Raw genomic sequence first — 57,671 nt, 5'->3', positions numbered from 1 at the left:
TGGCTTGGCTCGCCGCAATGGTCGGCCTGGGCGCGGCAGTCGCCGCAGTTGCCCTGCAGGCAGAAGCTGCCGGTGATGCCGTCGGTGGTCAGCGAGGAATAGGCGCGCTCGACGCCGTCCTTGTTCAGGCAGAGGGTCACCTTGCCGGCCTGCAGCACGCGCTCCAGCTGGTTCAGCAGCGGTTGCAGGGAGCGCTCGTCATACGGGTCCTGGCCCAGGCGGCGGGCGCTGTCGTAGAGCAGCTCCAGGCGCTGGTGGCTGTTGGAGAGGGCGCGGGTCTTCTCTTCCACCCGTGCTTCGAGCTCGCGGTAGCTGGCCTGGAGTTCCTCGGCCATCTGGTTGAAGCGCTCGCCCAGCTGGCTCAACTCGTCCTCGCCGCTGCTGCTGACCCGTGCATCGAGGTCGCCTTCGCCCAGGCGGCGCGCGGTCGTGGTGAGTTCGCGCAGTGGGCCGACCACGTGGTAGCTCAGGTCATAGAGGCTGATGAACACCACCAGCAGGCTGAGGAACAGGCACAGCCCCTGCACCGTGCTGAGCATCTGCGAGCGGTATTCGGCATTGCTCTGCAGGGTGCCGACGAAGCCGTCGATGTGGCTGACGAAGGTGTCGAGGGTCGCCAGCGCCGGTGCTTCGGAAAGGTCGAGGTTCTGCAGCTCCTTGCGCAATTGCGCGTGCTGCTGGCGGATCGGCGCGTCGGCATCCGAGCGGCGCAGCAAGCGGGTGATCTCGTCGTTGTCCAGGCGTGCGGCGAGGGTTGCCTGCAGAGCCTGGCGGTTGATCGGCGAGGGGTCCAGCGCCAGGCGGTAGGTGAGCATGCGCAGCGAACCGGCCTGGTTGATCACCGCCGCATCCTGGTGCGAATAGTCGGCGAACAGCAGTGCGCTGAACATGCCGGCCAGGGCCAGGGATACCAGCAGGGTGAGGTAGCAGCCGAAGCGCACGACGATGGATTTGCGCAGGGAAGGGCGTCCGGCGGGGGGACTACCCACAAAGAATCGGTCGCTGGCGGAGGGCTCGGGTCGGGACGCCGTATTCATATTAAATGCCTTTAAAAACAACGACTTATATGTTCGTTTCAGAGATACCCACTAAGGAGTAGCGGCGCGCATCTGCTCACGAATCGCCCTTTCGCTCATTGATGACGATCAAGAGAAGGGCGCGAGTCCTTACCTAACGTGCGGGCAAAGGCTGTCAGGAAGTGAGCTTAGCCATGTTGTCCCACCGTCAGAAACAGTACTCCGTGCTCGGCATGAGCACACTGGCGTTCGCCGTGAACTTCGCGGTCTGGACGATGTTTTCGATCATCGGTATTCGCATCAAGGAAGAGCTGGGGCTGTCCGAAGCCCAGTTCGGCCTGATGGTCGCGTTGCCGATCCTTACCGGTTCGCTGGTGCGTCTGCCGCTGGGGTTGATCACCGACCGCTTCGGCGGTCGCCGGGTGTTCTTCATCCACATGCTGCTGGTGGCCATCCCGATCTACGGCCTGGCCTTCGCCACCCTCTACTGGCACTACCTGGTGCTGGGCCTGTTCGTCGGCCTGGCTGGCGGCTCCTTCGCCGTGGGCATCGCCTACACCTCGTCGTGGTTCGAGAAGGAACGCCAGGGCACCGCCATGGGCATCTTCGGTGCCGGCAATGCGGGCGCGGCGATCACCAACCTGGTGGCGCCGATGATCGTCTTCGCCTTCGGTTGGCGCATGGTTCCGCAGATCTACTCGGTGGCCATGCTGGTCACCGCGCTGCTGTTCTGGTTCTGCACCTGGACCGACCCGGCCCACACCAAGGGCGGCGACGCCGACCCGAGCCGCCCGCGGCCGACCCTGGCCAAGCAGCTGGCGCCGCTGGGTGAACTGCGCGTCTGGCGCTTCGGCCTGTACTACTTCTTCGTCTTCGGCGGCTTCGTAGCCCTGGCCCTGTGGCTGCCCAAGTACTACATCGCCGAGTACGGCCTGGACCTGCGCACCGCCTCCTTCATCACCATGCTGTTCACCCTGCCGTCGGGTCTGATCCGCGCCCTGGGCGGCTGGTTCAGCGACCACTACGGCGCCCGTGCGGTGAACTGGGGAGTGTTCTGGATCTGCCTGGTCTGCCTGTTCTTCCTCTCCTACCCGCCGACCACCATGACCATTCACGGCATCAAGGGTGACGTCAGCCTCGGCATCGGCCTGAACGTCTGGCTGTTCACCTTCCTGGTGTTCGTCGTCGGCATCGCCCAGGGCTTCGGCAAAGCCAGCGTGTACCGGATCATCCACGACTACTACCCGCAGAACATGGGCACCGTCGGCGGCATGGTCGGGGTTATCGGCGGCCTCGGCGGCTTCTGCCTGCCGATCCTGTTCGGCTTCGCCGCCGACCGCATCGGCGTGCGCTCCTCCTGCTTCATGTTGCTGTTCGGCCTGACCGTGGTGTGCATGGTCTGGATGCACTACGCGATCAAGCAGCAACAGCGCCTCGACGGCCAGCCCAGCGCGGCCGATGTCGACGCCTCTCCCATTCCTTCCAGCCACTCCTGAGGTAATGCCGTCATGGGCATGATCGCCAACCCCCAACTCAAAGCCGCCAGAGGCCCGCTGCTGGTCGACTGGCGCCCAGAGGACCCCGAGTTCTGGGCGCATAGCGGCAAGCGCATCGCCGCGCGCAACCTGTGGATCTCGATTCCCGCACTGTTGCTCGCCTTCGCCGTGTGGATGATCTGGAGCACCGTCACCGTGCGCCTGAACGCCGCCGGCTTCAGCTTCAGCAACGACCAGCTGTTCCTGCTCGCCGCGCTGCCGTCGATCTCCGGCGCCACGCTGCGCATCTTCTACTCCTTCATGGTGCCGATCTTCGGCGGCCGTCGCTGGACCGCGCTGTCCACCGCCTCGCTGCTGATCCCCTGCCTGTGGCTGGGCTTCGCCGTGCAAGACCCGACCACGCCGTACTGGGTGTTCGCGACCATCGCGCTGCTGTGCGGCTTCGGCGGCGGCAACTTCGCCTCCAGCATGTCCAACATCAGCTTCTTCTATCCGAAGAACCAGCAGGGCACCGCCCTGGGCCTGAACGCCGGCCTGGGCAATCTCGGTGTGTCGGTGATGCAGTTCGCCGTGCCGCTGGCCGTGGCCGGCGGGCTGTTCGGTGCCTTCGGTGGCGAACCGGAAACCCTCTCCGATGGCAGCCGCCTGTGGCTGCAGAACGCCGGCTGGATCTGGGTGCCCTTCATCGCCGTGGTGTCCGTCGCCGCGTGGTTCGGCATGAACGACATCGCCGATGCCAAGGCCTCGTTCCGCGACCAGTCGGTGATCTTCAAGCGCAAGCACAACTGGCTGATGTGCTGGCTGTACGTGGCCACCTTCGGCTCGTTCATCGGTTTCTCCGCCGGCTTCGCCATGCTCAGCAAGACCCAGTTCCCGGATATCAACCCGCTGCAGTACGCCTTCCTCGGCCCGCTGGTAGGCGCCCTGAGCCGGCCGCTGGGCGGCTGGCTGGCAGACAAGTTCGGCGGCGCACGGATCACCCTGTGGAACTACGCGGCAATGATCGCCGGCGTATTCGCGGTGATCAGCTTCCTGCCCGGCGCCAACGGTGCCGGCAGCTTCTTCGGCTTCCTCGGCTCCTTCATCGCGCTGTTCTTCTTCGCCGGCATCGGCAACGGCAGCACCTTCCGCATGATCCCGGTGATCTTCCGCAACGAGTGGGCCGCGCGCCTGAAAAAAGGCGGCTTCACCGAGGCCCAGGCCGCCAAGGGCGCGAGCATGGAATCGGCCGCGGTGATCGGCTTCTCCGCCGCCATCGGCGCCTTCGGCGGCTTCTTCATTCCCAAGGCGTTCGGCACTTCGCTGGCCATGACCGGCAGCGCCGAGGGCGCCCTCTACGTCTTCGTCGCCTACTACCTGACCTGCATCGTCGCCACCTGGTGGTGGTACGCGCGCAAGGGTGCCGAGAGCCCCTGCTGAGTTTCGCGGCGGACAGCGCTGTGCGTTGCCCTCCCCATGTGATTCGCAAGTCCTGATTTGAGATTGAACGCCCGGCGCAGACCGGGTGAGGAGATACAGATGAGTTACCTGCTCGACCGCCTGCAGTTCTTCAAGAAGAAGCAGGGTGAATTTGCCGATGGTCACGGCGAAGTCTCCAACGAAAGCCGTGCCTGGGAAAACAGCTACCGGCAGCGCTGGCAGCACGACAAGATCGTTCGCTCTACCCACGGGGTGAACTGCACTGGCTCGTGCTCCTGGAAGATCTACGTGAAGAACGGCCTGATCACCTGGGAAACCCAGCAGACCGATTACCCGCGTACCCGCCCGGACCTGCCCAACCACGAGCCGCGTGGCTGCCCCCGTGGCGCCAGCTACTCCTGGTACATGTACAGCGCCAACCGCCTGAAATACCCCAAGGTGCGCAAGCCGCTGCTCAAGCTCTGGCGTGAAGCCCGCGCCGCCCACAACGACCCGGTGGACGCCTGGGCCAGCATCGTCGAGGACTCCGCCAAGGCCAAGAGCTACAAGAGCGAGCGCGGCCTGGGCGGTTTCATCCGTTCGAGCTGGAGCGAAGTCACCGAGATCATCGCCGCCGCCAACGTCTACACCGCCAAGACCTACGGCCCGGATCGCGTCATCGGCTTCTCGCCGATCCCGGCCATGTCGATGGTCAGCTACGCCGCCGGCGCTCGTTACCTGTCGCTGATCGGCGGCGTGTGCCTGAGCTTCTACGACTGGTATTGCGACCTTCCTCCCGCTTCGCCGCAGATCTGGGGCGAGCAGACCGACGTGCCGGAATCGGCCGACTGGTACAACTCCAGCTACATCATCGCCTGGGGCTCCAACGTCCCGCAGACCCGTACCCCTGACGCGCACTTCTTCACCGAAGTCCGCTACAAGGGCACCAAGACCGTGGCCGTCACCCCGGACTACTCCGAAGTGGCCAAGCTCACCGACCTCTGGCTCAACCCCAAGCAGGGCACCGACGCCGCACTGGGCATGGCTTTTGGTCACGTCATCCTCAAGGAATTCCACCTCGAGAAGCCCAGCGCCTACTTCGTCGACTACTGCCGCCAGTACACCGACATGCCGATGCTGGTGCTGCTCGAACCGCACACCGAAGGCGTGCTCAAGCCGACCCGCTACCTGCGCGCGGCGGACCTCGCCGGCAACCTCGGCCAGCAAAACAACCCCGAGTGGAAGACCATCGGCCTCGACGAAATCAGCGGCGAACTGGTCTCGCCCACCGGCGCCATCGGCTACCGCTGGGGCGAGTCGGGCAAGTGGAACATCGAGGAGAAAGAGGGCGGCGCGCAACGTGAAACACGCCTGGCGCTGAGCCTGATCGATGGCCCGGAAAACGCCTGCGACGTCGGCTTCCCGTACTTCGCCGGGCAGGAACACCCGCACTTCAAGGGCGTGGACAACGACGAGGTGCTGGTGCGCCGCGTACCGTTCCGCGAGTTCACTGGCGCCGATGGCCAGACCCTGCGCGTCGCCACCGTGTATGACCTGCAGATGGCCAACTACAGCGTCGACCGTGGCCTGGGTGGCCGCAACGTCGCCGCCTCCTACACCGACGCTGACGTGCCCTACACCCCGGCCTGGCAGGCGCGCATCACCGGCGTCCCGGCCGCCCGTGCCATCCAGGTGGCCCGCGAGTTCGCCGACAGCGCCGACAAGACCCACGGCAAGGCCATGGTCATCATCGGCGCCGCGATGAACCACTGGTACCACATGGACATGAACTACCGCGCGGTCATCAACATGCTGATGATGTGCGGCTGCATCGGCCAGAGTGGTGGCGGCTGGGCGCACTACGTGGGCCAGGAAAAACTCCGCCCGCAGACCGGCTGGGTCCCGCTGGCGTTCGGCACCGACTGGAGCCGCCCGCCGCGGCAGATGAACGGCACCAGCTTCTTCTACCTGCACAGCTCGCAGTGGCGCCACGAGAAGATCTCGATGCACGAGGTGCTCTCGCCGCTGGCCGACACCAAGCAGTTCCCCGAGCACGCGCTGGACTACAACATCCGCGCCGAGCGCATGGGCTGGCTGCCGTCCGCCCCGCAGCTCAACCGCAACCCGCTGCACATCGCCGCCGACGCCGAGCGCGCTGGCATCCCGGTGCAGGACTATGTGGTGCGTGAACTCAAGGCCGGCAACCTGCGCGTGGCCAGCGAGCAGCCGGACGACCCGCAGAACTTCCCGCGCAACATGTTCATCTGGCGCTCCAACCTGCTCGGCTCCTCGGGCAAGGGCCACGAGTACATGCTCAAGTACCTGCTGGGCGCGAAGAACGGCGTGATGAACGACGACCTCGGCAAGGCCGGCGGCCCCTGCCCGGGCGAAGTCGACTGGGTCGATGAAGGCGCCGAAGGCAAGCTGGACCTGGTCACCACCCTGGACTTCCGCATGTCCTCCACCTGCATGTACTCGGACATCGTCCTGCCGACCGCGACCTGGTACGAAAAGGACGACCTCAACACCTCCGACATGCACCCCTTCATCCACCCGCTGTCGGCCGCCACCGACCCGGCCTGGGAAGCCAAGAGCGACTGGGAAATCTACAAGGCCATCGCCAAGAAGTTCTCCGAAGTTTCCGTTGGCCACCTGGGCGTGGAGAAGGACCTGGTCACCGTGCCGCTGCTGCACGACACCGCCAACGAACTCGCGCAGCCCTTCGGCGGCACCGACTGGAAGACGGGCGAGTGCGAACCTGTCCCTGGCCGCACCATGCCGACCCTGCATGTGGTCGAGCGTGATTACCCGAACACCTACAAGAAGTTCACCTCCCTCGGCCCGCTGCTGGACAAGCTGGGCAACGGCGGCAAGGGCATCGGCTGGAACACCGAGAAGGAAATCAAACTGCTCGGCGAGCTGAACCACAAGGTCACCGAAACCGGCATCAGCGAAGGCCGCCCGCGCATCGAAAGCGCCATCGACGCCGCCGAGGTGATCCTCGCCCTGGCGCCGGAAACCAACGGCCAGGTGGCCGTGAAGGCCTGGGAAGCGCTGTCGAAGTTCACCGGCCGCGACCACACCCACCTGGCGCTGCCCAAGGAAGAAGAGAAGATCCGCTTCCGCGACGTCCAGGCGCAGCCGCGCAAGATCATCTCCAGCCCCACCTGGTCGGGCCTGGAAGATGAACACGTGAGCTACAACGCCTGCTACACCAACGTCCACGAGATGATCCCGTGGCGCACCATCACCGGTCGCCAGCAGTTCTACCAGGATCACCCCTGGATGCAGGCCTTCGGCGAGGGTTTCGTCAGCTACCGGCCGCCGGTCAACACCCGCAGCACCGACAAGCTGTTCAACAAGAAGCCCAACGGCAATACCGAGATCACCCTGAACTGGATCACCCCGCACCAGAAGTGGGGCATCCACTCCACCTACAGCGACAACCTGCTGATGCTCACCCTGTCGCGCGGTGGCCCGATCATCTGGATGAGCGAGAACGACGCGAAACGCGCCGGCATCGAGGACAACGACTGGGTCGAAGTCTTCAACGCCAACGGCGCCGCGACCTGCCGCGCGGTGGTCAGCCAGCGCGTGAAGGACGGCATGGTGATGATGTACCACGCCCAGGAACGCATCGTGAACCTGCCGGGCAGCGAGACCACCAAGACCCGCGGCGGCCACCACAACTCGGTGACCCGCGTGGTCCTCAAGCCTACCCATATGATCGGCGGCTACGCCCAGCAGGCGTGGGGCTTCAACTACTACGGCACGGTCGGCTGCAACCGCGATGAGTTCGTCGTGGTGCGCAAGATGAACAAGGTCGACTGGCTCGACGAGCCAGAGCAGGGCGGGCTGGGCGGTGACGCTCTGCCGCAACCGCTGCCCCAGGACATTTGAGGATTACTGCCATGAAAATTCGTTCGCAAGTCGGCATGGTGCTGAACCTCGACAAATGCATCGGTTGCCACACCTGCTCCATCACCTGCAAGAACGTCTGGACCAGCCGCGAAGGCGTCGAGTACGCCTGGTTCAACAACGTCGAAACCAAGCCCGGCATCGGTTACCCGAAAGAGTGGGAGAACCAGGAGAAGTGGAAGGGCGGCTGGAAGCGTAACGCCGACGGCTCCATCGTCCCGCGCATCGGCGGCAAGTTCCGCGTGCTGGCGAACATCTTCGCCAACCCGGACCTGCCGGAAATCGATGATTACTACGAGCCCTTCGACTTCGACTACCAGCACCTGCACACCGCGCCCAAGGCCCAGCACCAGCCGGTGGCCCGCCCGCGCTCGCTGGTCTCCGGCAAGCGTATGGAGAAGATCGAGTGGGGCCCGAACTGGGAAGAAATCCTCGGTACCGAATTCGCCAAGCGCCGCAAGGACAAGAACTTCGACCAGATCCAGGCAGACATCTACGGCGAGTACGAAAACACCTTCATGATGTACCTGCCGCGCCTGTGCGAGCACTGCCTGAACCCGGCGTGCGTGGCATCGTGCCCGAGCGGTGCGATCTACAAGCGCGAGGAGGACGGCATCGTCCTGATCGACCAGGACAAGTGCCGCGGCTGGCGCATGTGCATCAGCGGCTGCCCGTACAAGAAGATCTACTTCAACTGGAAGAGCGGCAAATCCGAGAAGTGCATCTTCTGCTACCCGCGCATCGAGGCCGGCCAGCCGACTGTCTGCTCGGAAACCTGCGTGGGCCGCATCCGCTACCTCGGCGTGCTGCTGTATGACGCCGACCGCATCCACGAAGTGGCCACCTGCGAGAACGAGCGCGAGCTGTACCAGAAGCAGCTGGAAATCTTCCTCGATCCGTTCGACCCGAAAGTGATCGAGCAGGCCCGCAAGGACGGTGTGCCGGACAGCGTCATCGAGTCCGCGCAGAAGTCGCCGGTGTACAAGCTGGCGATGGACTGGAAGCTGGCCCTGCCGCTGCACCCGGAATACCGCACGCTGCCGATGGTGTGGTACGTGCCGCCGCTGTCGCCGATCCAGAACGCCGCTTCCGAAGGCCACATCGGCAGCGACGGGGTGATCCCGGACGTCGAGTCCCTGCGTATCCCCGTGCAGTACCTGGCCAACCTGCTGACCGCCGGCGATACCGCGCCGGTGCTGCTGGCCCTCAAGCGCCTGCTGGCCATGCGCGCCTACAAGCGTGCCGAGCACGTCGAAGGCAAGCAGGACCTGGCGGTACTGGAGAAGGTCGGCCTGTCGGTCAACCAGGTGGAAGAGATGTACCGCTACCTGGCGATCGCCAACTACGAAGACCGTTTCGTCATCCCGACTGCCCACCGTGAGGAAGCGCTGTCGGATGCCTTCGCCGAGCGTTCGGGTTGCGGCTTCAGCTTCGGCAACGGTTGCTCCAGCAGCTCTGGCAGCAATTCTGGCGTGAACCTGTTCGGCGGCAAGGCCGTGGACAAGCGCAACGTCATCCAGACCGTGCAGATACAGGAGTGACGACCATGGCCATCTCAATGGAAAGTCACAGCCAACTGCTCAAGCTCAGCGCCCTGATGCTGGACTACCCGCGCGTTGAACTGCGTGAGGAAAGCCTGGCCCTGCATGCCCTGATCCGCACCTGCAACCTGCCCGAACAGCAGCGCGACGGCCTCGCTGCGCTGCTCAACGAGCTCTGCAAGGGCGACATCCTCGATGTGCAGGCGAGCTACGACGGCCTGTTCGAGCGCGGTCGCTCGGTCTCGCTGCTGCTCTTTGAACACGTGCATGGCGAAAGCCGTGACCGCGGCCAGGCGATGGTCGACCTGATGGACCGCTACACCCAGGCGGGCCTGGCCATCGACGTCAACGAGCTGCCGGATTACCTGCCGCTGTACCTGGAGTTTCTCGCCCTGCAGGACGCCGAGTCGGCCCGTGCCGGCCTGGCCGAGGTCGCGCACATCCTCGCGCTGATCGCCCTGCGCCTGGAAGAGCGCGGCAGCAGCTATGCGGCGGTCTTCCGCAGCCTGCTGGAACTGTCCGGCGAGCAGCCCGACCTCGGTGCGCTCAAGCGCGACCGCGAGCAGGAAGTGCGCGACGACAGCCTGGAGGCCATCGACAAGGCCTGGGAGGAAACCCCGGTGAGCTTCACCGAGCCCGCCGTTGGTTGCCCGTCCACCAGCGCTCGCCGCGTCTCCACGTCCGCCGAACAACCCATGCAGTGGGTCGCCCAGCCGGTGCCGCAGATGCAGTACCGGGCGGCCAGAGAAGGAGTCTGAACATGTCCCTCGATCTTCTAGCGTTCGGGATCTACCCCTACGTCGCGCTCGCCATCTGCCTGATCGGCAGCTGGGCGCGCTTCGACCTCTCGCAATACACCTGGAAAGCCGGCTCCAGCCAGATGCTGAGCAAGAAGGGCATGCGGGTCTACAGCAACCTGTTCCACGTCGGTGTGCTGTTCATCCTCGCCGGCCATTTCGTCGGCCTGCTGACCCCGCACTCGGTCTACGAGCACCTGATCAGCACCGAGCAGAAGCAACTGCTGGCGATGGTCTCCGGCGGCTTCTTCGGCATCCTCTGCTTCATCGGCCTGACCGGCCTCATCCTGCGCCGCCTGACCAACGAGCGCGTGCGCGCCACGGGTAATGCGTCGGACCTGATGATCCTGCTGGTGCTCTATGTCCAGCTGATCCTCGGCCTGTCGACCATCGTCGCCTCCACCCATCACCTGGATGGTTCGGTGATGGTCATGCTCGCCAACTGGGCGCAGTCCATCGTCACCTTCCAGCCGCTGGCCGCGGCCGAAGCCATCGCTCCGGTCTCGCTGGTCTACAAGCTGCACGTGACCCTCGGCCTGACCCTGTTCGTACTGTTCCCCTTCACCCGCCTGGTGCACATCGTCAGCGCCCCGGTGTGGTACTTCGGCCGCCGCTACCAGGTGGTCCGTACCAAGCGTCGCGCCGTGTGATGAAGCGGCGGATAACGCTGGCGCGTTATTCGCCCTACCCGAACCTCGAACCGTAGGGCGGATAACGCCACCAGCGTTATCCGCCATCCGGAGGTAATCGAAATGAGTTGCTCCCACTACGAAGCCAAGGTCGAACACGTCGACCTGCCTGCCATCTCCGTCAACGGCGTCACCATCGCCGAGGACGAACTGGCCCGCGAGCTGCAATACCATCCTGCCGCCAGCCACGCCGAGGCGCTGTACTCCGCCTGCCGTGCCCTGGTGGTGCGCCAACTGCTGGTGCAACGCGCCGCAGAGCTTGGTGTGACGGGGCAGGTCGAGGAGGGCGAGGCCGCCGAAGAGGCGAACATCCGCGCCCTGATCGATCGTGAAGTCGGCGTACCCGAGGCCGACGAAGCCAGCTGCCGGCAATGGTACGAAGCCAACCCGACTCGCCTGACCTCGCCCTGGCGCATGCGTCTGCGCCATGTGTTGCTCGGTTGCGCGCCGGATGACCTGGAAGGCCGCGCCAAGGCCCGCGAACAGGCCGAGGAACTGCTCGCCGAACTGCGCGAGCATCCCGAACGCTTCGCCGAAAAAGCCATGCGCTTCTCCGACTGCCCGTCGAAAGACGAGGGCGGTGAACTGGGCTGGATCGAACCGGGACAGACCGTTCCCGAGTTCGAGAAACGCCTGCTGCAACAGCAACCCGGCCTGCTCGGCCATCCGCTGGAAAGCCGCTATGGCCTGCACGTGGTCGAGTTGATCGAGCGTGAAGGCGGCGAGCCGCTGGACTTCGCCGAGGCCCGCCCGCGCATCGCTGGCTACCTGCGTGCCCAGGTGCTGCAGCGCGCCGTCAGCCAGTACATCAGCGTGCTGGCCGGCGAGGCGCGGATCGATGGTTTCGTCTTCGACGGTGCCGAGAGTCCGCTGGTGCAGTGAACCGGTTCCGGACCCCTCTCCCCCAATTCCTCCCCCGGAGGGGAGGGGGGCTTCGGAAACGGCCATGAATATCGGCTTCCCCGCGAACGCGGACGAGGCTGGCCGGAGTGAAACACGATGTCCGAATGGATCGACGGCCAGGGCCGCAAGATCGACTACCTGCGCCTGTCCGTAACCGACCGCTGCGACTTCCGCTGCGTCTACTGCATGTCGGAAAACATGCGCTTCCTGCCGCGCCAGCAAGTACTGACCCTGGAAGAGATCGAACGGGTAGCTCGGCTCTTCGTCGAGCGCGGCGTGAAGAAGCTGCGCCTTACCGGCGGCGAACCGCTGGTGCGCCCCGGCATCGTCCACCTCTGCGAACGTCTTGCTGTGCTGCCCGGCCTGCGCGAACTGTGCTTGACCAGCAACGGCTCGCAGCTCACCCGCTTGGCCGGCGATCTGAAGGCGGCCGGTCTTTCCCGCCTCAACATCAGCCTCGACACCCTCGATCCGCAGCGCTTCGCCGCCATCACCCGCACCGGGCGGCTGGAGCAGGTACTGCGCGGTATCGACGCCGCCCAACAGGTCGGCTTCGAGCGCATCAAGCTCAACTGCGTGGTGATGAAAGGCCGCAACGCCGACGAGGTACCGGCGCTGGTGGACTACGCCATCGCCCATGGGCTGGACATCAGCTTCATCGAGGAAATGCCGCTGGGACAGGTGGGCCGCGAGCGTGAGGAAAGCTTCTGCTCCAGCGATGAAGTCCGCGCGCTGATCGCCGAACACCACGAGCTGCTGGACAGCGCCGAACACAGCGGTGGCCCCGCGCGCTATGTGCGCCTGGCCCAGCATCCGGGCACGCGTATCGGCTTCATCTCGCCGCATTCGCATAACTTCTGCTCGACCTGCAATCGCCTGCGACTGACCGCCGAAGGTCGCCTGCTCCTGTGCCTGGGTCATGAAAACTCCCTGGACCTGCGCGGCCTGCTGCGCCGCCATCCACTGCACGACGAGCCCATCCTCGAAGCCTTGCGCGGTGCCCTGCAGCGCAAGCCGGCACGCCACGAGTTCAGCGTTGGCGACGTGCAGGTACTGCGCTTCATGAACCTCAGCGGCGGCTGAACCTTCCTCCCTTGGCGGGCAGGATGTCCGCCGCGTGCCTTGCGTTCCTGTATGCACCCGTAGGGCGAATAACGCGCAGCGTTATCCGCCGTTTCGGTGCGCGCTTACCGAATCCCTGCGCTTCATTAAACGCGCGGACGCCCGCTTTTCGTAGGAGCGAGCTTGCTCGCGAACAACCCCCGACTTCGGAGTCAGGCGGTTCGCGAGCAAGCTCGCTCCTACAAGCCCCTGCGTTCTTCCCTGGAAACGAGCACAAAAAAGCCCCGGCGACATGAGCGTATCGCGGGGGCTTCGGGCATCTGCCAAAGGTATAACCGTGGAAGCTACGGTAAATCATGCGAAAGAATCGTTTCGAATCCTCCTCGGATCGCCTTGGAACGCTTCCCAGACTAAGGCTGTAGCCCAGCGCGTGACATTCCTCCGAAGGAGTAGGGCTGCGGTCGCAAAAGGGAGTGTGCCGTGCGGTCGCAGGGCGATTGACGTTGTGTACTTTTTAGTCCAGATTGGATTTTAAGTTTACGCGCCAGCGCGCGTGGACGAACGATAACAAGCTGGTCGCCTGGGTCAGGGCAAGGCAATGCCGCTGCGACGTGCCACGTCGCGCCCCTGGACGAATCACAAGATGCCGATACTTCTCTGCCAAGACGCAGCGGCCGGCCGCCCGGCCCTGTCACCGAACATGCCACGGAGTTCATCGATGAATCGCAAAGCCCTGCTGGGCGGCCTGATGCTGGCCGCTTTCGCCTCCTTCTCCCACGCCGACGACAAGCCGCTGCGCATCGGCATCGAGGCGGCGTACCCGCCCTTCGCCTACAAGACCCCGGAAGGCGGCATCGCCGGCTTCGACTACGACATCGGCAACGCGCTGTGCGCAGAGATGAAGCGCAAGTGCCAATGGGTCGAGCAGGAATATGACGGCCTGATCCCCTCGCTGAAGGTGCGCAAGATCGACGCCGCGCTGTCGTCCATCACCATCACCGAAGAGCGCAAGCACTCGGTGGACTTCACCCACAAGTACTACTTCACTCCGGGCCGCCTGGTGATGAAGGAAGGCTCGCAGCTGGACGAGCAGTTCAGCCAGCTCAAGGGCAAGAACATCGGCGTGCAGCGCGGCTCCACCGCCGACCGCTTCGCCACCGAAGTGCTGGGCAAGGCCGGCGCCAACGTGGTGCGCTACACCAGCCAGGACGAGATTTACCTGGACCTGCTGGCGGGTCGCCTGGACGGCACCTTCGCGGACTCCATCCCGCTGGAAATCGGCTTCCTGGAAACCCCGCGCGGCAAGGGCTTCGCCTTCATCGGTCCGGAGTTCAAGGACCCGAAATACTTCGGCGAAGGCGCCGGCATCGCGGTGCGCAAGGGCAATACCGAACTGGTCGGCCAACTGAACGCCGCCATCGACGCACTGCGCGCCAACGGCAAGTACAAGGAAATCGAAGGCAAGTACTTCAAGAGCGATATCTACGGGGATTGATCTTCCCGCCGCGTTGCAGCAAAGGCCGCCTTCGGGCGGCCTTTTTGCTTTTCGTAGGAGCGAGCTTGCTCGCGAACTGCACTCTGCCGTCCCTACCGATGAATGCTTGCGCAGGATGGGGCGGGCGGCGTTCTGCGAGCTTGCGATACCCATGCTGGCTATGCGCTGGTTGGCTTGGGCATTTTTGCGCCGCTTTGGCGTGTTCGGTTACTTCTTGTTTCGCCCCCTCGGGCGAGTCACTTTCTCAAACGCCAGAAAGTAACCAAAGGGCTTGCCCCGGACATCCGGTTTTTCGCTTGGGGCGAAAAATACCCTCGTTGAATCGAAGTTTCACGGGCACGCCACGACGGGCCATCCCTGGCCCATCGTGGCTCTCGCGACATCCATGTCGCTCACCCCTGAAACTCCGCTTCAACGAGGCCTCCTGAACGGGGCATTCGGCGTGTGCGGACGTTTCTCTGGAAGATTTTTAAAAGCCAAAGCCAAAGCCAAAGTTGGATTGGAAGCAGGCTCTCGTGGGGGCGGACTCCGACCGCGATTGGTGTCGCGCTATGCCGTGAGGTTCGCGAGCAAGCTCGCTCCTACGAAAAGTGCACGGCGCGTTCCGGCAACCTGTAGGAGCGAGCTTGCTCGCGAACCGGAGCGAAAAACGCGGGAAGGAGTCGGCTCACACCTCCTCCTTCAACTCCTTCAGGTGCTTGTACACCGTCGCCCGGCCCATGTTCAGTACGTTGGCCACATAGTTCGCCGCGCTTTTGCCCTTGAATGCGCCTTCGGCGTGCAGGGCCAGGACCAGCTCGCGCTTGTGGTCGCGGCTGAGGGTGGAGAGGCTCAGCTGACGCTGCTGCAGCCAGCCATGCAGGAAGGTGTTGATGCGCTCCTGCCAGTCGTCGCGGAACAGGGCGTCCGGCTGCGGGATGACCTTGCTGGAGGAGAGGAACAGGTCCAGCGCCGCCTTGGCGGTCTCGAACAGCGTGATGTTGAGGTTGATGCACAGCACCGCCAGCGGCTCGCCCTTGGCGTCGCGCAGCACGGTGCTGATGGAGCGGATCTTCTGGCCGTCCCAGTTGAGCTTCTCGTAGGGGCCGATGTTGCGTTCGTCGTGGCCGCCTTCGAGCATGTCTTCCAGGGCCGAGTCGTCGCCGATCTCGCGCTTAGAGATGTTGTTCGCCAGGTACGCCACGCGCTGGTTGCGCAGGTCGTGGAGGACCACCTCGGCGTGGGGGAAGAACAGCGCAGCGATGGCGTCGGCGATGGCCTTGTAGTTGTCCAGCGGATCAGCGGCGGTCATGGGCAAGGCTCTCGAAGGCGATGAAGCGGGCGCTGGCGAGTGTGCCGCAAGCGCCCGCGGGCTGTCACGACTGGTGGCTCACTTGGCCAGCAGGCGCGCCGGGGAGAGCATCTCGGCGCTCAGGCCGTGACGGGTCAGGTGCTCGGGCAGGGCTTCATGGCGGATCAGCGCGGCGCTGGCTTCGCCCATCGCGGCCGAAGTCTGGATGCCATAGCCGCCCTGGCCGGCGACCCAGTACAAGCCGGGCGTGGCCGGGTCGTAGCCGGAAACCAGGTCGCCGTCGGCGAAGAACGAACGCAGCCCCGCCCAGGTGTGACTCGGGCGGCGGATGCTGAGGGTGGTGTGTTCTTCGATCTGGTAGATGCCCAGGGCGATGTCCAGTTCTTCGGGCTGCACGTCGTGGGGCTCCACCGGGTCGGCGTTGGCCGGCGAGCCGAGCAGCATGCCGGCGTCGGGCTTGAAGTAGAAGGACTCGTCCAGGCTGACCAATACCGGCCAGGCATGGCTGTCCACGCCTTCCGGTGGGCTGAACAGGAAGGCGGCGCGGCGCTTGGGTGTCAGGCCCAGCGGCGCGGCACCGGCCAGTTCGGCGATCTTGTCCGACCAACTGCCAGCGGCGTTGACCAGCACCGGCGCACGGTAGGTTTGCTGCGCGCAGCGTACTTCCCAGGCGCTGTCGATGCGCTTGATTTCCAGGGCTTCGCTGTCCAGTTGCACGCTGCCGCCGTTGCGACGGATGCCGCGCAGATAGCCCTGCAGCAGGCCATCGGTGTCGATGTCGGCGGCGCTGGGGTCGAGCATCGCGCCGTGGACTTTCTCGCGGCGCAGCACCGGGACGACGGCGCAGGCTTCGTCGGCATCCAGCAGGCGCATTTCCGGCACGCTGGCGAGGGCACTCTGGTACTGACGCTGGAGCTCTTCCGGGTTGCCTTCGAAGTCCACGGTCATCTCGCCGCGCGGGGTGAGGATCGGGTGTTCGACGAAGCCTTCCGGCGGATTGTCGAAGAAGGCACGGCTGGCGGCGGTCAGCGCACGTACCTGCGGCGTGCCGTAGGCGACGGTATAGAGCGCTGCCGAGCGGCCGGTGGAGTGGTAGCCGGCGTGGGATTCGCGCTCCAGCACGGCGACTTTGCCGTGGCGGGAGAGGAAGTAGCCGGTAGAGGCGCCGGCGATGCCGCCGCCGATGATGAGGAAGTCGACTTCGATCATGTTCGTCTCCGGCTCAGGCGTTCTTCAGTTGCAGATGGTAGAGCACATTGGCCAGGGCGACGTCTTCCAGGCCCAGGCCGATGGAGCGGAAGAAGGCGTGGCGCTGGTAGTCCGGCTTGGCCGCGCGAGCGCTGACCAGCTCCGGCAGGTCGCCGCGGATGTTGCCATCCCAGCCGTGCTCGTCGCGGGCCAGGCGCATTTCGCCGGCGGAGGCCGGCGTGGTGGCGCGGTAGTCGCAGTACACGTCCATCTGCGACAGCGACTGCGGCGGGACTTCGTGGGCGCGGGCGACGTTGGTGCTGATGGAGGTGATCAGCGCGGGTTTGCTGAGGATCGCCGGATCGAGCACCGGGGTGCCGGAAGAGGTGCACAGCAGCACCACATCGGCGTCGGCAACGGCGGCTTCGACACTGGTGGCGGGTTCCGCGCGGGAATCGATGGCGCCGAACTGGGCCAGCACGCCGGCGTTCAGGTTCGGCGAGTAGACGCGGATGCTCTGCCAGTCGCGCAGGCCGGCGACGTAGCGCAGGTGCGCACGAGCGACCGGGCCGCTGCCGATGATGGCCAGGCGCTTGGCGTCCGCGCGAGCCAGTTCCAGCACCGCCAGGGCGGTGGTGGCGGCGGTGCGCGCGGTGGTCAGGCTGCCGGCGTCGCACAGCAGCAGCGGCTGGCCGCTCTCCATGGACATCAGCAGGCTCCACGCGGTCACCAGCGACTTGGGCTGGCGCACGATGTATGGCGAGGTCTTCACGCCGTAGACCTTCTGCGAGGCCAGCACGCCGAGGTAGTTGATGAAGTCGCCGCCGCCGTTGGGGAATTCCACCAGTTGCTGCGCGGGTTGCACGGCGCTGCCAGCGGCCAGTTCGACGAACATGTCGCGCATTGCCTGGAGCACGTCGACCTGTTCCAGCAGGCGTTCGGCGTCAGCCTGGTTGAGGGTGAAAGGCGTGGCGGCGGACATGGCGAGGCTCCAGATATGGATTTATTTTTCCATTCTGGACTCTATTGTCTTCATCGACAAGCGCGGGTGGTCGGGTTGGGTTTACTGTAGGAGCGAGGGGGACGCCCAGTCCTTGCTCGCGAACGCATTTCGCCGGAGGTTCCGGTGCCGCGCGGTTCGCGAGCGAGCTCGCTCCTACAAGGGAAGACGCTCTGGTTTACAGCTTGAACTGCGCCACCAGCTCTTCCTGGCTACCCGCCACACGGCGCAGGTGCTCGCCGCAGTCGCGGGTGTGCGCGGCAGTCTTGCGGTTCTCCACGGTCATGTCGCTCAGGCGGTGCATGTGCTGGTTCACTTCCTGGGTCGTGGCGGCCTGCTGTTCGGCGGCGGCGGCGATCTGGAAGGCCATGGCGTGCACGCCCTGCAGGGACTCGTCCAGCGCGCCGAGGGCTTCGATCACCGCCTGGGTGTCGTGCTCCAGGGTGTGGGCCTGTTCGCTGGCGCCGCTCATGCTCGACTGCGCCTGGACGGAAGAATCGCCCAGGCTGCCGACGATGGCGACGATCTCGTCGGTGGCGCTGCGGGTGCGCTGGGCGAGGCTGCGCACTTCGTCGGCGACCACGGCGAAACCACGACCCGCCTCGCCGGCACGGGCGGCTTCGATGGCGGCGTTGAGGGCGAGCAGGTTGGTCTGTTCGGCGATGGAGCGGATCACATCGAGCACCGAGCCGATCTGCTGGCTCTCGCCGGCCAGGGTCTGCACCACGCCGTCGGCCTGGCGCAGGCCGACGAGCAACTGGTCCTGGCGGCCGATCATGTGCTGCAGGGTGCCCTGCATGGCGACGAAGGCCTGGCGCGCGGCGGCGCTGCCGTCGGCACTGCGGCTGGCGCTGCCGGCGATTTCCTGCACGGTGGCGGCCATCTGGTCGACGGCACTGACCACCATTTCCAGCGCTTCCTGCTGCTGGTCGAGGTGGTTGCTGGTGCGCCCGGCGGCGTCGAGGATGTCGCCGCTGGCATCGCCCACGGCTTCGCTGGCCTGGCGCAGGCGCTCGACCACCTGGCGCCAGGCCGTGGTCATTTCACGCAGTGCCTGCATCAGGCCACTGCTGGCGCTGGCATCGTCGCTCAGGCGCAACTCGCCGTTGGCCAGTCGCTGGGCCAGCGCGGCCATGTTGGCCGGCTCGCCGCCTAGCGGGCGCATCACGCTGCGGCTGACCAGCCAGGTGCCGGCGGCGACGCCGAGCAGGGTCAGGACGCCGAGCACGAGGATCTGCCACATCAGCTTGCGCACCGGGGCGAAGGCCTGGGCCTGATCCATCTCCGCCACCAGTGCCCAGTGCACACCGTCGAGGTTCAGCGGGACGAAGGACTTCAGTGCCGGTTCGTTGCTCAGGCCAACCTCGGCGAGCCGACCCTGTTCGCCGGCCAGGGCTTTGGCGATAGCCTCGCCGGGCAGGCTGGTGGGTGTCTCCTGGTCGCGGCGCACGTGGTGATCGGCGAAGCGCGCGGAGTCCGAGCGCAGGCTGCCGTCGCCGCCCACCAGATAGGTTTCCCCGGCTTCGCCCAGGCCCTGGCGGTTCTGCATCACCTCGTTGATCGCCGCCAGCGGCAGCTCCAGCACCAGCAGCAGTTGCAGCTTGCCGTTGTCCTTGATCGGCGCGGCCAGCCATTGCACCGGCTGCTGGTCGTTGGGCGCCTGCTCCAGGTCACTGATGCTGGCCTTGCCGCTGTCCAGCGCGGTGCGGATGAACTTGCCGAACGGGGTGTCGCGCCATTGCGGATCACCGATGTTCTGCTGGTAGTCGACGCCACGACCGAGGCTGAACACCACCTTGCCGTCGCCGGCCACCAGGCGCAGTTCACGGTAGCCGAAGGTCTTGATGAAGTTCTCGAACACCGGGCGGTCGTAGTTGGCGGTGGTGACCAGGGATTCGCTGTCCAGCCCCGCGTAGTTGCTGCCCAGGTTGGTGGCGAGGCTGCTGAGCTGGTCGTTGCGGGCCTTCCAGGCGTCCATCAGCTGCCGCTGCTTGATACTGGCGACCGCCTCCAGGGCGTTGAGGCTTTGTTCTTCGAGGGCTCGGCTGGCCTGGAGATAGACCACGATGGCCATCACCAGTACGGGGATCAGGCCGACCGAGAGGAAACTCAGAGCAAGTTTGGCGCGCAAGGGCATGGGAGGATTCCGACGAGTTCTTGGAATTGTTCTCGCGTGCTTTGCAAGAAGCGTGCGAATTTTTTTACGTCTGTAAATAAAACTGAGCAGAAATGGCCGGGGCGGGGCTGATTTCGTGACAGGGATGGCGCGGTGCCATTGTTTGCGGGGAATCCCGTACGGTCGTCCCAGCGGGTCCGGCGGGAAAAACGCGAGGCTCTGGCGCGGGGACCGGCGCTTATTTCAGCGGAGGAGAGGGGCAGGCGTCACCGGACGTAACGCCGGTGGAAACAAAAAAGGCGAAGCCGGGTGGCTTCGCCTTGTTTTGGAGCAGAAAGCGGGTGCAGCGGCGGATCAGTGCTTGCGCGGAACCGGCTTGAGCAGCTCGGTGGGCGGCATCTCGCAGTTGATCTTGCGGCCCAGCAGTTCCTCGATCGGCGGCAGGGCGAAGGCATCGTCCTCGCCGGCGAAGCTGATCGAGGTACCGGTGCTGCCGGCGCGGCCGGTACGGCCGATGCGGTGCACGTAGTCGTCCGGATCTTCGGGCAGGGTGAAGTTGATCACGTGGCTGATGCCGTCGACGTGGATGCCGCGGCCGGCGACGTCGGTGGCGACCAGGACGCGGATCTTGCCCTCGCGGAAGCCTTCCAGGACCTTGATGCGCTTGTGCTGCGGCACGTCGCCGGACATCTGGGCGGCGCTGATGCCGTCCTTGGTCAGGCGCTCCTCGATGCGGCGCACCTCATCCTTGCGGTTGGCGAAGACCATCACGCGGGTCCAGTCGTTCTGCGCGATGAGGTTGTACAGCAGCTTGTACTTGTCGCTGCCGGCAACGGCATAGACGTGCTGCTCGACGGTATCGCTGGCGACGTTCTCCGGCTCGATCTCGACGATGGCCGGGTCGACGGTCCACTGCTTGGCCAGGTTCATCACGTCGTCGGTGAAGGTGGCGGAGAACAGCAGGGTCTGGCGCTCGCCCTTGTACGGGGTCTGGCGGATGATCTGGCGGACCTGCGGGATGAAGCCCATGTCGAGCATGCGGTCGGCTTCGTCCAGCACCATCACCTCGACCATGTCCAGGTGCACCTCGCCGCGCTGGTTGAAGTCCAGCAGACGGCCCGGAGTGGCGACCAGGATGTCGCAGAAGCGCGATTCCAGGGTCTTGAGTTGCTTGTCGAAGTCCATGCCGCCAACGAAGCTCATCACGTTCAGGCCGGTGTACTTGGCCAGGCCGATGGCATCGTTGGCGATCTGCACCACCAGCTCGCGGGTCGGCGCGATGATCAGCGCACGCGGCTCGCCCATGTAGCGCTCTTTCGGCGGCGGGGTCTGCAGCAACTGGGTGATGATCGAGATGAGGAACGCGGCGGTCTTGCCGGTGCCGGTCTGGGCGCGGCCGATGGCGTCCTGGCCGCGCAGGGTGAAGCCCAGTACCTGCGCCTGGATCGGTGTGCAGTAGGGGAAGCCCAGGTCATGGATGGCGTGCATCAGACGCGGGTCGAGGTTGAAGTCGTGGAAACGGGTCTTGCCTTCGGCCGGCTCGACGACGAAGTCTTCCAGCTTCCAGTTGTCGACTACCGGCGGGCGCGGCTTGCGTTCGCGGCGCGGCTTGTCGGCCCTGGGCTCGCGGGGCTTGTCGGCGCCTTCGGTCTTTGCGGGCTCGGCCTTGGCTGCCTGGTCGCGTTTTTCGCCACGTTCACCTTTGTCGGAACGCTCGGCGCGGGGTTTGTCGCTCTTCGGGCCGCGGGCCGGTTTCTCGGCGGATTCGCCTTCCGGGCGCGGGTTGCGCGGTTTGCGCGGACGTCTTTCACCGCTCTGGGCGGGCTTTTCTGCGGCGGGAGCGGGGGCCGCTGGCGTGGCCACGGGTTGCTCGCCGTCGCCCTTGCTGAAGATTTTCTTGAGTGCTTTAAGCACGGCTGTCTCGTGTTGGTTAAGGAATGAACGGCCGCCAGTGTAATGCAAGATGCCCGCAGGGCGAAGTGCCACGGGCATCCAAGGGCTTGACTTGGCCTACGGAAGGTTCTCCAGCAGCAGCCGGCGCACGTTGCCGCCCATGATCGCGGCAATGTCCTGGTTGCTGAAACCGGCCTTCGCCAGGCCCTGGGTCAGCTGTGCCAGGCCGGTGGTGTCGAAGGGCGCGTTCACCGCACCGTCAAAATCAGAGCCCAGCGCGATGTGCTCGACGCCGACTTTATCGGCCGCGTAGCGCATCGCCTTGACGATGGCGTCCACGGATGTCTCGCAGACCGCGCCGTCCCAGTAGCCGATGCCGATCACTCCGCCGGTGTTGGCGATGCCGCGCAGGTGCGCGTCGGTCAGGTTGCGCGGGCCGGGACAGGTGCCTGCGACACCGGTGTGGGAGACGATCACCGGGCGCTTGGCGATAGCCAGCACGTCGTCGATCAGCGGACGCGAGGCGTGGGCCAGGTCGATCAGCATTTTCTTTTCTTCCAGGCGCGGGACGACCTGGCGGCCGAACTCGGTCAGCCCGCCTTTCTTCAGGCCATGGGCGGAGCCGCCGACCTCGTTATCGAAGAAGTGGGTCAGGCCCATGATGCGGAAGCCCGCGTCGTACATGCGGTCGATGTTCTCCAGCTTGCCTTCCAGCGGGTGCAGGCCTTCGGTGGCGAGTACGCCGGCGAGGCGTTTCGGGTCCTTCTGCCAGGCGGCGAGGTAGCGGGTCAGGTCGTCGCGGCTGCGGATCAGGGTGAGCTTGCCCTGGCTGTCGGCGGCGGCCTTGTCGAGGAGTTCGCCCTGATACAGGGCGCGTTCGAGCAGGCTGTTCCAGGTGCGCGCCGGCCAGCGCTGGGCGATGACCAGCGGGGTGATGTTGTCGCTGTCGGCGCTGTTGCTCTCGTAGTTCAGGCCGCGCGGGGTCTTGGTGACGGTGGAGAACACCTGCAGGCCGACATGGCCTTCGAGCAGGCGCGGCACGTCGGTGTGGCCGTGGTCGTGGCGGTCGAGCAGGTTGCGGTCCCAGAGCAGGGCGTCGTCGTGCAGGTCGGCGACGAACAGCGTCTGGTGCAGCGCCTGGGCCTCAGGCGAGGCGGGGTAGGGCGGCGGGCTGGCCACGGTGTTCATCTTCCGGTCCATATAGCCCGGCAGGTTGAAGAAGATCCCCAGGCCAACGGCCAGCAGGATGAGCAGGACGATCAGCAGTTTGCGCATGTCAGCTTCCCAGCTTTGTTGTTATTGGTGTTTTCGCTGGGGGAATCTAACAGACGGGCCAGTGCGGTGGGAGGTTAGCCGCAGAGGCAGTTGCGGCCCTTCTGCTTGGCCTGGTAGAGGGCACCATCGGCGCGCAGGATCAGGCTCGGCAGGTTTTCCTGGATGTCCATCTCGGCCAGGCCCAGGGACACGGTGACGCCGGGCAGTACGCCCACCGGCGAATAGAAGGAGGCAACCTGTTCCAGGCTCTGGCGCAGGCGGTTGCCGATACGCCGGGCTTCGTCGATGGCGATTTCCGGCAGCAGGATGACGAACTCCTCGCCGCCATAGCGGGCCATGCTGTCCTTGGGGCGTAGCTGGCTGCGCAGGGTGTGGGCGACCAGGCAGAGGGCATAGTCGCCGGCCAGGTGGCCGTGTTCGTCGTTGTAGTTCTTGAAGTGGTCGACATCGAGCATGAGCATGCACATGGGCTGTTCGTTGAACGCGCAGCGCGTACTCTCGCGGTCGTAGATGTGCTCCAGCCAGCGGCGATTGAACAGCCCGGTGAGGGTATCGATGTTGGCGTTCTGCTCGGTGTCGAGAATGATCCGGTTGCCCTCGCGGACCCGTTCGCAAAGTACCGAGAGCAGGTTCTGCATCACCTGCGGGGAGTGCTCGAACAGGCCGATCAACGCCTCGCGGTGCAGGCGCAGCACGGTGGTCGGTTCGCTGGCGACGACGTAGGCGGAGGGATGGTCGCTGTCGATGAAGCTGATCTCGCCAGCGCAGTCGCCCGGATGCAGGGTGCTGACCGGCTGGTTGTCGAGCGAACCCAGGTACACCGTCAGGTGCCCGGTGAGGACCATATAAAGGAAGTGGTTGCGGTTGAATGGCGACAGCAGGATTTCCCCGCGCTCCAGTTCACAGGCGCGGAAATCCTTGAGCAACTGCTCCAGATTGGCCGCGGCCACGTTCTGGAACAGGCGCAGGTGCTGGAGTTGGCGAATGTCCTCTTTCCACTGCGCGGCTTTCATGACGCAGCGGAAGTCGGATGGCGACTGATGATGTGCACGACTGACTCTCCCTGTAGTCCTCTTCGCACATTGAGCCATCAGTATTAGTCAGATTTGACTACTGGCAATTCGCAGGCAGCCCCGGCCGACCGGCGGTCGGCCGGGTGTTTCATCAACTTTCCAGCCACTCCACGTGCACGGCGTAACCACCCAGTCGCTCGGCCAGTGCGGCGCGCGAGTCAAGGCTGAGGGCGCCGACGAACAAGCGAGCTTTCTGACCCAGGCGGTCATCGGCGACCACCTCGATGCGCGGTGCCGGGGCGAGGTGGCGGGTCTCGTCCTCGAACACGCGACGAATGGCATCCAGGCGCAGGGCGGGCTTGAAGGTCTTGCCGACCGCGGTGACGGGAATGGCGTCCAGCAGCCAGACATCCTTGGGCACCGCTGCTCGCTCGGGCACGTGCTGGGCGGCGTGCGCCAGCAGTTCCGCCTCGCTCACCTGCGCGCCGGGCTTGAGCTGGATGTACACCACCGGCAGCTCGCCGGCCTTCAGGCACGGTTTGCCGACGGCGGCAGCCATGGCCACGGCGGGATGGCGGTGCAGGGCTTCCTCGATCATCTGCGGGTCGATGTTGTGCCCGCCGCGGATGATCAGGTCCTTGCTGCGCCCGGTGAGCCAGATGTAGCCGTCGGCGTCGATGCGGCCCAGGTCGCCGGTGTTGAACCAGTCGCCGTCGACCCAGATGTCCTTGTTCTTGCTGGCCTGCAGGTAGCCCTTGAAGACGGTCGGCCCACGCAGGCAGATGTTGCCGATCTCGTCCACTTCGGCGTCGCGCAGGTAGTGGCCGTCGCCGTCGAGGATCACCGACTTCAGTTCGCAGTAGGGCAGGCGCAGGCCAATGGAACCGGGGCGGCGCTCGCCGCCGCGCGGGTTGCAGCTGGTGCCGCAGGTGCCCTCGGTCATGCCGTAGCCTTCGATGATCGCCAGGCCCGTCTTCGCCTCGAACTGGCGGATCAGCTCCACCGGCATGGGCGCCGCGCCACACAGGGCGAAGCGCAGGCTGGAGAGGTCGCGCCCTTCACTGGGCACTTGCAGCAGGGCCGCGTAGATAGTCGGCACGCCGCTGAAGCTGGTGACCTTGTAGCGTTCCACCAGCTTCCAGAAATCCTGGATCAGCGTCGGGTTGCGATAGCCCTGCGGGCCGGCCAGCAGGACGTGGCCGCCGCGCATGAAGGGCGCGAGCCCGCTGACCATCACGCCGTTGACGTGGAACAGCGGCAGGCCGCAGAGCAGTACGTCGTGGCCGTCGTAGTCGGAGTTCAGGCCCATGATCTCGGCCATCGCCACTTCGTTGAAATGGCTGTGCGGAGCGAGCTTGGGGGTGCCGGTGGTGCCACCGGTGTGGAAGTAGGAGGCGACCTCGTCAGGGCCGATGACCCGGCCGCTTTCCAGGTGGTCGTCGGGGCACTGGGCGAGCAGCTCGTCGAAGTCCAGCACGCCGTCGGGCAGCGCACCGCGCTGGGCCTTGATCGCCGAGCGCTGCGGCTCCGCCAGCAGGTTGGCGAGGTCGACGGTGACGATGGCGCTGAGTTCGGGCAGGTGGTCGCGCAGCGCTGCGACCTTGTCCCAGAGATCGGTGCCGGGGAAGGGGGCCAGGGTGACCAGTACACGGGAATCGGCGGCACGCACGAGCTCGGCGATGTGCCCCGGATCGAGCAGCGGGTTGATCGCGTTGACGATCCCCGCCGCTTCGCCGCCCCAGATCACGTAGTGGGTCTGCGGCAGGTTGGGCAGCAGGAACGACACCGAGGTGCCCGGTCGCACGCCCAGGCGATGGAAGGCGTTGGCCGCCTGGGTGACGCGGGAGAACAGTTCGGCGTAGCTGACCTGGATCGGCTCCTCGGCCGCCGAACCCTGCAGCAGGAAGCTCAGGGCGGTGGACGGGCCGAACTGCTGCGCCGAGCGGCGCAGCAGTTCGTAGGTGTTCGGCGGCAGGTCGCGGTCCTGCAGCGGGACCTGTTCCAGGGCTTGTACGTCACGCAGGCTGCTGATCGGGGCGTTCATGCTTCTTCTTGTTCTCCGCAGGGTCAGGGGATCACAGGCGCTCCCGCAGCCAGGCGCCGATATCGCCGAGTTCCTCGTTGCTCACTTCATGGCTCATCGGGTAGGTGCGCCACTGGGCGGGCACCTCGTTGGCCTGCAGGAAGTCATAAGCGGCGCGGCCCATGGCAGGCAGCACCACGTCATCGAAAGTGCCATGCAGGCAGAGCGCGGACAGTTGTCTTTTTGTAGCCGGCAGGCTTATGTCTTCGCTGAATGTCGGGCCATAGGTGGAGAGCGCCATGACCCCGCCCAGTTCGCCGTCCCAGCGCAGGTAGCCGGTGTGCAGCACCACGGCGCCGCCCTGGGAGAAACCGGCGAGGATGATGCGTTTGGGCGCGATGCCCTGGTCGATCTGCCCCTGGATCAGCGCGATCACGCTGTCGGCCGAGGCCTCCAGCTGCGCTTCGTCGATGGCGCGCGCCGGGGCCATGGCGAGGATGTCGTACCAGCTCGGCGCGGGCATGCCGTTGAACACGGTGACCGGACGGGTCGGCGCCTGGGGCAGGATGAAGCGTGTCGAGGCGAAGCTGCGCTGCAGCATCTGTGCTACCGGTTCGAAGTCGTAACGGTCGGCGCCCAGGCCGTGCAACCAAATGACGCAGGAGTCGGCGTTTTGGGCGGGTTCGAGGATCAGGGGCTGGGTCATGGAGGCTCCAGGATGGGGCAGGCGCTCTAGGATGGAGCGCCGCGTTCGGAATAGGGTGGAGAGGCGATGCAAGAAGATGTCGCATGGCCATAACTTGTGGGACTTGACTGCGCGAATTTGCAGGAACGTTCCTAGGCTGGTACGCCCCTTGCTATCACTGTTTCCAGGCTGTGCGGCCCCACTTCCGGTAACACTCTACCGACCCCATCCGGAAAGCTGTACCGGAAGTGGCGCCACCAAAGCCTTGGGCTGCTTCAGGGCCCGTCGTGCCGGCTGCGGTCAACAGTCGGTGCGGCGGGCCTTCGCCTTCACGCAATGATCCCTTGATAACCCGTTCCAGCGCGCAAGACCTGCGCGCTCGAAGGTGTGTTCGCGGCTTGGCGAAGGATTTTTCGCAGGCCGTCTAGACTCACTTTCAGGTCTCCATCCCGTTTGTTGTCTTGCTGGTGCCTCACGAGGGTACGGCGGTGGAACCGGGACTCCAAAACACTAAAAAAGCAACGGAGAAGATCGATGAAGATGGTGAAATCCACCCTGGCAGTGCTGACCACCGCCGCTGTGTTCGGTGTCAGCGGGCTTGCCCACGCCGGCGCCACCCTGGATGCCGTGAAGAAGAAAGGCTACGTGCAGTGCGGTATCAGTGACGGTCTTCCCGGCTTCTCCTACGCCGACGCCAAGGGCCAGTACAAGGGCATCGACGTCGATGTCTGCCGCGCCGTGGCGGCTGCGGTGTTCGGTGATGCGACCAAGGTCAAGTACAGCCCGCTGACCGCCAAGGAGCGCTTCACCGCGTTGCAGTCCGGCGAGATCGACATCCTCTCGCGCAACACCACCTGGACCAGCTCCCGCGACAGCGCCATGGGCCTGAACTTCGTCGGCGTGACCTACTACGACGGCCAGGGCTTCCTGGTGAACAAGAAGCTCGGCGTCTCCAGCGCCAAGGAACTCGATGGCGCCACCGTGTGCATCCAGGCCGGCACCACCACCGAGCTCAACCTGTCCGACTACTTCCGCTCCAACAACCTGAAATACACCCCCATCACCTACGACACCTCCGACGAAAGCGCCAAGTCGCTGGAATCCGGCCGTTGCGACGTGCTGACCTCCGACCAGTCGCAGCTCTACGCCCAGCGCATCAAGCTGGCCGCGCCGGATGACTACGTGGTGCTGCCCGAAGTGATCTCCAAGGAGCCCCTCGGCCCGGCCGTGCGCCAGGGTGACGAGGAGTGGTTCGACATCGCCCGCTGGACGCTCTTCGCGATGCTCAACGCCGAAGAACTGGGCATCAACTCGAAGAACGTCGAGGAACAGGCCAAGAGCACCAAGAACCCGGACGTCGCGCGCCTGCTCGGCGGCGAGGGTGACTATGGCAAGGACCTCAAGCTGCCCAAGGACTGGGCGGTGCAGATCGTCAAGCAAGTGGGTAACTACGGCGAGATCTTCGACCGCAACGTCGGCGACGGCAGCGAGCTGAAGATCAAGCGTGGCCTCAATGCCCAGTGGAACAAGGGTGGTCTGCAGTACGCACCGCCGGTGCGCTGACCTGACCCAATCCGGCGCCCGGAGTCTGGGCGCCGGACTGTTTCGAACGACGTGAAGCCCACCGGGCGGTCGCGGGCGTAGCCCCGTGGTCGCCCGGCGGCCTTCCGAGAGGGCTTACATGCAGAATTCCATCAAGGCCCAGCGCCCGCGGGGGGTATCGCTCAACGATCCCGTCGTGCGCGGCTGGGCGTTCCAGATCATCGCCGTCATCTGTGTGGTGGCGGTCGGCTGGTTTCTTTTCGACAACACGCAGACCAACCTGGCCCACCGCGGCATCCAGTCCGGTTTCGGTTTCCTCGACCACAGCGCCGGCTTCGGCATTTCCCAGCACCTGATCGACTACAGCGAAAGCGACACCTACGGACGGGTGTTCATGGTCGGCCTGCTGAACACGCTGCTGGTCACGGTGGTGGGGATATTCTTCGCTACCATCCTGGGCTTCATCCTCGGTGTGGCGCGGCTGTCGCCCAACTGGCTGATCCGCAAGCTGGCGACGCTGTACATCGAGACCTTCCGCAACATCCCGCCGTTGCTGCAGATATTCTTCTGGTACTTCGCCGTGCTCGGCCCGCTACCCGGGCCCAGGCAGAGCATCAGCTTCGGCGACCTGTTCTTCGTCAACAACCGTGGCCTGCAGATGCCCGCGCCGGTCGCTGCGGATGGCCTCGGCCCGTTCATCGTCGCGGTGATCCTGGCACTGGTTGGCTGGGTGGTGATCTGGAAGTGGGCCAAGGCCCGCCGCCATGCCACTGGCAAGGATTTCCCGGTATTCCTCAGCGGCGTGGCGCTGCTGGTGGTGTTGCCGGGGCTGGTGTCCCTGGTGGCCGGCGCGCCATTCCACTGGGACGTGCCGGTGCTGCAGGGCTTCAACTTCCGCGGCGGCTGGGTGGTGATCCCTGAACTGGTGTCGATCGTCCTTGCCCTGTCGGTCTACACCGCCGCCTTCATCGGCGAGACGGTCCGCGCCGGCATCCAGGCGGTCAGCCACGGTCAGACCGAGGCCGCCGGTTCCCTTGGGCTGCGCCCCGGCCAGACCCTGCGCCTGGTGATCATCCCGCAGGCGCTGCGCGTGATCATCCCGCCGCTGACCAGCCAGTACCTGAACCTGGCGAAGAACTCCTCGCTGGCAGCCGCCATCGGCTATCCGGATATGGTCTCGCTGTTCGCCGGCACGGTGCTCAACCAGACCGGCCAGGCCATCGAGACCATGGCGATCACCATGAGCGTGTACCTGGCCATCAGCATCAGCATTTCGCTGCTGATGAACTGGTACAACAAGCACATCGCGCTGGTCGAGCGCTGATCCGTATAGAGAGCAGAGAACTTCATGACTACTCATACTTTCAAGCCCGACCTGCCGCCACCGTCGACGAGCGTGGGCGTACTCGCCTGGCTGCGTGCCAACCTGTTCTCCAGCTGGTTCAACACGCTGCTGACATTGGTCGGCATCTACCTGGTCTACCTGATCGTACCGCCGCTGCTGGAGTGGGCGATCATCAAGGCCGACTGGACCGGCACCACCCGCGCCGACTGTTCCCGCGAGGGCGCCTGCTGGGTGTTCATCGGTTCGCGCTTTGGCCAGTTCATGTACGGCTTCTACCCTGAGGAACTGCGCTGGCGCGTGGACCTCACCGTGCTGTTCGTGGTGTTCGGCGCGGCGCCGCTGTTCCTCAAGCGCTTCCAGTACAAGGTGAAGTACGGCCTGGGCTTCCTCGTGGCGCTGCCGATCGTGGCCTACTGGCTGCTGCATGGCGGCTTCCTCGGCCTGGAAACCGTGCCCACCAGCGCCTGGGGTGGCCTGATGCTCACCGTGGTGATTGCCGCGGTCGGCATCTGCGGGGCGATGCCGCTGGGCATCCTGCTGGCGCTGGGGCGGCGTTCGAAGATGCCGGCGATCAAGGTCATCTGCGTGACCACCATCGAGTTCTGGCGCGGCGTGCCGCTGATCACCGTGCTGTTCATGTCCTCGGTGATGCTGCCGTTGTTCCTGCCCGAAGGCATGAACCTCGACAAGCTGCTGCGGGCCATGGTGATGGTGGTGCTGTTCGAGGCTGCCTACATCGCCGAGGTGGTTCGCGGCGGCATGCAGGCCATTCCCAAGGGGCAGTACGAAGCCGCGGCTGCCATGGGCCTGGGTTACTGGCGGACCATGGGCCTGGTGATCCTGCCGCAGGCGCTCAAGCTGGTGATTCCCGGCATCGTTAATACCTTCATCGCGCTGTTCAAGGACACCAGCCTGGTGATCATCATCGGCCTGTTCGACTTCCTGAATAGCATCAAGCGCGCCACCGCGGACCCGGCCTGGCTGGGCATGGCCACCGAAGGCTATGTCTTCGCGGCAGTCGTCTACTGGATTTTCTGTTTCAGCATGTCCCGCTACTCCATGCACCTGGAGCACAAGCTGGACACCGGCCACAAGCGTTAGGAGTTCATCATGTCTGAAGCCACCAACAAGACCGCGCAGCCGGCCATCGGCGATCACGTGATGATCACCATGAAGGGTGTGAACAAGTGGTACGGCCAGTTCCACGTGCTCAAGGACATCAACCTGGAGGTCAAGCAGGGCGAGCGCATCGTGCTCTGCGGGCCGTCCGGTTCGGGCAAGTCCACCACCATCCGCTGCATCAACCGCCTGGAGGAGCACCAGCAGGGCAGCATCGTCGTCGATGGCACCGAGCTGACCAACGACCTCAAGCAGATCGAGGCGATCCGCAGCGAAGTCGGCATGGTGTTCCAGCACTTCAACCTGTTCCCGCACCTGACCGTGCTGCAGAACTGCATCCTCGCGCCCATGTGGGTGCGCAAGATGCCCAAGCGCCAGGCCGAGGAAGTCGCCATGCATTACCTGGAGCGCGTGCGCATCCCGGAGCAGGCCCACAAGTTCCCCGGCCAGCTCTCCGGCGGCCAGCAGCAGCGCGTGGCGATCGCCCGGGCGCTGTGCATGAAGCCGAAGATCATGCTGTTCGACGAACCGACCTCGGCACTCGACCCGGAGATGGTCAAGGAGGTGCTCGACACCATGATCGGCCTGGCGCAGAGCGGCATGACCATGCTCTGCGTGACCCACGAGATGGGCTTCGCCCGTACCGTGGCGAACCGGGTGATCTTCATGGACAAGGGCGAGATCGTGGAGCAGGCGCCGCCGGACCAGTTCTTCGACAACCCGCAGTCGGACCGCACCAAGCTGTTCCTCAGCCAGATCCTGCATTGACTTCGGAGCAAGTGAACCCTCTCCCCAGCCCTTTCCCTGAAGGGAGAGGGTGCCGTTCGGCGCGCGTGGCGAGAGCGGTGTCATCCTGACGTTCTGCAACGTTTCCGGCGGAAACTGGAGTTCGCTCCCGCTCGGATAATCCCCTGTCCCTTCGGAGCGGGACGCGCAGCCAGGGGCAGGGAAAGGACAACCGCACGCCATAGTCCGCTACTTGTTCGCACGCTCGTCTCCCGCGATGGCGAGCCCCCGGCGCAACGGCGTATGCTGCCGATTCCACCGCCACAAGGTGCGCATCGCGAAACCGGCTGAACTCGGCCGCCCCATCGGTGTTCCCATGTGCAGTGGTTTGTCAGGGATGGGCTAACGTTTGAAGTAGCTCGCCTGCATCCGCCGTTAAAGGAAGAGAGCCGACGTGAACCTGATCCTATCGCCAATGAACCTCAGCAAAGCCAAGGCCTGGGGCGCCCACGCGGTGACCTCCAGCGGTGTCATCCTCGCGCTGCTCGCGCTCCTGGCGCTGGTCGACAACAGGCCGCAGGCCTGCCTTCTCTGGCTGGGCGTGGCGCTGCTGGTGGATGGCCTGGACGGCACTCTGGCACGCAAGTTCGACGTCAAGGCGGTGCTGCCACACTTCGATGGCTCGACCCTGGACCTGGTGATCGACTACCTCACCTACGTCTTCATCCCCGCGATCTTCATCTACCGCTACGTGCCGCTGCCGGTGCACACCGAGCTGCTGGCGGTCGGGGTGATCCTGGTGTCCTCGCTGTTCTGCTTCTGCAACGTCAACATGAAGAGCAAGGACAACTACTTCGTCGGCTTCCCGGCCGCGTGGAACGTGGTGGCGGTGTACTTCTTCGTGCTCGAGCTGCACCCCTGGGTCAGCTTCGTCACCGTGCTGGTGCTGGCTGCGTTGACCCTGACCCGCATGAAGTTCCTGCACCCCTTCCGCGTACGCCAGTTCATGCCGCTGAACATCGCCGTGACCTTCGTCTGGATGCTCAGCAGCGCGCTGCTGATCCTCCAGCAGCCGATCGACCAACCCTGGTTGCTGGGCCTGTGGTTCGCGGCTTCGGCTTACTTTGTCGGCGTTTGCGTGTGGCGTACGGCGATGGAATGGTTCCACTGAGATACCACGTGTAGGAGCGAGCTTGCTCGCGAACCGCCCGGCACTGAAGCTGCCGGAAGATGGTTCGCGAGCAAGAACTAGGCGTCCCCCTCGCTCCTACAGCTCCCGCAAGTCCTAAGCCTGCCGCCCCAGCATCCGCTGCCGGAAAGCCCCCGGCGTCTCCCCGCATACTTGCTTGAACAGCCGCGCGAAGCTCGCCCGGTCGGCGTAGCCGACATCACTGGCGATGCGCTCCAAAGAGCGTCCCGGATCGCCCAGCGCTTCCTGTGCCGAAGCGATACGCAGGCGCTGCACGTAATCGTTCGGTGACATTCCCACCTGCTCGCGAAAGCGCCGCAACAGCGTGCGCGTGGAGCAGTGCACGCGCTGCGCCAGGCTGGAGAGGTCGAAGGGTTGCGCATAGTTGTCTTCCAGCCAGGCCAGCAGCGGCTCCAGTGGCGAACCGGCCGGCAGCGGGTCGGGTAAGAGGGGAGTAAAGCGCCGCTGACGGCCTCGCCCGTGCTCGAACACCAGGGTCGCCGCCGCGCGCCGCGCCAGGGCGGCGCCGGCATGGCGCTCGATCAGGAACAGGCACAGGTCCAGCCCGGCCTGGGCGCCCCCGGAACAGAGGCGGCCGTTGTCGTCGGTGCACAGGGCGTCGATGTCCAGCCGCACCTGTGGATAGCGCTCCCGGAATGCCGTCTCCAGCGCCCAATGCGTGGTGGCGCGACGACCATCCAGCAGGCCGGCTTCGGCCAGCAGGAAAGCGCTGCTGCACAGGCTGCCAAGCTGCACGCTGGCAGGGGTGCGACGTAGCCAGGCAAGCAATGGCTGATTGGCGGTGAATGTGGCGTCGATATCCGCGCCGGTGGCGGGAATCAGCAGCAGGTCGCAGCCGGCGGCGAGATCGAGCCCGCCCTCCACCGCCACGCGGCCGAAGGACAGGTCCACCGGCTCACCCTCGGCACTGACCCGCAGTACCTCGAAGTGGCGCTCGCCCGCCAGGCGGTTGGCGAGGTGGAAGCTGTCCATGGCCAGGCCAAGGCTGGAACACAGGGTTTGCGGGCAGACGAACAGGGCTATCCTGAACATGGCGTCTCACTGTGCTCGTGTAAGAAACTTGGCGCTATTGATCATAATGTTGTCCATAACGCCAATCGTGTCCAGTCGAGTCTCTGTGGATACTGCGTCCATTGCCCACCGACACGAGCGCACCATGGCCCATCCCAACGCCCAGTTGATCGAACGTTTCTACCAGGCCTTCCAGCGCCGCGACGGCGAAGCCATGGCCGCCTGCTACAGCGTCGATGTGCAATTCAGCGACCCGGTCTTCACCGACTTGCACGGCGCCGAGGCCGGGGACATGTGGCGCATGCTCACCGCTCGCGCCCAGGACTTCTCGCTGACCTATGAGGGCGTCGAGGCGGATGGGCAGCGGGGTTCGGCTCGTTGGGTGGCGTCCTACACCTTCACCCAGACCGGTCGGAAAGTGACTAATCACATCCGGGCACATTTCCACTTTCGCGACGGATTGATCTGTCAGCACGTAGACAGCTTCGACCTCTGGAGGTGGTCGCGCCAGGCCCTCGGCGCCAAGGGAGCCCTGCTGGGCTGGGCGCCGCCGGTGCAGGCGGCGATCCGCGCGCAAGCCGCGAAAGGCCTCGCGGCCTACCGCGCACAACGAGCAGGGAAAGCCTGATAGAGGGCTTTCGGGCTCGCCCGTGGCGGCGGGATAGGCTTAAATGACAGGCGACTGAGAACCGGACGCCGCCATGATCACTCTTTTCCAGTTCCCGCCCGCCTTCAACGTGCCCAACGTCAGCCCCTTCTGCCTGAAGCTGGAGACCTTCCTGCGCCTCGCCGGACTGGAGTATCAGGTCAAGCCTGTGATGGACCCGCGCAAGGGGCCCAAGGGCAAGCTGCCGTTCATAACGCTGGACGGCAAGGCCATCGCCGATACGGCGATCATCATGCGTACGCTGCAGCAGTACTACGAATTCGACCTGGACGCGGGGCTTGACGCCCGTGGCCGCGGTTGGGCGGTATCGATCACCCGTCTGTGCGACGAGCACCTGGTGCCGCTGCTGGTGTACTTCCGCTGGCTCGACGAGCAAGGCTTCCGCCAGGTGAAAGACGTGATGTTCCGCGGCATTCCCGCACCGCTGCGCCCGGCAGTGGGCATGCTGATGCAACGCAAGATCCGTGGCGACCTGAAGGGCCGCGGCCTGATGCGCCATAGCCGCGACGAGTTGCTGGGCTTCGCTCGCGATGACCTCGAAGCCCTGGATGGCATGCTCGGCGACCTTCCGTACTTCGGCGGCGCCCAGCCGTGCAGCGCCGACGCCGCCACCTACGGCGTGCTGGCCAACCTGATCCTCAGCACCCTGGAAACGCCGCTCAACGACATGGCGCGCAGCTACGAACGCCTGGTCGGCTACTGCGACCGAATGCAGGCGCGGGTCTGGGCGTCGTGACCGCGGCCGAACCCAAACCCTGGTTCGTCTACCTGGTGCGCGCCGAGAATGGCGCGCTCTACTGCGGCATCAGCGACGACGCCCAACGCCGATTTGAAACCCATCGCACCGGCAAGGGCGCGCGCTTCTTCCACTCCAGCCCGGCCCAGGCGCTGGTCTACGTCGAGGCCTGCCCCGGCAAGGGTGACGCCCTGCGCCGTGAGCGCGCGATCAAGGCGCTGTCCAAGAAAGCCAAGGAACACCTGGTGCTGGCCAATCCGTTCGCCATCAACGCCGTGGATGTCGTCCCATCCGAGGGATGAGGTAGGACTCGCGCGAAGCACGGGTTAAGCTGCCGGACCACTTTGCGGCCGCTGGAGCCCACCATGTCCGAGCTGATCCTGCACCACTACCCGACTTCGCCGTTCGCCGAAAAGGCGCGCCTGATGCTGGGCTTCAAGCAGCTGCCCTGGCGCTCGGTGACCATCCCGCCGCTGATGCCCAAGCCGGACCTGATGCCGCTTACCGGTGGCTACCGCAAGACGCCGGTGCTGCAGGTCGGCGCCGATATCTATTGCGACACCGCGCTGATCGCCCGCCGCCTGGACCAGGAAAAGGCCGTGCCCGCCCTGTTCCCGGAAGGCCACGAATTCACCGTTGCGAGCTTCTCGCTGTGGGTCGATTCGGTGGTGTTCCAGCACGCGGTCAGCCTGGTGTTCCAGCCCGAATCCATTGCCATGCGCTTCGGCAAGCTGCCGCCGGAATTTCTCAAGGCCTTCGTCGCCGACCGCAGCCAGCTGTTCAGTGGCGGCACGGCCAGCAAGCTGTCGGCCGAGCAGGCCAAGCACCAGTGGCCGACCTTCATGGCGCGGGTCGAGGAGCAACTGGCCCGTGAAGACGGCGATTTCCTGTTCGGCGAACCTTCGGTAGCCGATCTGTCCCTCGCCCACTGCCTGTGGTTCGTCAAGGCCACGCCGGTCACCTCACCGCTGGTGGACGCCTACCCGGCAGTCAGTGCCTGGCTCGCTCGTGTATTGGGCTTTGGCCATGGTGCGCCGAGCGAAATGAGCAGCGAAGAAGCCATCGCCGTGGCGCGCGACAGCCAGCCCGCTGCAGTGCCCCAGGAAGACTTCGTCGATCCCAACGGCTTCACACCCGGCCAGCGCGTGGTGATCGCCGCCACCGACTACGGCTGCGATCCGGTGGAAGGCGAACTGGTGCACGCCGGGCTGGAAAGCCTGATCCTGCGTCGCGAAGACCCGCGCGCAGGCATCGTTCACGTGCACTTCCCGCGTATCGGTTTCAGCATCCGCCCGGCCTGAGCCCGGCGGGACCGGGGCACTGCCGCGTCACCGGGGTGCGCAGGCGTGGCAGGTTCTCGGCCATTTCGCGGAAGTGCTGCAGGCGCTCGTAGCAGAGCGCCATTTCCCCGCTGTTGCTGTTGTACCAGGCATCCGGTGCGCCGCAGCTGACCAGTTGGATCGTCAGCGGACGCGGCGGGCGGAACAGGCGGAACACCTCGTCCACCATCCGTTGCAGATGATCGCCGTCACGTAGCAGGGCGATCAGCGGCAGCGTCGCATCGCGGTCCACTGCCGGCGCGTCGTAGTTCAGACGCAGCGCGGCGCGGTGCTGGATCGACGAATGCCGTCGCGCGTGGCGAATCCACTCGAACGCCTTGCTGGCCTGCTGGAACTCCTGGTCGCAGTACACGGCACGTTCGTAGGGCAGCCCGGTCAGGGGTGGCAGCCAGTCCAGGCGCGCCATGTCGCTGCCGTAGAGCAGGCAGGCGATGTTGTAGTAGCGCTGTTCGTCCAGCGGATGGCTGTCCCAGGCCAGCACCTGGTCCGGCGGCGGCTTGGGGGTCTGCCATTCCAGGCGCCAGTAATCGGCGATGTCCAGCAGGCGCGCGTCCACCTCGTCGCGCGGCAGCTTCGCGTAAAGGCGGAACAGCAGGATGAAGCCGAGCTGGTCCGCCGCGTCCTCCTCGCGTCCGAGCACCGGAAGGTCGTACTCGGCGATCAGCATGTGCCCCATCTCGTGCATCACGCTGAATTCGGCGTTGGCCAGCACGAAGCGCGCGACGTTGGGCGGGAGCGGCTGCGGCGTCGGGTCAGCGAAAAGGAGGTTGGCGCAGAGCAGCAACAGCAACGCGAGGTACGAGCAGTGCATCCGGGGATGCCCGGAGAGCGGGGACGCTACGACAGTGACGGCGTACAAGGCGGGCATGGCGGCCACCGCGAGCGAGAGGCGCCTGACTTGACTCTAGCAGCCGCACCGCGCGGGCTGCGGGGCGTTTTGTCGGAAGTCCGTGCAGCGCTCGTTTGAGCCCTCTGCCCTGCAGGTTCGCGAGCAAGAACTGGGCGTCCCCCTCGCTCCTGCAGCTCGCCGGAGTGCCCAGTGGGCTTTTTGCAGGAGCGAGCTTGCTCGCGAACCGCCCTGTGCCCAATCGTCACCCACAAAAAAGCCCATCGCGAGATGGGCTTTTTTGTGGGTGAAAAACCGTCAGTCCTTGCGGCGCTTGAGCTGGTCCTGCAACTGCGTCGGCAGGCCGCGGATGATCAGCATGTCGCGCTCCTCGTCGTACTCCACCTTGCTGCCCAGCAGGTGCGCCTCGAAGCTGATCGACAACCCCTCGGCACGGCCGGTGAAGCGGCGGAACTGGTTGAGGGTGCGCTTGTCCGCCGGGATTTCCGGCGACAGGCCGTAATCCTTGTTGCGAATGTAGTCGTAGAAGGCGCGCGGCGCCTGGTCGTCCATCAGCTCGGAGAGCGCGTCCAGGGCCATCGGCTCGCCGATCTTCGCCTGGCTGGTGGCGTAGTCCACCAGTACGTCGGTCTTCTCGCGGGCCTGCTCTTCGGGCAGGTCTTCGCTTTCCACGAAGTCGCTGAAGGCCTTGAGCAGGGTGCGAGTCTCGCTCGGCCCGTCGACGCCCTCGGTGCAGCCGATGAAGTCGCGGAAGTAGTCCGAGACCTTCTTGCCGCCCTTGCCCTTGATGAACGAGATGTACTGCTTGGACGTCTTGTTGTTGCGCCACTCGGAGATGTTGATCCGCGCAGCCATGTGCAACTGGCCCAGGTCCAGATGGCGCGACGGGGTGACTTCCAGCGCCTCGGTGACCGCCACGCCTTCGCTGTGGTGCAGCAGGGCGATGGACAGGTAATCGGTCATGCCCTGCTGGTAATGGCAGAACAGCACGTGGCCGCCGGTGGAGAGGTTGGACTCCTCCATCAGCGTCTTCAGGTGTTCCACCGCCTGCTTGGAGAAGGCGACGAAGTCCTTGCCGTTGTCCAGGTACTCGCCCAGCCAACCGCTGAACGGGTAGGCGCCGGACTCGCCCTGGAACAGGCCCCAGGCCTTGTTCGGCTTGGCGTTGTAGCTCTCGTTGAGGTCGGCCATCAGGTTCTCGATGGCCTGGGAGTCGCCCAGCTCGGCATCGCGCGCATGCAGCGTCGCGGGGTTGCCGTCGGGCTTCTTGTCGATCAGGTGGACGATGGCGTGGCGAATCGGCATGGCGGACCCGGATGTTCAGTGCCGGCGCCGCCGCACGCATCGAAGCGGCGGCGGGGCGGGCGGATTGGAAAACGCCAGAGTTTACCCGACAAGGCGCCGGGATGCGCGACGCCGATCAGTCCGCCGCCGGTGCCAGCCCCTCGTCGCGCTCGCGCCGATTGCGGCGCAGCTGGCGCAGGCGGCGGATCACGTAGTTCAGGTGCAGGTGCAGCTCGTACAGCTCGTTGTAGTAGGACAGCGGCACCTCGACCTTGGCCAGCTCGGCTTCCAGTTGTTCCAGGCGTTCGATTTCGGTGCTCAGCTCGGCGCTGCCGGTACGTTCGTCCAGGCGTCGGTCGATTTCGCGCAGGTAACGGTACCAGCGGTAGATGCGCGCGCGGATGCGCCAGCGGTACAGCGGGCCGATGGATTTGAGCAGCGGGATAAGGATGGCGATGAAGGGAATCAGCAGGATGATGTAGCGGTCCGCCAGCGAGGCGATGCGGAACGGCAAGAAGCGCTGCAGCAGCGGCGGACCATTCTTGTAGTAGCGCTCGGCGTCTTCCTGCAGCGCCAGGGTGCGCGGCTCGGCGCTGGGGAAGGCGCCGGCCGGGTCGAGCAGGGTGCCGCTCTTCATCACGGCTCGCGCGGCTTCCAGGATCAGCGGAGTGAGCGCCGGGTGGAAGTCGCCATTGACCACCAGGGTGGCAACCGGCGAAAGCGTAGCGAGGTTCTGGTCGGGCACGTTCTGCGCGAGGTTCAGCAGGCCCTCGCTGACATCGACGCGCTTGAGAAAGGGAATCCGCGCCTCGTACGCGTGGGCACGGCGAAAGCCGGTGAGCGTGAGCTCGGGGCTGGCCGCCAGGCGCTGCACCAGCGGGTTCTCCGCCGGGCCGACGAAGAAGGCCGCGTCCAGCTGGCCGGCCAGCAGTTCGTTGGCCACCGCATTGCCGCCGCGCGCCTGCCAGCCTGCCGGCAGGGGCTCGGTGGGAATCTCGTTGGCCTTGAGGATGGCCTGGGTCACCGCTTCGGTGCCGCTGCCTTCGCCACCGATGGCGACGCGCAAGGCGAGCAGGTCGGCCAGGCGGTCGATCTTTGCCTCGCGGCGCTGGAACAGCCATAGCGGCTCCTGGAACATCGCGCCGAGGGTTTGCAGGTGCTCGCGCTGCTTGGGCTCAAGCTGCTGCTCCTGGCCGCTCTGCACCAGTGCCAGGTCCACACCGCTCTTGCCGTCCAGCAGCTTGCCCAGGTTCTCCCGCGAGCCGGCAGTGCGCACCAGTTGCAGGTCGAAGCCCTGTTTGGCCAGTTCCTCCTTCAGGCGCTGGCCGAACACCGCGTAGCCGCCGCCCGGCGCACCGGTGGCCAGGGTCGCGCTCATCGGCGGCGGCGGGGCGACGAAGTAGAAGACGGCGGCGACCAGTGCGGCCAGCACCGGCACCAGCCAGAGGTTGGCGCGGACCAGGATGGCGAGGTCCTTGAGCATGTTCAGAAGGCGTTGCATGGGAAGTCCTTGTGACGACGTGCTGTCCTGAAAAGATAGCCAGCCTGTGCGGCGGCGGCCGGCGAATACGCCCTCGATGGAGCTTGAACCGCTATCATCCCCAGCTTCGAAATACGGCTGCGGACTTCACGGCATGCGCATTCTCCATACCTCCGACTGGCACCTGGGCCAGCATTTCATGGGCAAGAGCCGCGAGGCCGAGCACCAGGCGTTCTGCTCCTGGCTGGTCGAACAGGTGCGCGAGCAGGCCGTGGATGCGGTGATCATCGCCGGTGACATATTCGATACCGGCGCGCCGCCCAGTTATGCGCGCGAACAGTACAACCGCTTCATCGTCGAGCTGCGGGACACTGGCGCGCGCCTGGTGGTATTGGGTGGAAACCACGACTCGGTGGCGATGCTGGAGGAGTCCCGCGACCTGCTCGCCTGCCTCGAAACGGAGGTGATCGCCGCGGTCGGCACCGACCTCGAGCGCCAGTTGCTGGTGCTGCCGCAACGTGACGGCCAGCCCGGCGCGATTCTCTGCGCGATCCCCTTCATTCGCCCACGCGACGTGCTCACCAGCCTGGCCGGGCAGAGTGCGCAGGACAAGCAACTGGCGCTGCAGCAGGCGATCCAGGCGCACTACCGCGAGTTGTTCGAGCGCGCCGAGGCGCAGCGCGACGCCCTCGGCCGGCACCTGCCGATCATCGCCACCGGTCATCTCACCACCGTGGGCGCGAGCGCCAGCGAGTCGGTGCGGGAAATCTATGTCGGTACGCTGGAAGCCTTTCCCACCAGCGCCTTCCCGGCGGCGGACTACATCGCCCTTGGCCACATCCACCGGCCGCAGAAGGTCGGCGGCCTGGAACACATCCGCTACAGCGGATCGCCCATTGCGCTGAGCTTCGACGAGGCCACACAGGGCAAGGAAGTACTGCTGGTGGACCTGGATGACAGTGGCCTGCGCAGCGTCACCGCGCTGCCGGTGCCGCGCTTCCAGCCGCTGAAATCGGTGTCCGGCAGCCTTGCCGAACTGCCCGCCGAACTGGCCCGCGTCGCCCGCGAAGGCAGTGCGGAGCAACCCGTCTGGCTGGAAGTCATGGTGCACACCGATGACTACCTGACCGATATCCAGCTACGCGTCGAGAAGCTTTGCGAAGAGCTGCCGGTGATCGTCCTGCGCACCCGCCGCGAGCGCGGCACCGCGCAGGCGGCGCTGTTCAGCGAAGCGAAGGAAACCCTCGACGAGCTGAGCCCCGAGGATGTGTTTCGCCAGCGGCTGGACGCCGAGGACCTGGACGCACCGCTGCGCGAACGGCTGACCGGGCTCTACCGACAGGTCGTCGCCGACCTGCAGGAGGAGCGCTCGTGAGAATCCTCAGCCTGCGTCTGAAGAACCTCAATTCGCTGAAGGGCGAATGGAAGATCGATTTCACTGCCGAACCTTTCGCCGGCAACGGCCTGTTCGCCATCACCGGGCCGACCGGAGCGGGCAAGACTACCTTGCTCGATGCCATCTGCCTGGCGCTGTACCACCGTACGCCACGCATGAGCGTGCTGTCGCAGAGCGGCAACGAGCTGATGACCCGGCATACCGCCGACTGTCTCGCCGAAGTCGAGTTCGACGTGAAGGGACAGCCCTATCGCGCCTTCTGGAGCCAGCGTCGCGCCCGCGACAAGGCCGAGGGCGCGCTGCAGGCGCCGAAGGTGGAGCTGGTGCGCATCGACCGCGCCACCGGCGCGGGGCAGATCCTCACCGACAAGATCAACGACAAGCTCAAGCAGACCGAGATCCTCACCGGCCTCGACTTCGAACGCTTCACCAAATCCATGCTGCTGGCCCAGGGCGGGTTCGCCGCCTTCCTCGAGGCCAACGCCAACCAGCGCGCGGAGTTGCTGGAGGAACTGACCGGGACGGAAATCTACGGCCTGATTTCCCAGCGCGTCTTCGAGCGCACCCGTGAGGTTCGCGGAGCGCTGGACCAACTGCGCGCCCGCGCCGATGGCTTTGAACTGCTCAGCGCCGAACAGCGCAGCGAGTTGGAGCTGCAGGGCCGCGATGCTGCGGTGCAGGAAGCGGCTTTGCAGGCGCAGCAGTCGGCTCTCCAGGCGCAGCGTCGCTGGCGCGAAGACCTCAGCCGCGCGCGGCAGCAGGTCGAGCAGGCCGGCGCAAAAGAATCCGCTGCTCGCGAGGCGCTGGAGCAGGCGCGACCCGATCTGCAGCGCCTGGCGGACAGCGAGCCCGCTGCGCGTCTGCAGCCATTGCACCAGGCCTGGCGAAGCACTCGGGAGAATGTCGAACAGGGCCGCACGGCGCTGGAGGACAACCTCGCTCAGCAGGCGCTCCGGCGCGAAGAGATCGCCCAGGCGCTGTGGGCGGCGAACCAATATGCTCAGCAGGCGCTGGATGCCTGCGAGGGCGAGCGCAAGGCCCTTGGCGAGCAGCGGCAGGAGCTGCAGGCGCGCCTGGCGCAGTACCCGCAGCGAGCGAAGCTCGGTGAGCTGCTCGGCGGCTGGCGGGCACAGTTCGCCCAGCGTTCGCGCCTGGCCCAGGCCATTGCCGACTTGCAGCGGCAGGCGCAGACGGCCGACCAGGCATTGCAGGGCGCGACGACACAGCGACAGACCCTGCAAGGCAACGTCGCTTTCATGCAGCAGCAGGTCGAGTCGGCAGGCGCACAGGAGGGCCAGCATCAGCAGCAGCTCTCGGCGTTGCTGGGTGGAGCTACCGACGGTGAGCTGCGTGAGCGGCTGCAGCAGGGGCAATTGCACAGCCGTGGGCTGGACCGCCTGGAGCAACTGGCCCGGGCCCGCGCCGAGGCCGCCGCGCAACTGGCGCGCTGCCAGCCGGAGCTGGAGGCGCTGCATCAGCGAAAGGCCGAGCGCGAAACGGTTATCGTCGCGTTGCGCGAGCGTTATCAGACGACCAAGCAGCAGGTTGCCGACAAGGAAAAGCTCCTGCAGCAGGAACAGCGCATTCACCAACTGGAACACCTGCGTGCGCAGTTGCAGCCCGGCGAGGCGTGCCCATTGTGCGGCTCACAGGAACACCCGGCGGTGGCGGCCTACCAGGCGCTGGATGTGTCCTCGACACAGGCGGCGCTGGAGCAGGCGCGCCAGCAATTGGCCGAGCTGGAAAGCGAGGGCATTGCCCTGCGTGGTGAGCTGGCCGGGCTGGACGCACAACTGCAGCAGGGACAGCGCCAGCTGGACGACGCGCGAGCCGCGCTGGCACAGCATCAGCAGGCATGGCAGCAGCAGTGCACGGAGCAAGGAATCGCGCTGGACGACGACCAGCAGCTCCGCGCCGAACGTGAGCGCCACGAGGCCGCGCTGACGGCATTGCAGCAGCAGCTGAAAACCCTGGAAGAGCACCGGCACCAGCTCCAGCAGGCACAACAGCAACGCCAGCGCGCCGAGCGCGATCACGCCGAGGCCGTGCAGCAACTGGCGCTGTTCGACCAGCAACAGACTCATGAACGCCAGCGCCAGGAAGAGCGCGCGCAGCAGCTCGCGACCCAGCGCGCGGACCTGTTACAGCAGGACCAGGCGTTGGCCGCCACACTCGGCGAGCTGGGCTACAGCGTGCCGGAAGACGGCGAGCAGTGGCTGACCGAGCGCTCGGCCGAGTGGCAGCAATGGCAGCAGGACCAGCAGCGCAGCCAGGAACTGGCAGCGGCTGAGCGTGATGCCGAACAGGCTGCCCGCATGGCGCAACAGCTCGCAGCGCAATGGCAGCAGCGCTGGCAGGCCGCCGGCTTCGATGCGCGCCAGCCGCTGGTGATACAGGCGGCGCCGCAGCAGGCTCTGATGCAGGCGGAGGAGCAACTGGCCGCCGCACAGCGCCAGGCCGACGCCTTGCAGGGCCGTGAGCAGTCGCTGAGCGAGCGGCAGGAGCAGGAGCAGGCACGTCTCGCCGAGCACCTGGCAAGCTGGCAGCAGGCTCTGGCGGCGAGCCCCTTTGCCGACGAGTCGACCTATCTTGCCGCGCTGCTGGACGATGCCCAGCGCAGCGAGCTCAGCCAACTGCGCCAGCACCTGGAAACGGCAATTACCGAAGCCGTCACCCTGCGTGCCGCTGCTGCGCAGGATGTCGAGCGCTTGCAGGCAGAACCCCACGGCGAACTGCCGCTGGAGGAACTCGACCTGCAATTGCAGGCGCTCGCTGCGCAGTTGCGCGAGCTGGGTCAGCGCCAGGGCGAAATCCGCGCCCAGTTGCAGGGCGACGACAACCGTCGCGCCAGCCAGCAGAGCCTGTTCGCGGATATCGCGCGGCAGGAGGAGGAGCACGTCCTCTGGCAGCGCCTCAACAGCCTGATCGGCGCCTCCGACGGCGCGCGCTACCGGCGCTTCGCCCAGGGCCTCACCCTCGATCACCTGGTGCACCTTGCCAACCGCCAGTTGCAGCGCCTGCATGGACGCTACCAACTGGCTCGGCGCAGCGATGGCGAGCTGGAGCTGGAGGTGATGGATACCTGGCAGGGCGACACGGCGCGCGACTGCAAGACGCTGTCCGGGGGCGAGAGCTTCCTGGTCAGCCTCGCGCTGGCGCTGGCGCTGTCCGACCTGGTCAGCCACAAGACCAGCATCGACTCGCTGTTCCTCGACGAAGGTTTCGGCACCCTCGATGGCGAGACCCTGGAGGTCGCGCTGGATGCCCTCGACAGCCTCAACGCCACGGGCAAGACCATTGGCGTGATCAGCCACGTCGAGGCACTGAAGGAGCGCATTCCGGTGCAGCTCAAGGTGCACAAGGGCGTTGGCATGGGCTACAGCCAGCTCGACCAGCAGTTCCGATTCGACCCGGAGAAAGCCTGATGGGCCTCTCCGTGCGCTACTGCGAAGAACCGGATCTGCCTGACTGGATCGAGCTGCGCCTGCAACTCTGGCCGGGCGATCATGCAGACGCGTTCGTTGCGGAGGCGCGGGACATTCTCGCGCAGCCGCAACGCCACGGCGCCTGGCTGGCCCGCGACGAAAAGGGCAGGGCGCTGGGGCTGGCGGAGGCTTCGGTGCGCAGCGAATACGTGAACGGTACGGAAGGCTCGCCGGTGTTGTTTCTGGAGGGCATCTACGTCCGTGAAGACGCCCGCCGGCAAGGCGTGGCGCGGGCTCTGGTAGGCGTGGTGCAGGCTTGGGGCTGTGCCCGCGGCTGCGCGGATTTCGCTTCCGATGCGGCGCTCGACAATACCGACAGCCATGCTCTTCATCTCGCCCTGGGCTTCATCGAAACCGAGCGTGTCGTGTACTTCAGAAAGCCGCTGCGGGGTTGATCCACATCAGGCGGAACGCGAGCGCGGCACTGCGGTCAACTTGCAATCGACGTCAGGCGAGATAGGCTCAAGACCGCGTAAGTCAGCCGCTCCCGCCTGGGTCGGCATCCACAGGTATCGTGATCTTTCGTAGAGGTGATTGGTGATGAAGAAATCCGCATCGGCTCCGAAGAAACCCGCAGCGGCCAAACCCGCCGCGAAGCCGGCTGCGAAAGCGGCCAGCAAACCTGCCGCAAAACCGGCCGCTGCCAAGCCGGCCGCCAAGCCCGCTGCCAGCAAACCCGCTGCCGCGAAGACGGCTGCTGCCAAGCCTGCCGCCTCAAAACCGGCTGCTGCCAAGGCCGTCCCGCGCCGTGCGCCCGCGCTGGCCACGCCGTCTGACCTGAGCAAGAACGCTACCCGCGATTTGTCTGCGGCGCTCAATCGCCTGCTGGCGGATGTCTTCGCGCTGTACCTGAAGACCAAGAACTTCCACTGGCACGTGAGCGGTCCGCACTTCCGCGACTACCACCTGCTGCTGGATGACCACGCCACCGAGATTTTCGCGATGACCGACGCGATTGCCGAGCGCAACCGCAAGATCGGCGGCAACACCATCCGCTCCATCGGTCACATCGCGCGCCTCAAGCGCATCCTCGACAACGATGCCGAGTTCGTGCAACCGCTGGACATGCTGGCCGAGCTGCAGGAGGACAACAAATCGCTGACCTCCTACATGCGCGAGGTCCATGGCCTGTGCGACGAGTACCACGACATCGCCACTGCCAGCCTGATCGAGAACTGGATCGACGAGACCGAGCAGCGCACCTGGTTCCTCTTCGAGACCAGTCGCCGTGGTGATAACACCGGGCACTGATCGGTACGACAAGAAATACCAAGGCCGCCTTCGGGCGGCCTTGTTCTTTGTGGGAGCGAGCTTGCTCGCGAACCGAGTCACATCGGGCTCACCGGCAGGATTGTTCGCGAGCAAGCTCGCTCCTACAGGTCAGGGCTGGCTCTGCCAGAAGGTCGAGAATTCCTCGAAGGGATAGCGCTCGCCGTCGAAGCTGACGGTCTTGCGTACAGCCCTTGAGGCGCCGACATTCTCACCCGCCGACTCGCGCTGCACCTTCGAGGTGACGATCAGGTCGGCATAGCCGTGATGGACTTCCTGGCCCATCGACAGGGTGAGTTGCGAGCGTTCGATGATCGTGCGCCGATCGCTGCAAGTCTGGCCCTCCAACGTCGTCCACTGCCGCAGGTAGGTGCGGAAGACTTCCTTGAGCTTGGCGCCCTGCGGCGCGTAGAGGCTGAAGTCGTCGTAGGACCAGGCGTCCGGGCAGCTCGCGCCGCGCGCCACGCTGCCAATGACCAGGCCGAAACCGCGCACATCCGGCGCCAGGCGATAGCGGGCGGTGTCGAGCCACAGGCTGGAGCTGTCGATCTCCACCATGGCGTCCTCGCCGATGCTGTCGTCGACGCGCGTCACCAGCTTGCCGCTGGCCGTGTCGAACTGGCCGACCAGCAGGTTCAGGTTGCGCTCGCCGGGCTCGCTCTTGTCGTCCGCCGTGCTGTAGGCGACTGCGACCACTTCGAGCTTCGGATCATCCGGCCAGGCCTTGCAGGCAGCAGCGACCACCGGCGTTGCCGCACCGGGCTCCGGCGCCTGCCAGCCCTGCTGGCCGAGCAGCCCGGCCAGGGTCTGCAGGGTGGCGTCGTCGCAGGGCTGTGCGGTGCGCTCCGCTGCGCCAACGCTACCGGCAAGTACCAGCAGCGCGGCGCAGGTCCATTTCCCTATGGGGTACATCAGTGGCTCCTTGTGCGGGCGGAGGATCAGCGACCTTCGCTGTCCTTCCACTTGTTCATCAGGGTGTTGGAAACCTGGCTTTCGTCAAGCAGCTTCTTCGCCGTCTCCACGCCGGCCACCGGCAGGCCGGCAGGGTCGAGCAGGCCGATCTGTACCAGTACGCTGGCCTGGTCCCAGTAGATGTGTTCGTGGCACAGCTTGTCGCCGCGGAAGCGGATCACGCCGAGCATGGGGATTTCCACGTACTTGCCGGTAGGCGGCACGCCGGGGAGCATCCAGTCGATCTCGGTGGAGTGGGTGAAGCACATGACGAACTCGTCCACCACCTGCAGCGCGCCAACGGTGCGGGAGATCGGCACCAGCTTCATGTCCGGCGGATTGCCGTGGACGAAGTGGTTGCGGTAGAAGCGCGCCAGTTCGTCCTGGCCGACGCCGCCGGTCATGGTGGGAATGTGGTTGACGTAGGGTTGGGCGACCATGGTTGCCATGGTGGCGGGCACGTCGCGGGCGGCGAATTCGTGGTGGATGTGGTCTTCCCAGAGTTTCGACAGGTCGAAGTCCGGGCCGATCTCGCGCTTGAGCGCGCCGATGCTGCGCTCGTGGGCCATCAGCGCGGCGGGCTTGTCGAAGTGCATGCCGTTGGGGCGGGCGAAGGCGTGGTCGACGCCGGGGTAGCTGTAGATCTCCGCCTTCGGCAGTTTGCCCAGCACCTCGCCGATGGCCGCGCGGGCGTTGGCGTCGCAATACACGTCCTGCTCGGCGAAGTGCAGCACCAGGCGACCCCGGATGTTCTGCGCCTCGTCCAGCATGTGCTCGATGCCCATGCCGTAGTAGCCGACCGAGCAAGCCGCGTCGGTGCGCGCGGCGGTGAGGTAGGCGAGCTTGCCGCCCAGGCAGAAGCCGACGTAGCCGATGCCGCGATCTTCCACTTCCGGCAGTGCGCGCAGGGCGTCCATGGCGGCGGCGATGTCGTCCACGCCCTTGTCCACGTCGAAGCGCTGGAACAGGCCGATGGCCTGGCCGAACTCGGCCTCGCTGTAGCCCAGTTCGAGGTTGGGCTGCAGGCGCCAGAACAGGTCGGGTACCAGGGCGACGTAGCCTTCCTCGGCGTAGTTGTCGGCGATGCTGCGCATGTTGGCGTTGACGCCGAAGATCTCCTGGCCGATCACCACGCCGGGGCCACGCCCGCTGGCCGGTACTGCGAGATAACCGCTGAAGCTGCCGCTGCCGTCACGCGCGGCGATGCTGATGCTCTTGCCCATGTTCCTTGTCTCCCAGGCTCGTTGTTGTGTTGTTCTGGCGCGGCATAGGGTGCGTGCTGACGCGCCTTCTGCCAAGTGGCCGATGGTGCGATGGCGGTTGACAGCATGCCGCTGCGGGACCACAACTCGGGTTCGGATCTCGCGTTCCCATGCAAAGGAGGACACCCACGATGCTGCTGCGCGCCCAGGCTTCGACCCTGCTGATCATCGACATCCAGGAACGCCTGTTCCCGGCCATTCACGCCAACGAGTCGGTGCTGGAACAGAGCGCCTGGTTGCTGGCCATCGCGCGGCGGCTGGGCGTGCCGGTGCTGGCCACCGAGCAGTATCCGCAAGGGCTCGGGCCGACGCTGCCGGCGCTGCGCGACGAGCTGAGCGAGGGCGAAGTGCTGGAAAAGATCGCCTTCTCCGCCGTCACCGATCCTGGCCTGTTGCAGATGCCTGGCGGCGATCGCCGGCAGTTCGTGGTGTGCGGCACCGAGGCGCATGTCTGTGTGCTGCAGACGGTCCTCGGCCTGTTGGCGGAAGATCGCGAAGTGTTCGTGGTGGAGGAGGCGCTCGGCTCGCGTCGTCCGCAGGACAAGGCGCTGGCGCTGGAGCGCATGCGTCAGGCCGGTGCGGTGGTCGTCTCGCGGGAGATGGTCGCCTTCGAGTGGCTGGAGCGTGCTGGGACAGAGATCTTCCGCGAGATCAGCAGGCAGTTCATCCGCTGACCTCCTTCAACGGCTGACGAACAGGCGGTCGCCAAGGAAGTCGAGGAACACCCGCAGCTTGAGCGGCATGCGCCGGCCTGCCGGCCACAGCGCGTGGAAGCTGCCCTGGTGCGCGGTGTGCTCGGCGAGCACCTGCACCAGCCTGCCGTCGTTCAGCGCACTGCGCACGGCGAAGTCGGGCAGGCAGGCGATGCCCATGCCCTGGCAGGCGACGTTGATCAGCATGTCGGCGGTATTGCAGATCAGCCCGCCTTCCAGGCGCGGCTCCGACTCACCCGGCGCAAGGTTCAGCGGCCAGCGCTGCACCAGCCCGCTGCTGTGGTAGCGGTAGTGCAGGCACAGATGCTGGTTCAGGTCGGCCGGCCGGCGAGGCGTACCGTATTGGCGCAGGTAGGCCGGCGCGGCTACCAGCAGCAGGCTGAAATCGCCCAGCTTGCGCGCCTTGAGCCGTGAGTCGCGCAGTTCGCCGCCGCGTACTACCAGGTCGAAACCTTCCTCGATGACGTCGACCAGGCGGTCGGTGAAGTCGATGTCCAGCTGGATGCGCGGATAGCAGCGCAGGAACTCCGGTAGCACCTGGGGCAGCAGGCCGGCCACCAGCGGCATGCTGATCTTCAGCCGACCACGGGCCTGCTGGGTGGACAGCGCCAGTTCCTGCTCTGCCGCCTCCAGCTCGTCGAGGATGCGCCGGCAGCGTTCGAGGAACAGCTGCCCCTCGTTGCTCAGGCTGAGGCTGCGCGTACTGCGATGGAACAGGCGCACGCCCAGGCGCTCTTCCAGGCGCGCAATGCTCTTGCCCACCGCCGAGGCGGAGAGGCCGAGCAGTCGCGCGGCCTGGGCGAAGCTCAGGGTGTCGGCGACCTGAAGGAAGACCCGGAGCCCGTTGAGGCTGTCCATGTGGATGTATCCGTGTGGGCAGGCGGCCATTGTGCCGCTTGGCAGGGTATGAATTGCGGACAGAGGTGTCCGTTATGTTCGGAATCCTAGCCTGTTTTTCCGCAATGCCGGGTTGTTTAGGGTGCAGCGGGTCTTCTTCGGATCATCACGGACCCACCATGAATCCCTCCCACGACACTCGACAAGACGGCAATGACGTTTCGCGCTGGTTGCTGTTGCTCGCCGCCAGCCTGACGGCGGTGCTGATTCCCCTGTGCTTCACCGGCCCGGCCGTGGTGTTGCCGGCCATTGCCCATGAACTGGGCGGTTCGGCGGTGGCGCTGAACTGGATCGTCAACGGCTACGTACTCGCCTACGGCGCGGCGATGATGGCGGCGGGCAGCCTGGCCGACGTCTACGGGCGCAAGCGCATCTGGCTGGTCGGCCTGGCGCTGTTCTGCGCGACTACCCTGGCAATTCCCCTGGCACCTTCGGTGGTGGCCATCGATGGGCTGCGCCTGCTGCAGGGCGCCGGTGGTTCGGCTGCTTTTGCCGCCGCCATGGCGGCGCTGGCGCAGGAGTTCGACGGGCCGATCCGCACGCGGGTATTCAGCCTGCTGGGGACGACCTTCGGCGTTGGCCTGGCCTTCGGCCCATTGCTGGCCGGCTGGCTCACCGATGGGCCGGGCTGGCGCTGGGTGTTTCTGGTGCCGGCAGTCTGTGCGCTGGCTTCGGTGCCGGTAGTCGTGTACTTCTGCCGCGAGACCCGCGACCCACAGGCGCGTGGCCTGGACTGGCCCGGTGCGCTGAGCTTCACCGCCGCGCTCAGCCTGTTCACCTACGGTCTGTTGCTGGCACCGGAACAGGGCTGGAGCAGCGTTGCGGTCATCGTCACGCTGGCGGCGAGTGCCGTGCTCCTGGCGGCGTTCATCGCCATCGAGCGTCGTGTCCAGCGGCCGCTGCTGGACCTCTCGCTGTTCAACCACTGGCGTTTCGTCGGCGTGCAATTGTTGGGTGCGTCGCCGGCCTTTGCCTACGTGGTGCTGATCGTGCTGTTGCCGGGACGCTTCATCGGCGTTGAGGGGCAGGGCGCGCTGCAGGCCGGCTGGACCATGCTGGCACTGTCGGCGCCGTTGTTGGTGGTGCCCTTTGTCGCAGCGCTTCTGGCAAAGCACTTCAGCGCTGGCAGCCTGTCGGCAATCGGCCTGCTGATCGTCGCGGGCGGGCTACTCTGGCTGGCGCGCAACCTGGCGGAAGGCGTCGCGCCGGATGCGCCGCTGCTGATGATCGGCATCGGTATCGGCCTGCCCTGGGGGTTGATGGACGGGTTGGCAGTGAGTGTCGTGGAGCGCGAGCGCGCAGGCATGGCGACCGGCATCTTCAACACGGTGCGGGTGTCCGCCGATGCAGTGGCGATCGCGGTGGTTGGTGCCTTGCTGGCAACCTTGATCGCCGCGCAGCTGGAGCCGCTGGGATTGGCCCCGGCGGAGCGCCTGATGAGCGCCAACCAGTTGGCCATCGGCAACCTGGCGGCGGTGGTCGAGCAGCTTCCGCAAGTGCCGGTGGAGCAACTGCGCAGCGATTACACGGCAGTGTTCAGCCGCGTGCTGGAGCTGCTCGCCGGGATCACGTTCATTGTGGCAGGGCTGGTGTTCGTGCTGCTGGGCCGCGAGCGCATACCGGCCATGGCGGCCGAGGCCTGACGGACCATGCCGTGCGCTGGCTGACGGCGGATAACGCGTGCCGCGTTATGCGCCCTACGGCGAAGTTCGACGGTGCTCCGGCTCCAGGAAGGTCCAGGCGACGAAGCGACTCTGCTTCTGGCCCTGGGCCATGTCCACGGTGCGAATCGTGATGGCCCCGGCCTTCTTCAGGGCGCGGCGGAAGTCGTCGAGGTTGCCGGCCTTGGACACCAGGGAGCTGAACCAACGCACCTGCTGGCCGACTGTCGCGCTTTCCATCGCCAGCTTGCGCAGGAAAGCGATTTCGCCGCCTTCGCACCACAGCTCGTTGCTCTGCCCGCCGAAGTTCAGCTTGGGCAGTTGGCGTGATGGGTCGAGCTTGCCGAGGTTCTTCCATTTGCGCCGGCTGCCGCTGCTGGCCTCTTCCGGTGAGGAGTGGAAGGGCGGGTTGCAGAGGGTCGCGGCAAAGCGCTCATCGGCGGCCAGCAGCCCCTGGAAGATGTGCTTCGGATCGTGCTGCTGGCGCAGTTCGATGGCCTCGCCCAGGCCGGGATTGCCATTGACGATGGCGCGGGCCGAGGCCAGGGCGGCCGGCTCGATGTCCGAGCCGAGGAAGCTCCAGCCGTAGTCGCGGTGGCCGATCAGCGGGTAGATGCAGTTGGCGCCGACGCCGATATCCAGCACGCGCACGTTCGGCCCGCGCGGCACGCTGCCCGAGTTGTCCTCGGCGAGCAGGTCGGCGAGGTAGTGCACATAGTCGGCGCGGCCGGGAATCGGCGGGCAGAGGAAGCCGGCGGGGATGTCCCACTGGCCGATGCCGTACTGCGCCTTGAGCAGCGCGCGGTTGAACACGCGCACGGCCTCCGGGCTGGCGAAGTCGATGCTCGGCTTGCCGTAGGGGTTGGTGATGACGAAGCGGCCCAGCTCCGGGCAACCCTCGATCAGCGCCGGGAAGTCGTAGTGCCCCTGGTGGCGGTTGCGCGGGTGCAGCAGGTTCGGCCGCTTCGCGGCAGGGTCGCGCAGGGGCTCGGGTTTGGCGGCAGGGCGTTTCGGCGGTTTCGGCATGGCGGGCGTGGGGCTGGAAAGCGGAGGGCGATTTTCCCACAGATGCGCTCGCCGCGCCTCAGCCGATCAGCAGGCTGCCCAGGCGGTCGAACAGCAGGCAGCACAGCAGCAGCGGAATCGGCAGGCCGAGCGCCGTACCGAGCATGTAGGGCCCGAAGCCGATGCCGGAGAGGGCCAGGCTGTAGTTCAGCGTCGGCGAGGTGATGAAGGCGTGGCGCAGGAGAAACACGCTGGTCGCCGGGCGCTGGTCGAGGTGGCTGAAGATGGCGCGGGTCATCTTGTTGTTCAGTAGCCGCAGGCCATTGCCGCCCACGGCGCGCACGATGAGGAAGGTGAATCCGCAGGAAAACAGGGCGGCGGCATAGGTGGTCAAGCCGCCCCAGAGCTTGCCCATGGCCAGCACGGCGGCGGCGAGGAACAGCAGGCCGGGGATGTGCAACAGGTTGCCCAGGGCGAACAGGCCGACGAACAGCAGCAGGCCGCGCAGGCGGTTGTCGGCCAGTTCGTTGCGCAGGTAATCGAGGCTGAATTCCTCGTGCAGGCCGCTGGCGCGGTAGAGCAGGACCAGCACCACGGCGAAGGCCAGCAGCAGGATCAGTCGGCGAAAGCGCCAGAGGGCGGGCGGGACGGCAAGCATGATGGCGGCTCAGGGGTACTGCAGGATGTCCTTGATCTTAGGCAGGTGCGCGGCAATCCAGCGCGGATCGATGGCGCCCCAGTCGCGGATGCGGTAATGGCCGGCGTTGTTGCGCTCGCCGTCGTGCTGCTCGAAGGCGCAGTCGATGTCCAGGTCGGCCAGCGCAGCCAGGGTGTCCTGGGCGGTGCGCCGGGGCATGCCGGTGGCTTCCATCAGCGCCGGGACGCTGGTGGCGGTGCCGCTGTCGATCAGCCAGGCGACGTACAGGCGGCGGTAGAAACTGCTCTTGGTCTTGCTCACTTCCATCGTGACGTTTCCTTGGTGATCTTGTAGTCGGCGGCTACAGCGGCAGCAGCCAGGGTACCAGCACAACGCTGACGATCATCACCAGAATGGTGAAGGGTACGCCAACCTTGACGAAATCTCCGAAGCGATAGCGGCCGGGGCCGAGCACCAGAGTATTGACCGGCGAAGAGATCGGCGTCATGAAGGCGGCCGACGCGGCCAGCGCGACGATCATCGCGAATGACTCGGGCGAGGCGCCCAGCGCCTTGGCCGTGGCGATGGCGACCGGGGCCATGAGCACGGCGGTGGCGGTGTTGGAGATGAACAGGCCGATCATCGCGGTGAGTGCGAACAGGCTGGCGAGGATTGCGTAGGGGCCTGCACCGCCCAGCGCGCCCACCAGCCCATTGACCGCCAGGGTGATGCCGCCGGTCTTCTGCAGCGCCAGGGCGAAGGGCAGCATGCCGACGATCAGCAGCAGGCTCTGCCAGTGGATGGCGCGGTAGGCGCTGTCCATGTCGATGCAGCGGAAGGCGCCCATCAGCAGGCAGGCGATCAGTGCGGCCATGACGTTGGGCACCAGGCCGCTGACCATCAGGATCACCATCACCGCCAGGCTGAACAGCGCATGGGGCGCCTGGCTGGCGGCGGGCGCCGCCTCGTCGACTTCGGCCGGCAGGCTGAGCACCAGGAAGTCGCGGCTGCGCGCCTGCAGCTGGCGTATTTCCTTCCAGTCGCCGATCACCAGCAGGGTGTCGCCGACCTTCAGCTTGGCCTCCAGCAGTCCCTCCACCAGCGCCTCGCGGTTGCGCCGCAGGCCGACCACGTTGAGACCGAACTGGCTGCGGAACTCCAGGTCGCGCACGCTCCTGCCCAGCAACCCGGACTCCGGCGGCAGGGTGACTTCGGCCATACCCACCTCGTGGGCACGTTCGGTGAAATAGTCGCCCTGCAGGCTCAGCGGCTCCAGGCCGTATTCGTGGTACATGCCGAGCAGGTCGTTGCGTTCGCCGGAGATATCCACCAGCAACACGTCACCGGCGTGCAGCACGATGTTGGCGCTGGGCGTCAGGATCTTCAGGCGGAAGTGCACCATGCGCTCGATGGCTACCACGTTGGTCCCGGCGCGGGCGCGCAGCTCCACGTCGGCCAGGCTCATGCCCACCAGTTGCGAGTCGGCGCGGATGCGCAGGCGGCGCTCGCGGCCGGCCAGCTGGTAGTCGCGGATCAGGTCGCTGAGGGTGCGGCGCTTGACGCTCTGCTTGTCGTCGCCGGCGTCATCGCCCAGCCAGCGCCGCGCCACCAGCATGTAGCCGACGCCGAGCACCAGCACGACCAGGCCGAACGGCGTGAAGCTGAAGAAGCTGAAACCTTTCGAACCTTCACGCACCAGCTCGCTGTGCACCACCACGTTGGGTGCGGTGGCGACCAGCGTGAGCATGCCGCTGATCAGCCCGGCGAAGCTCAGCGGCATCATCAGCCGGCGTGGCGACACGTGCAGGCGCGCGGCGATGCTCAGCACCACGGGAATGAAGATGGCGACCACGCCGGTTGAACTCATCACCGAACCGAGGCCGGCAACGGCGAGCATCAGCAGTACCAGCAGGCGCGTCTCGCTGGAGCCGGCGCGGCGGGTCAGCCATTCGCCGATGCGGTAGGCCACGCCGGTGCGCACCAGGCCTTCGCCGATGACGAACAGCGCGGCGATCAGGATGACGTTGGGATCGGCGAAGCCGGCCAGCGACTCCTGCACGCTGAGCACACCGGACAACGGCAGGGCGACCATCACCAGCAGGGCGACCACGTCCATCCGCGGGCGGTTGGCGACGAACAGCCCGACCGCGGTGGCGAGGAGGGCGAGGACCCAGATCAGTTGCAGACTCATGCGCTTCCCTAGCTTTATTTCGGCGCGCCATTGTGCCCGTTGTGGCAGGCACGTTGCGTTGATCCGATGCAGCTTAGCGAAGCGTGACGCCCCGCGCGCGGGGCGTTCGCCGGGTCATGGCAGCCGCGAAACCGGGGTGATCTGCTGCGGATCGGTGCGCAACTCGATCAGCGCCGGCTTGCCGCTGGCCTGGGCACGCTCGAAGGCGGCGGCGAAGTCCTCGGTACGTTCGACCAGCTCGCCATGGGCGCCGAAAGCGCGGGCGAGGGCGACGAAGTCCGGGTTGCGCAGCTGCGTGGCACTGATGCGGCCGGGGTATTCGCGTTCCTGGTGCATGCGGATGGTGCCGAGCATGCCGTTGTTGACCACGATGACGGTCAGCGCGGCGCCGTACTGCACGGCGGTGGCCAGCTCCTGCGGGTACATCATGAAGCAGCCGTCACCGGCGAAGCACACCACGCTGCGCTGCGGGTGGCGCAGCTTGGCAGCGATGGCGGCGGGGAAGCCGTAGCCCATGGCGCCGTTGGTGGGGGCGAGCTGGCTGCGCGGCGTGCGATAGCGGTAGAAACGGTGCACCCAGACGGCGTAATTGCCGGCGCCGTTGCTGATCACCGCATCGTCCGGGAGCGTTTCGTTGAGGTGCTGGACGACTTGCGTAAGGTCTACGCCTTGCGGTGGTTCGGCTTGCTTGGGTGGAGTGACGTAGCTCAGATAGTCGGCGCGGGCCGCGGCGGTCCACTCCGCCCAGGGTGTTTCGCGCAGGGGCGCGAGGCCGGCCAGGGCAGAGGCGATCTCCGGCATGCCGGCCTCGATCATCTGGTCGGCCTGGTAGACGCGGCCCAGCTCGCTGGCATCGGCGTATACGTGGATCATGCTCTGCAGCGGGCGGGGACTCCGGGTCAGGGTGTAGCCGGCGCTGGGCGTTTCGCTCAGGCGCGAGCCGAGTACCAGCAGCAGGTCTGCTTCCTGCACCCGCGCGGTGAGCTTGGGCGAGGCGCCGAAGCCGAGCTGGCCGGCGTACTGCTCGTCGCGGTTGTCGATCAGGTCCTGGCGGCGGAACGAGGCCACCAGCGGCAGGCGGTTGGCGCGGGCGAAGGCGCGTACCTGCTCGCAGGCCTCGGAGGTCCAGCCGGTGCCGCCGACGATCAGCAGCGGGCGCCGGGCCTGGCTCAGCCGTTCATGCAGTTCGGCCAGCGCGCTGGACGTCGGCGCGGCGCGGGTGATGGGCGACGGCGCCACATCGGCGACCTGTGCCGAGCCGAACAGCACCTCCTCCGGCAGCCCGATCACCACCGGACCGGGCCGCCCTGACTGGGCGACGCGGAAGGCGCGGGCGACGATCTCGGGAATGCGGCGGATGTCGTCGACTTCGGTGGCCCATTTGGCCAGGCCGCCGAACATCTGCCGATAGTCCACTTCCTGGAAGGCTTCGCGGCCCTTGAAGGCGCTTTCCACCTGGCCGATGAACAGGATCATCGGCGTCGAGTCCTGCATCGCCGTGTGCACGCCGTTGGCCGCATGGGTCGCGCCCGGCCCGCGGGTGACGAAGCAGATACCGGGGCGGCCGGTGAGCTTGCCGTAGGCATCGGCCATGTTCGAGGCGGCGCCCTCATGGCGGGTGACGATGGTCTGGATGCTGCTGGCATCGTGCAGGGCATCGAGCACCGGCAGGTAGCTTTCGCCGGGGATGCAGTAGACGGTATCCACCGCGTGGCGCAGCAGGGCTTCGACGAGGACCTGGCCGCCGTTGCGGGCCGGAAGATCGGACATGGGCATGGGGTTCCTGGAAGGGGCAGGGTGGGCTGATCTTCGGGCAACTGCCTCGGCGATCCAAGCGAGCATTCTTCGCAAGGTCATTCCTCCGAGGAATGCATGGGCCGCCGTAGAGCGGGCGCGACGACGAACCGCGCTGGCAATTCCCCAGGGTTGACTATGGTTGATGCACGGACGCACCTGCGCCCGCAGGACGTTTTGCTGCAGAAGGAGAACCTCCCATGTACCACCTCTCGTCCCGAGCGCTGCTCGCCGGCCTCTTCGCCACCTCCAGCCTGCCCCTCTACGCCGCCCTGCCTTCGGCGCCGGGGTATGTCGATGACAG

General features: G+C 65.9%; 47 protein-coding genes (2 of these 47 running past the window's edge). 25 read left to right on the top strand and 22 right to left on the bottom strand.

Annotated features, from left to right (window positions below; all coding sequences use genetic code 11):
- On the bottom strand, window positions 1–1,037 hold the 5' portion of the coding sequence (locus tag RS899_RS20555) for a histidine kinase (protein WP_315807949.1). Its footprint begins 826 nt before the window's first position; 1,037 of the gene's 1,863 nt are visible here — the first part of the coding sequence; it begins with the start codon at window positions 1,035–1,037; its stop codon lies off the left edge, out of view.
- 173 nt (window positions 1,038–1,210) lie between these two features.
- Here RS899_RS20555 and RS899_RS20550 point away from each other — a divergent pair, with 173 nt between their 5' ends.
- The 9 genes from RS899_RS20550 (at window position 1,211) to RS899_RS20510 (ending at window position 14,315) form a co-directional block, all read left to right on the top strand.
- The gene (locus RS899_RS20550; RefSeq protein WP_315807948.1) at window positions 1,211–2,512 is read left to right on the top strand and encodes a nitrate/nitrite transporter; all 1,302 of its coding nucleotides are present in this window, start codon (window positions 1,211–1,213) and stop codon (window positions 2,510–2,512) included.
- A gap of 12 nt (window positions 2,513–2,524) precedes the next feature.
- Complete coding sequence (locus tag RS899_RS20545; RefSeq protein ID WP_315807947.1) at window positions 2,525–3,931, top strand: NarK family nitrate/nitrite MFS transporter; 1,407 nt, start codon at window positions 2,525–2,527, stop codon at window positions 3,929–3,931.
- Between the two features lie 99 nt (window positions 3,932–4,030).
- Window positions 4,031–7,810 carry a nitrate reductase subunit alpha gene (locus RS899_RS20540; RefSeq protein ID WP_315807946.1) on the top strand — a complete coding sequence of 1,260 codons (3,780 nt, stop codon included), beginning with the start codon at window positions 4,031–4,033 and terminating at the stop codon, window positions 7,808–7,810.
- Between the two features lie 11 nt (window positions 7,811–7,821).
- On the top strand, window positions 7,822–9,369 hold the full coding sequence (narH, locus tag RS899_RS20535) for a nitrate reductase subunit beta (protein WP_315807945.1): 1,548 nt from the start codon (window positions 7,822–7,824) through the stop codon (window positions 9,367–9,369).
- Between the two features lie 17 nt (window positions 9,370–9,386).
- A complete protein-coding gene (narJ, locus tag RS899_RS20530) occupies window positions 9,387–10,127 on the top strand; it encodes a nitrate reductase molybdenum cofactor assembly chaperone (RefSeq protein ID WP_054909151.1) in 741 nt (246 codons plus the stop codon).
- A 2-nt stretch (window positions 10,128–10,129) separates the two neighbouring features.
- Entirely contained in the window at window positions 10,130–10,816 is a 687-nt protein-coding gene (gene narI / locus RS899_RS20525; protein ID WP_170860125.1) for a respiratory nitrate reductase subunit gamma, read from the top strand.
- Between the two features lie 102 nt (window positions 10,817–10,918).
- Window positions 10,919–11,737 (top strand): peptidylprolyl isomerase, encoded by an 819-nt coding sequence (locus RS899_RS20520; protein WP_315807944.1) that lies wholly within the window; start codon window positions 10,919–10,921, stop codon window positions 11,735–11,737.
- A gap of 117 nt (window positions 11,738–11,854) precedes the next feature.
- Complete coding sequence (moaA, locus tag RS899_RS20515) at window positions 11,855–12,841, top strand: GTP 3',8-cyclase MoaA (RefSeq protein WP_315807943.1); 987 nt, start codon at window positions 11,855–11,857, stop codon at window positions 12,839–12,841.
- A 679-nt stretch (window positions 12,842–13,520) separates the two neighbouring features.
- Complete coding sequence (locus RS899_RS20510) at window positions 13,521–14,315, top strand: ABC transporter substrate-binding protein (RefSeq protein WP_315810461.1); 795 nt, start codon at window positions 13,521–13,523, stop codon at window positions 14,313–14,315.
- 667 nt (window positions 14,316–14,982) lie between these two features.
- Here the strand turns inward: RS899_RS20510 and RS899_RS20505 are convergent.
- The 9 genes from RS899_RS20505 to RS899_RS20465 all read right to left on the bottom strand — a co-directional run bounded on the left by RS899_RS20505 (window position 14,983) and on the right by RS899_RS20465 (window position 26,820).
- Complete coding sequence (locus tag RS899_RS20505; protein ID WP_315807942.1) at window positions 14,983–15,606, bottom strand: transcriptional regulator; 624 nt, start codon at window positions 15,604–15,606, stop codon at window positions 14,983–14,985.
- A 78-nt stretch (window positions 15,607–15,684) separates the two neighbouring features.
- The gene (locus RS899_RS20500) at window positions 15,685–16,815 is read right to left on the bottom strand and encodes an FAD-binding oxidoreductase (RefSeq protein ID WP_315807941.1); all 1,131 of its coding nucleotides are present in this window, start codon (window positions 16,813–16,815) and stop codon (window positions 15,685–15,687) included.
- Window positions 16,816–16,828: 13 nt separating this feature from the next.
- Window positions 16,829–17,776, bottom strand: coding sequence for an ornithine cyclodeaminase family protein (locus tag RS899_RS20495; protein ID WP_315807940.1), 948 nt, complete (start codon window positions 17,774–17,776; stop codon window positions 16,829–16,831).
- Between the two features lie 196 nt (window positions 17,777–17,972).
- Window positions 17,973–19,931 (bottom strand): methyl-accepting chemotaxis protein, encoded by a 1,959-nt coding sequence (locus RS899_RS20490; protein WP_315807939.1) that lies wholly within the window; start codon window positions 19,929–19,931, stop codon window positions 17,973–17,975.
- 333 nt (window positions 19,932–20,264) lie between these two features.
- Window positions 20,265–21,824: an ATP-dependent RNA helicase RhlB gene (gene rhlB, locus RS899_RS20485; RefSeq protein WP_054909127.1), complete on the bottom strand. Its 1,560-nt coding sequence runs from the start codon at window positions 21,822–21,824 to the stop codon at window positions 20,265–20,267.
- 96 nt (window positions 21,825–21,920) lie between these two features.
- Window positions 21,921–23,078 carry a dipeptidase gene (locus tag RS899_RS20480; protein ID WP_054909126.1) on the bottom strand — a complete coding sequence of 386 codons (1,158 nt, stop codon included), beginning with the start codon at window positions 23,076–23,078 and terminating at the stop codon, window positions 21,921–21,923.
- Window positions 23,079–23,152: 74 nt separating this feature from the next.
- Window positions 23,153–24,091, bottom strand: a complete 939-nt coding sequence (locus tag RS899_RS20475) for a GGDEF domain-containing protein (protein ID WP_054909125.1) — start codon at window positions 24,089–24,091, stop codon at window positions 23,153–23,155.
- A 151-nt stretch (window positions 24,092–24,242) separates the two neighbouring features.
- On the bottom strand, window positions 24,243–26,135 hold the full coding sequence (locus RS899_RS20470; RefSeq protein ID WP_054909124.1) for an acyl-CoA synthetase: 1,893 nt from the start codon (window positions 26,133–26,135) through the stop codon (window positions 24,243–24,245).
- 31 nt (window positions 26,136–26,166) lie between these two features.
- Entirely contained in the window at window positions 26,167–26,820 is a 654-nt protein-coding gene (locus RS899_RS20465; RefSeq protein WP_054909123.1) for an alpha/beta hydrolase, read from the bottom strand.
- Window positions 26,821–27,333: 513 nt separating this feature from the next.
- Between RS899_RS20465 and RS899_RS20460 the strand changes: the two genes are divergently transcribed.
- From RS899_RS20460 to pcsA, 5 genes are all read left to right on the top strand, one after another.
- Window positions 27,334–28,362, top strand: coding sequence for an amino acid ABC transporter substrate-binding protein (locus RS899_RS20460; RefSeq protein WP_024767153.1), 1,029 nt, complete (start codon window positions 27,334–27,336; stop codon window positions 28,360–28,362).
- Window positions 28,363–28,480: 118 nt separating this feature from the next.
- Window positions 28,481–29,665, top strand: coding sequence for an amino acid ABC transporter permease (locus tag RS899_RS20455; RefSeq protein ID WP_315807938.1), 1,185 nt, complete (start codon window positions 28,481–28,483; stop codon window positions 29,663–29,665).
- Window positions 29,666–29,689: 24 nt separating this feature from the next.
- A complete protein-coding gene (locus RS899_RS20450; RefSeq protein ID WP_054909121.1) occupies window positions 29,690–30,787 on the top strand; it encodes an amino acid ABC transporter permease in 1,098 nt (365 codons plus the stop codon).
- A 9-nt stretch (window positions 30,788–30,796) separates the two neighbouring features.
- Complete coding sequence (locus RS899_RS20445) at window positions 30,797–31,573, top strand: amino acid ABC transporter ATP-binding protein (RefSeq protein ID WP_045210647.1); 777 nt, start codon at window positions 30,797–30,799, stop codon at window positions 31,571–31,573.
- A gap of 433 nt (window positions 31,574–32,006) precedes the next feature.
- Window positions 32,007–32,702 carry a phosphatidylcholine synthase gene (gene pcsA / locus RS899_RS20440; protein ID WP_139092987.1) on the top strand — a complete coding sequence of 232 codons (696 nt, stop codon included), beginning with the start codon at window positions 32,007–32,009 and terminating at the stop codon, window positions 32,700–32,702.
- A gap of 114 nt (window positions 32,703–32,816) precedes the next feature.
- Here the strand turns inward: pcsA and RS899_RS20435 are convergent, their stop codons facing one another.
- Window positions 32,817–33,773: a GlxA family transcriptional regulator gene (locus tag RS899_RS20435; RefSeq protein WP_315807937.1), complete on the bottom strand. Its 957-nt coding sequence runs from the start codon at window positions 33,771–33,773 to the stop codon at window positions 32,817–32,819.
- A gap of 124 nt (window positions 33,774–33,897) precedes the next feature.
- On the opposite strand from RS899_RS20435, the gene RS899_RS20430 reads away from it, so the two are divergent.
- The 4 genes from RS899_RS20430 (at window position 33,898) to RS899_RS20415 (ending at window position 36,456) form a co-directional block, all read left to right on the top strand.
- Window positions 33,898–34,380 (top strand): nuclear transport factor 2 family protein, encoded by a 483-nt coding sequence (locus tag RS899_RS20430; RefSeq protein WP_315807936.1) that lies wholly within the window; start codon window positions 33,898–33,900, stop codon window positions 34,378–34,380.
- A 73-nt stretch (window positions 34,381–34,453) separates the two neighbouring features.
- Window positions 34,454–35,155, top strand: coding sequence for a glutathione S-transferase C-terminal domain-containing protein (locus RS899_RS20425; RefSeq protein WP_054909117.1), 702 nt, complete (start codon window positions 34,454–34,456; stop codon window positions 35,153–35,155).
- The gene (locus RS899_RS20420; protein ID WP_054909116.1) at window positions 35,152–35,457 is read left to right on the top strand and encodes a GIY-YIG nuclease family protein; all 306 of its coding nucleotides are present in this window, start codon (window positions 35,152–35,154) and stop codon (window positions 35,455–35,457) included. The genes RS899_RS20425 and RS899_RS20420 overlap by 4 nt, the downstream gene beginning before the upstream one ends.
- A 63-nt stretch (window positions 35,458–35,520) precedes the next feature.
- A complete protein-coding gene (locus tag RS899_RS20415; protein WP_233299048.1) occupies window positions 35,521–36,456 on the top strand; it encodes a glutathione S-transferase family protein in 936 nt (311 codons plus the stop codon).
- On the opposite strand, the gene RS899_RS20410 is transcribed toward RS899_RS20415, so the two are convergent.
- The 3 genes from RS899_RS20410 to RS899_RS20400 all read right to left on the bottom strand — a co-directional run bounded on the left by RS899_RS20410 (window position 36,437) and on the right by RS899_RS20400 (window position 40,127).
- Entirely contained in the window at window positions 36,437–37,363 is a 927-nt protein-coding gene (locus RS899_RS20410) for a DUF4344 domain-containing metallopeptidase (RefSeq protein ID WP_233299049.1), read from the bottom strand. The genes RS899_RS20415 and RS899_RS20410 overlap by 20 nt on opposite strands.
- A gap of 276 nt (window positions 37,364–37,639) precedes the next feature.
- Window positions 37,640–38,647, bottom strand: coding sequence for a nucleoid-associated protein YejK (yejK, locus tag RS899_RS20405; protein WP_084359451.1), 1,008 nt, complete (start codon window positions 38,645–38,647; stop codon window positions 37,640–37,642).
- Between the two features lie 115 nt (window positions 38,648–38,762).
- Window positions 38,763–40,127 (bottom strand): TAXI family TRAP transporter solute-binding subunit, encoded by a 1,365-nt coding sequence (locus tag RS899_RS20400; protein WP_233299051.1) that lies wholly within the window; start codon window positions 40,125–40,127, stop codon window positions 38,763–38,765.
- Between the two features lie 133 nt (window positions 40,128–40,260).
- Here RS899_RS20400 and sbcD point away from each other — a divergent pair, with 133 nt between their 5' ends.
- From sbcD to RS899_RS20380, 4 genes are all read left to right on the top strand, one after another.
- Window positions 40,261–41,481, top strand: coding sequence for an exonuclease subunit SbcD (gene sbcD, locus RS899_RS20395; protein WP_315807935.1), 1,221 nt, complete (start codon window positions 40,261–40,263; stop codon window positions 41,479–41,481).
- Window positions 41,478–44,927, top strand: coding sequence for an AAA family ATPase (locus RS899_RS20390; protein ID WP_315807934.1), 3,450 nt, complete (start codon window positions 41,478–41,480; stop codon window positions 44,925–44,927). Before sbcD ends, RS899_RS20390 begins: the two co-directional genes overlap by 4 nt.
- Entirely contained in the window at window positions 44,927–45,382 is a 456-nt protein-coding gene (gene aac(6') / locus RS899_RS20385) for an aminoglycoside 6'-N-acetyltransferase (RefSeq protein WP_233299054.1), read from the top strand. Before RS899_RS20390 ends, aac(6') begins: the two co-directional genes overlap by 1 nt.
- A gap of 145 nt (window positions 45,383–45,527) precedes the next feature.
- On the top strand, window positions 45,528–46,238 hold the full coding sequence (locus RS899_RS20380; protein ID WP_233299055.1) for a Dps family protein: 711 nt from the start codon (window positions 45,528–45,530) through the stop codon (window positions 46,236–46,238).
- Window positions 46,239–46,367: 129 nt separating this feature from the next.
- Here the strand turns inward: RS899_RS20380 and RS899_RS20375 are convergent, their stop codons facing one another.
- Window positions 46,368–47,168 (bottom strand): hypothetical protein, encoded by an 801-nt coding sequence (locus RS899_RS20375; protein WP_233299056.1) that lies wholly within the window; start codon window positions 47,166–47,168, stop codon window positions 46,368–46,370.
- 26 nt (window positions 47,169–47,194) lie between these two features.
- A complete protein-coding gene (locus RS899_RS20370; RefSeq protein WP_054909109.1) occupies window positions 47,195–48,430 on the bottom strand; it encodes a dienelactone hydrolase family protein in 1,236 nt (411 codons plus the stop codon).
- Window positions 48,431–48,600: 170 nt separating this feature from the next.
- Between RS899_RS20370 and RS899_RS20365 the strand changes: the two genes are divergently transcribed.
- Window positions 48,601–49,143, top strand: coding sequence for a hydrolase (locus RS899_RS20365; protein ID WP_315807933.1), 543 nt, complete (start codon window positions 48,601–48,603; stop codon window positions 49,141–49,143).
- A 6-nt stretch (window positions 49,144–49,149) separates the two neighbouring features.
- Here RS899_RS20365 and RS899_RS20360 read toward each other — a convergent pair whose 3' ends face one another.
- A complete protein-coding gene (locus RS899_RS20360) occupies window positions 49,150–50,040 on the bottom strand; it encodes a LysR family transcriptional regulator (protein WP_315807932.1) in 891 nt (296 codons plus the stop codon).
- A 158-nt stretch (window positions 50,041–50,198) separates the two neighbouring features.
- Between RS899_RS20360 and RS899_RS20355 the strand changes: the two genes are divergently transcribed.
- Window positions 50,199–51,722: an MFS transporter gene (locus tag RS899_RS20355; protein WP_315807931.1), complete on the top strand. Its 1,524-nt coding sequence runs from the start codon at window positions 50,199–50,201 to the stop codon at window positions 51,720–51,722.
- 54 nt (window positions 51,723–51,776) lie between these two features.
- On the opposite strand, the gene rlmF is transcribed toward RS899_RS20355, so the two are convergent.
- The 5 genes from rlmF to RS899_RS20330 form a co-directional block, all read right to left on the bottom strand.
- Window positions 51,777–52,766 (bottom strand): 23S rRNA (adenine(1618)-N(6))-methyltransferase RlmF, encoded by a 990-nt coding sequence (rlmF, locus tag RS899_RS20350; protein ID WP_315807930.1) that lies wholly within the window; start codon window positions 52,764–52,766, stop codon window positions 51,777–51,779.
- 58 nt (window positions 52,767–52,824) lie between these two features.
- A complete protein-coding gene (locus tag RS899_RS20345; protein WP_054909104.1) occupies window positions 52,825–53,403 on the bottom strand; it encodes a VTT domain-containing protein in 579 nt (192 codons plus the stop codon).
- A gap of 9 nt (window positions 53,404–53,412) precedes the next feature.
- On the bottom strand, window positions 53,413–53,709 hold the full coding sequence (locus tag RS899_RS20340; RefSeq protein WP_024762881.1) for a winged helix-turn-helix domain-containing protein: 297 nt from the start codon (window positions 53,707–53,709) through the stop codon (window positions 53,413–53,415).
- A gap of 34 nt (window positions 53,710–53,743) precedes the next feature.
- On the bottom strand, window positions 53,744–55,573 hold the full coding sequence (locus tag RS899_RS20335) for an SLC13 family permease (protein WP_038803281.1): 1,830 nt from the start codon (window positions 55,571–55,573) through the stop codon (window positions 53,744–53,746).
- Window positions 55,574–55,687: 114 nt separating this feature from the next.
- Window positions 55,688–57,343, bottom strand: coding sequence for a thiamine pyrophosphate-binding protein (locus RS899_RS20330; protein ID WP_315807929.1), 1,656 nt, complete (start codon window positions 57,341–57,343; stop codon window positions 55,688–55,690).
- A 224-nt stretch (window positions 57,344–57,567) separates the two neighbouring features.
- Here RS899_RS20330 and RS899_RS20325 point away from each other — a divergent pair, with 224 nt between their 5' ends.
- On the top strand, window positions 57,568–57,671 hold the 5' end (the start) of the coding sequence (locus tag RS899_RS20325) for a M14 family metallopeptidase (RefSeq protein WP_315807928.1). Its footprint extends 1,801 nt past the window's final position; 104 of the gene's 1,905 nt are visible here — the first part of the coding sequence; it begins with the start codon at window positions 57,568–57,570; its stop codon lies beyond the right edge, outside the window.

It is taken from the genome of Pseudomonas sp. C9-3, from assembly GCF_032392015.1.
Taxonomy (GTDB): Bacteria; Pseudomonadota; Gammaproteobacteria; order Pseudomonadales; family Pseudomonadaceae; genus Pseudomonas; species Pseudomonas nitroreducens.
This window is presented reverse-complemented; position numbering and strand designations above follow the sequence as displayed.

Bases quoted from the DNA above. Each gene is read 5' to 3' on its own strand.
- narI (WP_170860125.1), top strand. From the start codon at position 10,130: ATGTCCCTCGATCTTCTAGCGTTCGGGATCTACCCCTACGTCGCGCTC.
- RS899_RS20380 (WP_233299055.1), top strand. From the start codon at position 45,528: ATGAAGAAATCCGCATCGGCTCCGAAGAAACCCGCAGCGGCCAAACCC.
- RS899_RS20335 (WP_038803281.1), bottom strand. From the start codon at position 55,573: ATGAGTCTGCAACTGATCTGGGTCCTCGCCCTCCTCGCCACCGCGGTC.
- RS899_RS20435 (WP_315807937.1), bottom strand. From the start codon at position 33,773: ATGTTCAGGATAGCCCTGTTCGTCTGCCCGCAAACCCTGTGTTCCAGC.
- RS899_RS20415 (WP_233299048.1), top strand. From the start codon at position 35,521: ATGTCCGAGCTGATCCTGCACCACTACCCGACTTCGCCGTTCGCCGAA.
- RS899_RS20455 (WP_315807938.1), top strand. From the start codon at position 28,481: ATGCAGAATTCCATCAAGGCCCAGCGCCCGCGGGGGGTATCGCTCAAC.
- moaA (WP_315807943.1), top strand. From the start codon at position 11,855: ATGTCCGAATGGATCGACGGCCAGGGCCGCAAGATCGACTACCTGCGC.
- pcsA (WP_139092987.1), top strand. From the start codon at position 32,007: ATGAACCTCAGCAAAGCCAAGGCCTGGGGCGCCCACGCGGTGACCTCC.
- RS899_RS20545 (WP_315807947.1), top strand. From the start codon at position 2,525: ATGGGCATGATCGCCAACCCCCAACTCAAAGCCGCCAGAGGCCCGCTG.
- RS899_RS20410 (WP_233299049.1), bottom strand. From the start codon at position 37,363: ATGCCCGCCTTGTACGCCGTCACTGTCGTAGCGTCCCCGCTCTCCGGG.
- RS899_RS20480 (WP_054909126.1), bottom strand. From the start codon at position 23,078: ATGCGCAAACTGCTGATCGTCCTGCTCATCCTGCTGGCCGTTGGCCTG.
- RS899_RS20490 (WP_315807939.1), bottom strand. From the start codon at position 19,931: ATGCCCTTGCGCGCCAAACTTGCTCTGAGTTTCCTCTCGGTCGGCCTG.
- RS899_RS20460 (WP_024767153.1), top strand. From the start codon at position 27,334: ATGAAGATGGTGAAATCCACCCTGGCAGTGCTGACCACCGCCGCTGTG.
- RS899_RS20400 (WP_233299051.1), bottom strand. From the start codon at position 40,127: ATGCAACGCCTTCTGAACATGCTCAAGGACCTCGCCATCCTGGTCCGC.
- RS899_RS20360 (WP_315807932.1), bottom strand. From the start codon at position 50,040: ATGGACAGCCTCAACGGGCTCCGGGTCTTCCTTCAGGTCGCCGACACC.
- RS899_RS20340 (WP_024762881.1), bottom strand. From the start codon at position 53,709: ATGGAAGTGAGCAAGACCAAGAGCAGTTTCTACCGCCGCCTGTACGTC.
- yejK (WP_084359451.1), bottom strand. From the start codon at position 38,647: ATGCCGATTCGCCACGCCATCGTCCACCTGATCGACAAGAAGCCCGAC.
- narJ (WP_054909151.1), top strand. From the start codon at position 9,387: ATGGAAAGTCACAGCCAACTGCTCAAGCTCAGCGCCCTGATGCTGGAC.
- RS899_RS20500 (WP_315807941.1), bottom strand. From the start codon at position 16,815: ATGATCGAAGTCGACTTCCTCATCATCGGCGGCGGCATCGCCGGCGCC.
- RS899_RS20550 (WP_315807948.1), top strand. From the start codon at position 1,211: ATGTTGTCCCACCGTCAGAAACAGTACTCCGTGCTCGGCATGAGCACA.
- RS899_RS20470 (WP_054909124.1), bottom strand. From the start codon at position 26,135: ATGAACGCCCCGATCAGCAGCCTGCGTGACGTACAAGCCCTGGAACAG.
- RS899_RS20450 (WP_054909121.1), top strand. From the start codon at position 29,690: ATGACTACTCATACTTTCAAGCCCGACCTGCCGCCACCGTCGACGAGC.
- RS899_RS20355 (WP_315807931.1), top strand. From the start codon at position 50,199: ATGAATCCCTCCCACGACACTCGACAAGACGGCAATGACGTTTCGCGC.
- RS899_RS20330 (WP_315807929.1), bottom strand. From the start codon at position 57,343: ATGTCCGATCTTCCGGCCCGCAACGGCGGCCAGGTCCTCGTCGAAGCC.
- narH (WP_315807945.1), top strand. From the start codon at position 7,822: ATGAAAATTCGTTCGCAAGTCGGCATGGTGCTGAACCTCGACAAATGC.
- RS899_RS20445 (WP_045210647.1), top strand. From the start codon at position 30,797: ATGTCTGAAGCCACCAACAAGACCGCGCAGCCGGCCATCGGCGATCAC.
- RS899_RS20430 (WP_315807936.1), top strand. From the start codon at position 33,898: ATGGCCCATCCCAACGCCCAGTTGATCGAACGTTTCTACCAGGCCTTC.
- RS899_RS20375 (WP_233299056.1), bottom strand. From the start codon at position 47,168: ATGTACCCCATAGGGAAATGGACCTGCGCCGCGCTGCTGGTACTTGCC.
- RS899_RS20520 (WP_315807944.1), top strand. From the start codon at position 10,919: ATGAGTTGCTCCCACTACGAAGCCAAGGTCGAACACGTCGACCTGCCT.
- RS899_RS20510 (WP_315810461.1), top strand. From the start codon at position 13,521: ATGCCACGGAGTTCATCGATGAATCGCAAAGCCCTGCTGGGCGGCCTG.
- RS899_RS20495 (WP_315807940.1), bottom strand. From the start codon at position 17,776: ATGTCCGCCGCCACGCCTTTCACCCTCAACCAGGCTGACGCCGAACGC.
- rlmF (WP_315807930.1), bottom strand. From the start codon at position 52,766: ATGCCGAAACCGCCGAAACGCCCTGCCGCCAAACCCGAGCCCCTGCGC.
- RS899_RS20370 (WP_054909109.1), bottom strand. From the start codon at position 48,430: ATGGGCAAGAGCATCAGCATCGCCGCGCGTGACGGCAGCGGCAGCTTC.
- RS899_RS20425 (WP_054909117.1), top strand. From the start codon at position 34,454: ATGATCACTCTTTTCCAGTTCCCGCCCGCCTTCAACGTGCCCAACGTC.
- RS899_RS20540 (WP_315807946.1), top strand. From the start codon at position 4,031: ATGAGTTACCTGCTCGACCGCCTGCAGTTCTTCAAGAAGAAGCAGGGT.
- RS899_RS20345 (WP_054909104.1), bottom strand. From the start codon at position 53,403: ATGCTTGCCGTCCCGCCCGCCCTCTGGCGCTTTCGCCGACTGATCCTG.
- RS899_RS20505 (WP_315807942.1), bottom strand. From the start codon at position 15,606: ATGACCGCCGCTGATCCGCTGGACAACTACAAGGCCATCGCCGACGCC.
- RS899_RS20475 (WP_054909125.1), bottom strand. From the start codon at position 24,091: ATGAAAGCCGCGCAGTGGAAAGAGGACATTCGCCAACTCCAGCACCTG.
- RS899_RS20365 (WP_315807933.1), top strand. From the start codon at position 48,601: ATGCTGCTGCGCGCCCAGGCTTCGACCCTGCTGATCATCGACATCCAG.
- RS899_RS20465 (WP_054909123.1), bottom strand. From the start codon at position 26,820: ATGACCCAGCCCCTGATCCTCGAACCCGCCCAAAACGCCGACTCCTGC.
- sbcD (WP_315807935.1), top strand. From the start codon at position 40,261: ATGCGCATTCTCCATACCTCCGACTGGCACCTGGGCCAGCATTTCATG.